The sequence below is a fragment of the Dactylosporangium sp. NPDC049525 genome (assembly GCF_040676755.1).
Classification (GTDB): domain Bacteria; phylum Actinomycetota; class Actinomycetes; order Mycobacteriales; family Micromonosporaceae; genus Dactylosporangium.
Map to the genome: position 1 here is coordinate 240058 of NZ_JBFAPO010000001.1, position 57671 is coordinate 297728.

At 70.7% G+C, this 57671-nt stretch carries 52 protein-coding genes and 1 pseudogene (1 of these 53 running past the window's edge); 14 read left to right on the plus strand and 39 right to left on the minus strand.

Annotated features, from left to right (window positions below; all coding sequences use genetic code 11):
* Positions 1-49: 49 nt before the first annotated feature.
* Genes AB0K00_RS01020 through AB0K00_RS01030 form a run of 3 tightly spaced genes read right to left on the minus strand, consistent with a single transcriptional unit; the run spans position 50 to position 1851 of the window.
* Positions 50-595 carry a hypothetical protein gene (locus AB0K00_RS01020; RefSeq protein ID WP_363513272.1) on the minus strand — a complete coding sequence of 182 codons (546 nt, stop codon included), beginning with the start codon at positions 593-595 and terminating at the stop codon, positions 50-52.
* A gap of 2 nt (positions 596-597) precedes the next feature.
* Positions 598-1326, minus strand: coding sequence for a 2-C-methyl-D-erythritol 4-phosphate cytidylyltransferase (gene ispD / locus AB0K00_RS01025; RefSeq protein ID WP_363513275.1), 729 nt, complete (start codon positions 1324-1326; stop codon positions 598-600).
* Between the two features lie 39 nt (positions 1327-1365).
* Complete coding sequence (locus tag AB0K00_RS01030; protein ID WP_033363204.1) at positions 1366-1851, minus strand: CarD family transcriptional regulator; 486 nt, start codon at positions 1849-1851, stop codon at positions 1366-1368.
* Positions 1852-2216: 365 nt separating this feature from the next.
* On the opposite strand from AB0K00_RS01030, the gene AB0K00_RS01035 reads away from it, so the two are divergent.
* Positions 2217-2996 carry a hypothetical protein gene (locus tag AB0K00_RS01035; RefSeq protein WP_363513278.1) on the plus strand — a complete coding sequence of 260 codons (780 nt, stop codon included), beginning with the start codon at positions 2217-2219 and terminating at the stop codon, positions 2994-2996.
* On the opposite strand, the gene AB0K00_RS01040 is transcribed toward AB0K00_RS01035, so the two are convergent.
* Together AB0K00_RS01040 and AB0K00_RS01045 are read right to left on the minus strand one after the other, a co-directional pair.
* The gene (locus tag AB0K00_RS01040) at positions 2985-4001 is read right to left on the minus strand and encodes a type III polyketide synthase (RefSeq protein WP_363513281.1); all 1017 of its coding nucleotides are present in this window, start codon (positions 3999-4001) and stop codon (positions 2985-2987) included. The two genes, AB0K00_RS01035 and AB0K00_RS01040, sit on opposite strands and share 12 nt — an antisense overlap.
* 20 nt (positions 4002-4021) lie before the next feature.
* A complete protein-coding gene (locus AB0K00_RS01045) occupies positions 4022-4732 on the minus strand; it encodes a methyltransferase domain-containing protein (RefSeq protein ID WP_363513283.1) in 711 nt (236 codons plus the stop codon).
* A gap of 45 nt (positions 4733-4777) precedes the next feature.
* Here AB0K00_RS01045 and AB0K00_RS01050 point away from each other — a divergent pair, with 45 nt between their 5' ends.
* The 4 genes from AB0K00_RS01050 (at position 4778) to AB0K00_RS01065 (ending at position 8205) form a co-directional block, all read left to right on the plus strand.
* A complete protein-coding gene (locus AB0K00_RS01050) occupies positions 4778-5599 on the plus strand; it encodes a UbiA family prenyltransferase (protein ID WP_363513286.1) in 822 nt (273 codons plus the stop codon).
* 86 nt (positions 5600-5685) lie between these two features.
* Entirely contained in the window at positions 5686-6420 is a 735-nt protein-coding gene (locus AB0K00_RS01055; RefSeq protein WP_363513289.1) for a hypothetical protein, read from the plus strand.
* A 37-nt stretch (positions 6421-6457) separates the two neighbouring features.
* Positions 6458-7867 (plus strand): DNA repair protein RadA, encoded by a 1410-nt coding sequence (radA, locus tag AB0K00_RS01060; protein WP_363513292.1) that lies wholly within the window; start codon positions 6458-6460, stop codon positions 7865-7867.
* A 47-nt stretch (positions 7868-7914) separates the two neighbouring features.
* Entirely contained in the window at positions 7915-8205 is a 291-nt protein-coding gene (locus tag AB0K00_RS01065) for a hypothetical protein (RefSeq protein WP_363513294.1), read from the plus strand.
* Between the two features lie 667 nt (positions 8206-8872).
* On the opposite strand, the gene AB0K00_RS01070 is transcribed toward AB0K00_RS01065, so the two are convergent.
* Positions 8873-9463: a hypothetical protein gene (locus AB0K00_RS01070; RefSeq protein ID WP_363513297.1), complete on the minus strand. Its 591-nt coding sequence runs from the start codon at positions 9461-9463 to the stop codon at positions 8873-8875.
* A 122-nt stretch (positions 9464-9585) separates the two neighbouring features.
* Between AB0K00_RS01070 and disA the strand changes: the two genes are divergently transcribed.
* On the plus strand, positions 9586-10707 hold the full coding sequence (gene disA / locus AB0K00_RS01075; protein ID WP_363514962.1) for a DNA integrity scanning diadenylate cyclase DisA: 1122 nt from the start codon (positions 9586-9588) through the stop codon (positions 10705-10707).
* Between the two features lie 17 nt (positions 10708-10724).
* On the opposite strand, the gene AB0K00_RS01080 is transcribed toward disA, so the two are convergent.
* Genes AB0K00_RS01080 through AB0K00_RS01090 form a run of 3 tightly spaced genes read right to left on the minus strand, consistent with a single transcriptional unit; the run spans position 10725 to position 12454 of the window.
* The gene (locus tag AB0K00_RS01080; RefSeq protein ID WP_363513300.1) at positions 10725-11381 is read right to left on the minus strand and encodes a hypothetical protein; all 657 of its coding nucleotides are present in this window, start codon (positions 11379-11381) and stop codon (positions 10725-10727) included.
* A 60-nt stretch (positions 11382-11441) separates the two neighbouring features.
* Complete coding sequence (gene def, locus AB0K00_RS01085) at positions 11442-11945, minus strand: peptide deformylase (RefSeq protein ID WP_363513303.1); 504 nt, start codon at positions 11943-11945, stop codon at positions 11442-11444.
* Entirely contained in the window at positions 11942-12454 is a 513-nt protein-coding gene (locus AB0K00_RS01090) for an ACT domain-containing protein (RefSeq protein WP_363513306.1), read from the minus strand. The genes def and AB0K00_RS01090 overlap by 4 nt, the downstream gene beginning before the upstream one ends.
* Positions 12455-12471: 17 nt before the next feature.
* Here AB0K00_RS01090 and AB0K00_RS01095 point away from each other — a divergent pair, with 17 nt between their 5' ends.
* Together AB0K00_RS01095 and AB0K00_RS01100 are read left to right on the plus strand one after the other, a co-directional pair.
* On the plus strand, positions 12472-13344 hold the full coding sequence (locus AB0K00_RS01095) for an A/G-specific adenine glycosylase (RefSeq protein ID WP_363514965.1): 873 nt from the start codon (positions 12472-12474) through the stop codon (positions 13342-13344).
* Between the two features lie 84 nt (positions 13345-13428).
* A complete protein-coding gene (locus AB0K00_RS01100) occupies positions 13429-14334 on the plus strand; it encodes a polysaccharide deacetylase family protein (protein WP_363513309.1) in 906 nt (301 codons plus the stop codon).
* Here the strand turns inward: AB0K00_RS01100 and AB0K00_RS01105 are convergent.
* The 4 genes from AB0K00_RS01105 to lysS form a co-directional block, all read right to left on the minus strand.
* Complete coding sequence (locus AB0K00_RS01105; protein ID WP_363513312.1) at positions 14322-15215, minus strand: hypothetical protein; 894 nt, start codon at positions 15213-15215, stop codon at positions 14322-14324. The two genes, AB0K00_RS01100 and AB0K00_RS01105, sit on opposite strands and share 13 nt — an antisense overlap.
* 749 nt (positions 15216-15964) lie before the next feature.
* Positions 15965-18502, minus strand: a complete 2538-nt coding sequence (locus AB0K00_RS01110) for an ATP-dependent Clp protease ATP-binding subunit (RefSeq protein ID WP_363513315.1) — start codon at positions 18500-18502, stop codon at positions 15965-15967.
* A gap of 397 nt (positions 18503-18899) precedes the next feature.
* Positions 18900-19256: an Lsr2 family protein gene (locus AB0K00_RS01115; protein WP_033363218.1), complete on the minus strand. Its 357-nt coding sequence runs from the start codon at positions 19254-19256 to the stop codon at positions 18900-18902.
* A gap of 90 nt (positions 19257-19346) precedes the next feature.
* Positions 19347-20801: a lysine--tRNA ligase gene (lysS, locus tag AB0K00_RS01120; protein ID WP_363514968.1), complete on the minus strand. Its 1455-nt coding sequence runs from the start codon at positions 20799-20801 to the stop codon at positions 19347-19349.
* A 124-nt stretch (positions 20802-20925) separates the two neighbouring features.
* Here lysS and AB0K00_RS01125 point away from each other — a divergent pair, with 124 nt between their 5' ends.
* A complete protein-coding gene (locus AB0K00_RS01125; RefSeq protein ID WP_363513318.1) occupies positions 20926-21630 on the plus strand; it encodes a methyltransferase domain-containing protein in 705 nt (234 codons plus the stop codon).
* Here AB0K00_RS01125 and AB0K00_RS01130 read toward each other — a convergent pair.
* Positions 21627-22391, minus strand: coding sequence for a type III pantothenate kinase (locus tag AB0K00_RS01130; RefSeq protein ID WP_363513320.1), 765 nt, complete (start codon positions 22389-22391; stop codon positions 21627-21629). The two genes, AB0K00_RS01125 and AB0K00_RS01130, sit on opposite strands and share 4 nt — an antisense overlap.
* Before the next feature lie 65 nt (positions 22392-22456).
* Here AB0K00_RS01130 and AB0K00_RS01135 point away from each other — a divergent pair, with 65 nt between their 5' ends.
* Positions 22457-24337 (plus strand): hypothetical protein, encoded by a 1881-nt coding sequence (locus AB0K00_RS01135; protein ID WP_363513323.1) that lies wholly within the window; start codon positions 22457-22459, stop codon positions 24335-24337.
* Positions 24338-24383: 46 nt separating this feature from the next.
* Here the strand turns inward: AB0K00_RS01135 and nadC are convergent, their stop codons facing one another.
* The 10 genes from nadC to AB0K00_RS01185 all read right to left on the minus strand — a co-directional run bounded on the left by nadC (position 24384) and on the right by AB0K00_RS01185 (position 33615).
* Positions 24384-25262, minus strand: a complete 879-nt coding sequence (gene nadC, locus AB0K00_RS01140; protein ID WP_363513326.1) for a carboxylating nicotinate-nucleotide diphosphorylase — start codon at positions 25260-25262, stop codon at positions 24384-24386.
* A complete protein-coding gene (locus AB0K00_RS01145; protein ID WP_363513329.1) occupies positions 25259-26884 on the minus strand; it encodes an L-aspartate oxidase in 1626 nt (541 codons plus the stop codon). The genes nadC and AB0K00_RS01145 overlap by 4 nt, the downstream gene beginning before the upstream one ends.
* Positions 26885-26930: 46 nt before the next feature.
* On the minus strand, positions 26931-27776 hold the full coding sequence (locus AB0K00_RS01150) for a septum formation family protein (RefSeq protein WP_363513332.1): 846 nt from the start codon (positions 27774-27776) through the stop codon (positions 26931-26933).
* A gap of 41 nt (positions 27777-27817) precedes the next feature.
* Positions 27818-28708: a septum formation family protein gene (locus tag AB0K00_RS01155; protein ID WP_363513335.1), complete on the minus strand. Its 891-nt coding sequence runs from the start codon at positions 28706-28708 to the stop codon at positions 27818-27820.
* 78 nt (positions 28709-28786) lie between these two features.
* The gene (locus AB0K00_RS01160) at positions 28787-29698 is read right to left on the minus strand and encodes a septum formation family protein (protein ID WP_363513338.1); all 912 of its coding nucleotides are present in this window, start codon (positions 29696-29698) and stop codon (positions 28787-28789) included.
* Positions 29699-29795: 97 nt separating this feature from the next.
* Positions 29796-30716 carry a septum formation family protein gene (locus AB0K00_RS01165; protein ID WP_363513341.1) on the minus strand — a complete coding sequence of 307 codons (921 nt, stop codon included), beginning with the start codon at positions 30714-30716 and terminating at the stop codon, positions 29796-29798.
* Between the two features lie 18 nt (positions 30717-30734).
* Entirely contained in the window at positions 30735-31157 is a 423-nt protein-coding gene (gene panD / locus AB0K00_RS01170; protein ID WP_363513344.1) for an aspartate 1-decarboxylase, read from the minus strand.
* Positions 31154-31969, minus strand: a complete 816-nt coding sequence (gene panC / locus AB0K00_RS01175) for a pantoate--beta-alanine ligase (protein WP_363513347.1) — start codon at positions 31967-31969, stop codon at positions 31154-31156. Before panC ends, panD begins: the two co-directional genes overlap by 4 nt.
* Positions 31966-32904, minus strand: coding sequence for a DUF2520 domain-containing protein (locus AB0K00_RS01180; protein ID WP_363513350.1), 939 nt, complete (start codon positions 32902-32904; stop codon positions 31966-31968). Before AB0K00_RS01180 ends, panC begins: the two co-directional genes overlap by 4 nt.
* A gap of 165 nt (positions 32905-33069) precedes the next feature.
* Complete coding sequence (locus AB0K00_RS01185; protein ID WP_327011479.1) at positions 33070-33615, minus strand: TetR/AcrR family transcriptional regulator; 546 nt, start codon at positions 33613-33615, stop codon at positions 33070-33072.
* Between the two features lie 226 nt (positions 33616-33841).
* Between AB0K00_RS01185 and AB0K00_RS01190 the strand changes: the two genes are divergently transcribed.
* On the plus strand, positions 33842-35134 hold the full coding sequence (locus tag AB0K00_RS01190; RefSeq protein WP_363513353.1) for a D-arabinono-1,4-lactone oxidase: 1293 nt from the start codon (positions 33842-33844) through the stop codon (positions 35132-35134).
* 123 nt (positions 35135-35257) lie between these two features.
* Here the strand turns inward: AB0K00_RS01190 and topA are convergent, their stop codons facing one another.
* From topA to AB0K00_RS01220, 6 genes are all read right to left on the minus strand, one after another.
* Positions 35258-38059: a type I DNA topoisomerase gene (gene topA / locus AB0K00_RS01195; RefSeq protein WP_363513356.1), complete on the minus strand. Its 2802-nt coding sequence runs from the start codon at positions 38057-38059 to the stop codon at positions 35258-35260.
* Between the two features lie 253 nt (positions 38060-38312).
* Positions 38313-39320, minus strand: coding sequence for a hypothetical protein (locus tag AB0K00_RS01200; RefSeq protein WP_363513359.1), 1008 nt, complete (start codon positions 39318-39320; stop codon positions 38313-38315).
* Positions 39317-39859 carry a hypothetical protein gene (locus tag AB0K00_RS01205; RefSeq protein ID WP_363513362.1) on the minus strand — a complete coding sequence of 181 codons (543 nt, stop codon included), beginning with the start codon at positions 39857-39859 and terminating at the stop codon, positions 39317-39319. The genes AB0K00_RS01200 and AB0K00_RS01205 overlap by 4 nt, the downstream gene beginning before the upstream one ends.
* An 87-nt stretch (positions 39860-39946) precedes the next feature.
* The gene (locus tag AB0K00_RS01210; RefSeq protein ID WP_363513365.1) at positions 39947-42304 is read right to left on the minus strand and encodes a sodium-translocating pyrophosphatase; all 2358 of its coding nucleotides are present in this window, start codon (positions 42302-42304) and stop codon (positions 39947-39949) included.
* Positions 42305-42534: 230 nt separating this feature from the next.
* Positions 42535-43023, minus strand: coding sequence for an ATP-binding protein (locus AB0K00_RS01215; RefSeq protein WP_363513368.1), 489 nt, complete (start codon positions 43021-43023; stop codon positions 42535-42537).
* A 4-nt stretch (positions 43024-43027) separates the two neighbouring features.
* Positions 43028-43390 (minus strand): STAS domain-containing protein, encoded by a 363-nt coding sequence (locus AB0K00_RS01220; protein WP_363513371.1) that lies wholly within the window; start codon positions 43388-43390, stop codon positions 43028-43030.
* A 227-nt stretch (positions 43391-43617) separates the two neighbouring features.
* Here AB0K00_RS01220 and AB0K00_RS01225 point away from each other — a divergent pair.
* Positions 43618-46188, plus strand: a pseudogene (locus tag AB0K00_RS01225) (DEAD/DEAH box helicase); the annotation flags it as partial.
* Between the two features lie 149 nt (positions 46189-46337).
* Here AB0K00_RS01225 and AB0K00_RS01230 read toward each other — a convergent pair.
* The 7 genes from AB0K00_RS01230 to ssd all read right to left on the minus strand — a co-directional run bounded on the left by AB0K00_RS01230 (position 46338) and on the right by ssd (position 51700).
* Positions 46338-46733: an Rv3654c family TadE-like protein gene (locus AB0K00_RS01230; protein ID WP_363513374.1), complete on the minus strand. Its 396-nt coding sequence runs from the start codon at positions 46731-46733 to the stop codon at positions 46338-46340.
* A 134-nt stretch (positions 46734-46867) separates the two neighbouring features.
* A complete protein-coding gene (locus AB0K00_RS01235) occupies positions 46868-47164 on the minus strand; it encodes a TadE family type IV pilus minor pilin (RefSeq protein WP_363513377.1) in 297 nt (98 codons plus the stop codon).
* Between the two features lie 110 nt (positions 47165-47274).
* Entirely contained in the window at positions 47275-47454 is a 180-nt protein-coding gene (locus AB0K00_RS01240; RefSeq protein ID WP_363513380.1) for a DUF4244 domain-containing protein, read from the minus strand.
* A gap of 55 nt (positions 47455-47509) precedes the next feature.
* Positions 47510-48115 (minus strand): type II secretion system F family protein, encoded by a 606-nt coding sequence (locus tag AB0K00_RS01245; RefSeq protein ID WP_363513383.1) that lies wholly within the window; start codon positions 48113-48115, stop codon positions 47510-47512.
* Positions 48115-49314 (minus strand): hypothetical protein, encoded by a 1200-nt coding sequence (locus tag AB0K00_RS01250; protein WP_363513386.1) that lies wholly within the window; start codon positions 49312-49314, stop codon positions 48115-48117. The genes AB0K00_RS01245 and AB0K00_RS01250 overlap by 1 nt, the downstream gene beginning before the upstream one ends.
* Positions 49311-50510, minus strand: a complete 1200-nt coding sequence (locus tag AB0K00_RS01255; protein WP_363514972.1) for a TadA family conjugal transfer-associated ATPase — start codon at positions 50508-50510, stop codon at positions 49311-49313. The genes AB0K00_RS01250 and AB0K00_RS01255 overlap by 4 nt, the downstream gene beginning before the upstream one ends.
* Positions 50511-50572: 62 nt before the next feature.
* On the minus strand, positions 50573-51700 hold the full coding sequence (gene ssd, locus AB0K00_RS01260) for a septum site-determining protein Ssd (RefSeq protein WP_363513389.1): 1128 nt from the start codon (positions 51698-51700) through the stop codon (positions 50573-50575).
* 627 nt (positions 51701-52327) lie between these two features.
* Between ssd and AB0K00_RS01265 the strand changes: the two genes are divergently transcribed.
* Complete coding sequence (locus AB0K00_RS01265) at positions 52328-53149, plus strand: HAD-IB family hydrolase (RefSeq protein ID WP_363513392.1); 822 nt, start codon at positions 52328-52330, stop codon at positions 53147-53149.
* Between the two features lie 241 nt (positions 53150-53390).
* On the opposite strand, the gene AB0K00_RS01270 is transcribed toward AB0K00_RS01265, so the two are convergent.
* Positions 53391-54134, minus strand: coding sequence for an oxidoreductase (locus tag AB0K00_RS01270; RefSeq protein WP_363513395.1), 744 nt, complete (start codon positions 54132-54134; stop codon positions 53391-53393).
* Positions 54135-54285: 151 nt separating this feature from the next.
* Between AB0K00_RS01270 and acs the strand changes: the two genes are divergently transcribed.
* Positions 54286-56250 (plus strand): acetate--CoA ligase, encoded by a 1965-nt coding sequence (gene acs / locus AB0K00_RS01275; protein WP_363513398.1) that lies wholly within the window; start codon positions 54286-54288, stop codon positions 56248-56250.
* A gap of 957 nt (positions 56251-57207) precedes the next feature.
* Here acs and AB0K00_RS01280 read toward each other — a convergent pair.
* Positions 57208-57671: the 3' end of a DUF1501 domain-containing protein gene (locus tag AB0K00_RS01280; RefSeq protein ID WP_363513401.1), read on the minus strand. It continues 898 nt past the right edge of the window; the window shows 464 of its 1362 coding nt (coding positions 899-1362); the start codon falls outside the window, past its right edge; its stop codon occupies positions 57208-57210.

Consider the following 57671-nt stretch of genomic DNA (forward strand, 5'->3'; position numbering starts at 1 on the left):
CGCCGGCCGGGGGGCGGGTTTTAATTTTTTCCATTTCATGTTTTTGAGCCTATACCAACAAAAAAACAACCAACGTTAACCGGCGCCGCCGTGCGGCGAACGCCTCGATCCGGGCGAGATCCCGCGGGCGGAGGCCGCGGCGGGGATGCGGGCGGATCAGCAGGGCGCGCCCGCCGGCGGTCAGCTCGGCGGCCAGCTCGGCGGTTAGGGGCCCGGGTGCGGGGACGGCGGTGTCGTCGGTCCAGACGAGGCGGCGCCGGTCGGCGAGGACCTGGCGGGCCGCGGCCAGTTTCAGCGGGTCGGTGTCCTCCGCCGTGTCCAGTTCCGCGGCGGTGAGCGCCCGGCCGAACGCGGGCAGCCCGAACAGCCGCTCCAGCACATCGGCGTCCGGGCACCAGGTCGAGCACCAGCGGACCTCGACGACGCCCGCGGCGGACAGCCGTCGGATCCGGGTGATCAGCGCCGGCGCCCAGCGGATCGGCCAGTCGATGCCCTGGGAGCGCGCGGCACCCCGGCACAGGTCCGGGCCCCACATGGGACGGCGCACGTTGATGACCCCGTCGACATCCAGGAGCCAGACCGGCGGACGGCGCACGGTCAGAACAGCAGCTCGGCGACGGCCAGGTCGAACGGGCGGGTGATCTTCATGGCCGCCTCGGCACCCGGCACGGTGTGCACGGGGACGCCGATCTTCTCGGCCATGCCCGCGTCGTCGGTGTGCTCGTCGACGGCGGCCGCGTGTGCGCTGGTCAGGACGTCGCGGCGGAAACCCTGCGGGGTCTGGACGGCACGCAGCACGGAGCGGTCCACGGTGCCCACGACAACGCCGAAATCGTCGACCTGCTTGATGGTGTCGACCACTGCAAGAACGGGTATGACCGCGCCGTGCCCCCCTCGCACCGCGTCCGCGACTGCCTCCACCAGCTCAGGTGGGGTCAGCGCCCGCGCCGCGTCATGGACCAGCACGATGCCGAATTCCTCGGGTACGGCGGCCAGCGCGGCCGCCACGGAAGCCTGCCGGCTCGCCCCACCGGCGACCACGAACAACCGGCAAGTTCCCAGCGGCGGCTCAGCCGTCACACAGGTCTCACCGGCAACAATGGGACTCAGCAGAGCACGGACGTCGTCGACGGCGTCCGCGGGGGCGGCGACCACGATGCAGCCGACACTGGGCGCGGCGGCCACCCGGCGGACGGCGTGCACGAGCAACGGCTCCCCTCGCAGGAGCCGCAGTGCCTTCGGGGCGCCGGGGCCGAGTCGGACCCCCATGCCCGCAGCAGGCACGAGGACCGCGACGTCACCACGCACACCAGGGTGCGCCGTCACGTCGCGGTCCTCGTCTTCAGGATTAGCCGGGCTGAAATGTCAGGCCTCGGTCAGCACCTTGTCCAGCAGCGTCTCGGCCTCATCCTTGGTGCTCTTCTCGGCAAGCGCCACCTCGCCGACCAGGATGTCCCGAGCCTTGGCCAGCATGCGCTTCTCGCCGGCCGACAAACCACGCTCCCGGTCACGACGCCACAGGTCACGCACGACCTCAGCGACCTTGAGCGGATTGCCGGAGGCCAACTTCTCCAGATTCGCCTTGTAACGCCGCGACCAGTTGGTCGGCTCCTCGGTGTGCGGAGCGCGGAGGACGTCGAAGACCTTGGTCAGGCCTTCCTCGCCAACCACCTCGCGCACGCCGACGATCTCGGCGTTTTCGGCGGGCACCCGCACCGTCAGGTCACCCTGAGCGACCCTGAGGACGAGATACTGCTTCTCCTCGCCCCTGACGACCCGAGTCTCGATTGCCTCGATGAGTGCGGCCCCGTGGTGGGGGTAGACAACGGTCTCGCCGACACTGAAAACCATAGGTTCGAAACCCCTTTCGCTGTGTCTAGGGTAACACGGTCACGCGCTGTCGTCCCACCCCAGAGAGCAGCATTCGCGCAGGTCAGAACACATGTGAGTCCCCTTTCTCCCGCTTGACATGAATCGTGGAACCTGCTGCGTAACGGATCAACAACCCGGGGTGCGCGCAAATGCGCAGGCAGTAGGACATATCCGATTGATTATCGCGAGTGCGTACAGATCAGGCAGGACGCCACGGGAACGCCACTCTCCGTGATGCCACCAGCGGCGGAGCGTGGGAAACTCTTCATGCATCTCGATGGGTGCCCCTCTGGCGCGCAGGCGTCGGGTGAGGGAAAGTTGAGGCAGGTGCGAGGAGAACAGCGATGGGCACGCTGCGCGGCGACAACGGCGGTGGTGAGCGACCACAAGACGGTGGTGGCCTGCCCGACCTGCCCCCTGAGTGGGGCACGATCATCATTCCCGACGATGCGGGCGCACTCGACGACGACGGCACATCGATCCGTCGACAATTCCGCCGCGCCGCAATGCGCCGGCGCTGGCGGCGCCGGCTGCACCTGAAGCCGGAGCCGATCGGCCGGGCCACCGACGATTCTCCCGGGCTCGCGGTGCCGTTGCTGATCATGTCGATCGCCGTCATCGCGACGCTGGTGAGTCTGTTCGCCGTCGCATGGCCCCGGCGCAATCCCGACGGCACCCCGCAACTCACCCCACCTTCTCCGGCCGCCGTGGTGACCCTGGCGGGCCTGAGCCTGTTCAACCCACAGGGCGAGGCGGTCCCGATCCGCGATCTCACCCCCGGCGTCGTCCTGCTCGTCGAGGGGTGCAGCTGCGAGGAGCTCATCACCGGCACCGTCGACGCCGTCGCCGCCAGCAAGGCCCCGTCCGCGCAGGTGCTGGTGGTCGGCGTCCGGGCCCCGTCGCTGCCGTCGGGGCTCAACGACAAGGTGAAGGTCCGCGCGTTCGCCGACCCCAACAGCTCGATCCGCGCGGCGGTGCCGTTCCTCGCCCCGAGCCGCACCACGGCCGCCATCCTGGTCGCCGCCGACGGCCACGTGCTGCGCGCGGTCAGCTCGGTGACGACCGCGGACTCCTTCGACTTCGAACTGGCCAACCTCGCGGTGACCCCGTCGTCAACCGCGTAGGAGCGTTCCGTACAACGTGAGTCCCGGGCCGAACGCCAGGGCCACCGTGTTGCGGGGCGGGCCCGCGGCACGGCGGCGTAGTGCGTCGATGATCAGCAGGACGGTCGGGGACGAGCAGTTGCCGTGATCGGCGAGGGTGGCGCGCGACTCCGCCAGGGCGGACTCCGGCAGCGCCAGCTGGTCGCGGACCACGTCGAGGATCCTCGGGCCGCCGGGGTGCACCGCCCAGCCGTCCACGTCGGCGAGGGTCAGCCCGTGCCTGGAGAGCAGGTCGTCGACCAGGTCGGCGACGTAGATGGACAGGACGTCGGGCACCTTCGGCGACAGGCCCATCCGGAAGCCCAGGTCGGTCACGTCCCAGGTCATGTGGTCCGCCGTCGCGGTGTCGGTCACCGCCGCGATCTCAGCAACTGTCTGGCCGGAGGCCGTCGGCACCAGTACCACCGCCGCCGCCGCATCAGAGAACAGTGCGTGCGCCACGATCTGCTGCGGATCCTCGCTCGGTGGCTGGACGTGCAGGCTGGTCAGCTCCAGGCAGAGCAGCACCGCCGGCCGGCCGCGGGCCGACACGAAGTCCGTCGCGGCGCCGAGCCCCGGCAGGGCGGCATAGCAGCCCATGTGCCCGATGAAGAGCCGCTGTGTGGTCGGCGCCATGCCCAGGTCGCGGGCCAGGAGGATGTCGAGGCCGGGCGTGGCGTACCCCGTACACGAGCACACCACGAACAACCCGATCTCATCCGGTCGCAGCCCGGCGGCGTCCAGCGCGCTGCTGACGGCGTCCTTGCCCAAAGGGAGGGCCTCGGTCAGGTAACGCCCCATGCGTTTCGCGGTCGACCAGCCCGACGCGTCCTCCATGAGCGGGTTGACCGCCCCGTGCCGGCTGACCACCCCGGAGTTCTCGAAGATCCGCTTGGCCAGCCCCTTGCGGGACCCGTTGTAGTGCCGCTCGAAGAAGCCCGACCACACCTCGTCCTGGCGCATCGGGCCCGGGAATGTCACACCCATGCCTGCGATCGCGGCACCTGTCACTGGGTCCCCTTTCTGCCGCGCCCCTGGTAGAGGATCGCGGTGGTGAACGTCGGCACGATCGGCACTGCGTTACGGCGGGTGACCAGCCACCGGGCGAGCGCGGGCAACGTCGGTCGGACGCCCCGCACGTCGAGTGGCACGCCGTTGCGCGCGCACGCCTGTTGCAGCGCACGCGGGTCGACGAACATGGCTGGGTCGTGGATGCCGCGGACCGCCGGGATGACCGCCTCGGCGAGCCGGACCGCGATCAGCCGGGACACGGCCGTGTCGGCAAGGGTGTCCAGGACCAACCAGCCACCGGGTCGCAGGATGCGGCACGCCTCGGCGACCACGGCCGGCCAGTCGGGGACGTGCTCCAGCAGTTCACCCGCGCTGACGACATCGACGGTACCGTCGGCGAACGGCAACCACCGCGCGTCCGCCAAAACCGGTGCGACGCCGTGCGCGGCGGCCTGCTCCAGCCCCGACACGATGAGGTCGACGCCGACGTGCCGGTAGCCCTTGTCGGCGACGTGCGGGGCGAGCAGCCCGCCGCCGCAGCCGAGGTCGACCAGGACGGCGCCGTCACGCTCCGCCGGTGGGATCAACCGGGCCCGGGCGCGGGCCAGCCAGTACAACATCGACAGCGGCGAACCGGGACGCCACCACTCCCCGGCCAGGTCGTCATACTGACCAGGATCGTTACGCGCCCGGCGCGTCGCTCGCATGGGTCGAGACTGACACGGAACCCCTCCGACAGCCACACTTGCCGGATGTCCGTTGCAAGCGCGATCGTCCGCGCCAGCCATCCGGAGCCGGCGGTCGCGGTCACCGCTGTCGCCGCCCTGCTGTCGTTCGGACTCGACAGACCCTGGCCTGGTGTGTTGGCGGCCGCCGCGACGGTACTGGCCAGCCAGCTCTCCATCGGTTGGATCAACGACGTGCTGGACGCTCCGCGGGACGCCGCTGTCGGGCGTACCGACAAGCCGGTCGCCACCGGTGCGGTCTCGCGGCGGCTGATCCTGGTGCTCGGTGTTATTGCGGCGCTCGTGATGATTCCGCTGGGTTTTCTGTCCGGCGTGGCCGCCGGTTTTGTAGCTTTGGCCGCTTTGATCTCGGCGCTGCTCTACGACTGGCCACTGAAGTCCACGCTCGTCTCGGTGCTGCCGTATGCGGTGTCGTTCGCCTGCCTGCCCGCGTTCGTCGTCCTCGGCGCCGGGCTCACCCCGCCGGTGTGGCTCCTGGCCGCCGGTGGCCTGCTCGGCGCCGGCGCGCACTTCGTCAACGCGCTGCCCGATCTCGACGACGACGTCCGGACCGGCGTGCGCGGCCTGCCGCACCTCCTCGGCCGGCGCGGGTCGCTCGCCGCCGCGGCCGTGCTGCTGCTGCTCGCCACCGCGTTCCTCGCGTTCGGGCCGCCGGGGGCGCCGCCGCTGCTGTTCTGGCCGACCCTCGCGGTGGCCCTGATCGCACTCGCCGTGGGCGTTTTCGCCATGCGCCGCGACCCCACCTCCCGCATCCCCTTCCTGTCGGTCATCGCCGTGGCCCTCATCGATGTGGTTTTCTTGCTGGTCAGCGGCCTGAACCTGGGTTGACCGGGGCAGGGTCAGGGTGCGCGTGATCGGCCGATCAACGGCATCTAGGCTGTAGTCGGCCGCCCGATCCAGATGGAGGACCCAAGGTGACGCGTACGATTCCGGCTGCCCGCCGCCGCTCAATGCTGGGCGCCGCGCTGCTGGCTTCCGCCGCGCTCGGCGTCGGCCTGCTCTCCGGATGCAGCGCAGGTCAGATCACGCAGACCGACAACCAGGTCGCCGCGGTGCCGGGCGTCAGCGCCCAGAGCGCCGACGGCCTGATCGCGCTGCGCGAGGGCGTCGTGGCGTATGCCGGCGCGTACAAGCCCGGCAGTGTCGTGCCGATCGAGGTCCGGCTGTTCAACAACGCCCGGCAGTCCGTGAAGCTGACCGGCGTGACGGCCGGTTCCGCCGGCAGCGTCGTGCTGGTGGGTGGCGCTTCGGCCGCGCCCGCTCCGGCTGCCACTTCCGCGGCGGCCGCGCCGGCACCGTCGGTTTCGCGCTCCGGGTCTACTTCGGCGTCCTCCTCACCGTCGACCTCGCCGTCCGCGTCGAAGTCGCCGACGCCGTCGCCCACGCCCGCCGTGGTCGGCTCGTCGAAGATCAGCATCGAGATCCCCGTCGGCGGGTTCGTGGCGCTGAGCCAGAGCACCAAGACCTACCTCGCGGTCGAGAAGCTGACCGGCGAGGAGCTTCTGGCCGGCTCCGCGCTCGCGGACGTGACGTTCACCTTCACCTACGCCGACGGCAGCACCACCACGATCAAGCTGCCCGAGCTGCCGATGACGGTGCCGCTGAGCCCGCTGCCGAAGCCGAGCTCGGTCGTGGAGCACGAAGAGTAGAAGCGTTTTTGTCATACCCGTGGGCTAGCTTTCGGGGGTGACGAAGACCAGGGGCGCTGCCTACCAGTGCGACGTGTGCGGGCACCGGCCGGCCAAGTGGATCGGACGGTGCCCCGAGTGCGGTGAGTGGGGCTCGATCATCGAGTCCTCTCCGCTGGCCGCGCTCGGCCCGTCCGCCCTGCGCGCCGTCCCGAGCCGCGCCCCGCTGGAGCCGGCCCGCCCCATCGCCGAGATCAGCGCCGCCCCGGCCAAGGCCCGCCCGACCGGCGTGGCCGAGTTCGACCGGGTCCTCGGCGGCGGCATCGTCCCCGGCGCCGTCGTCCTGCTCGCCGGCGAGCCCGGCGTCGGCAAGTCCACCCTCCTGCTCGACGTCGCCCAGCAATGGGCCAAGCACGGCGACACCCCGTCCCTCGTGATCAGCGGCGAGGAGTCGGTGAGCCAGGTCCGCCTACGCGCCGAGCGCATCGGCGCCCTGCACGAGCGGCTCTATCTGGCCGCCGAGAGCGACCTGGGCGCGGTCCTCGGCCACCTCGACGCGGTCAAGCCCGGCCTGCTCATCCTCGACTCGGTGCAGACCATCTCCGTGCCCGGCACCGACGGCGTCGCCGGCGGCGTCACCCAGGTCCGCGCCGTCACCGCCGCCCTCGTCGCGATCGCCAAGGAACGCGGCCTCGCCACCGTCCTCGTCGGCCACGTCACCAAGGACGGCAACGTCGCCGGCCCCCGCGTCCTGGAGCACCTCGTCGACGTGGTGCTCAACTTCGAGGGCGACAAGCACTCCTCGCTGCGCATGGTCCGCGGCCTGAAGAACCGTTTCGGCGCCGCCGACGAGGTGGGCTGCTTCGAGATGCACGAGGGCGGCATCACCAGCCTGCCCGACCCCAGCGGCCTGTTCCTCACCCGCTATGCCGACGCCGTCTCCGGCACCTGCGTCTCCGTCGCCATGGAGGGCCGCCGCGCCCTGGTCGCCGAGGTGCAGACGCTGATCGGCGCCCAGACCCCGGGCTCACCCCGCCGCACGGTCAGCGGCCTCGACTCGGCCCGGCTCGCGATGATCATCGCCGTGCTCCAGCAGCGGGCGCAGATCCAGCTGCACGACCGCGAGGTCTATGCCGCGACGGTCGGCGGGCTGAAGGTCACGGAGCCGGCCATCGACCTGGCCCTGGCGCTCGCCGCCGCCTCGGCCGCCCACGACCTGCCGATGCCGCCCGACCTGGTGGTGGTCGGCGAGGTCGGCCTGACCGGCGAGGTCCGCCGGGTGGGTGCGGTGCCCCGGCGGCTCGCGGAGGCGGCGCGGCTGGGGTTTCGGTTCGCGCTCGTCCCACCGGGCTGTGGGCCGGCCGCCACGGGCGTCACGCCTCCGGGGATGCGGGTGCTGGAGGTCGGCGACGTGCGGACCGCCCTGCACTATGCGGTGAAAGCCGCCAGCGAGGTCGACCCGCGCTGACACTGCCTGGGGCCTCGGGCGCACGCAGGTTCGATACGGTGGGTCCGGTGATCGACCTTCAAGTTCGGGACGAGTCTCGGCGTGTTCTGGAGCGTGCGCGAGGCTTCGAGTGGACGCAGGAGCTGATCGATCTCGACAGCTCGGTGTTTCCGATGCTTGCCGGGCTCTGCGCGTATCTGGACACCGTGTTCAACCAGCGGCAGGTTCCGCTGTTGCTGGGCGAGTTGGAGCGGTTGCCAGCCGGCGTGATTCCTGAGCGCGCCCAGGTGGAGATCCGCAGGCTCGCCGCGATGGTCGAGCAGGGATCGCACCGGTACCTGTGGTTCTGCGGAGACTGATCGGCCCACAGCTCCTCACGGGGCGAGCAGGACACGCTTCCGCAGCAGGTCGAAGCCTGCCCCGACCGCACCTTGGGCGCGGATTCCGCGGTGCGATGCGGTGGCCTTGCGGCAGCCTTGGTTGATCCGATGGATTCGGCACCACCGTTGGTCGCGACACCTTCGCTGTCGCCGGGCGGACTCTTCACGCACGCGCGGCGACGAACCGTGGAAAGCGGCGAGCGTGCTTGCGGCCGATTCGCACGCAGCCGGTCCCCGATCGCTGGACAAAGCGTAGAGAAATCGGTGCCCCAGCCCCGACTCCTCTACCTCTACCGAGGCGGTGTTGGCCGACGCGCACCTATGGCGGCAGGCCGGCCGGTGGGTAGGGGTGGTCAGCCGCGGGATGGGTTCAGGTGGTTCGCGATCAGGATCTGGTCCGGGGCGAACGCGGCCAGCGCCGTCAACTGGCCGTCCGGGCCGCCGACGAAGTCGCGGAGGCGGACCGCGACGTCAAAGCCGCTGGCGCGTCACGCACGATGACGAACCGTGGAAGCGGGCGAGGGTGCCTGCGGCCGATCCGCGCACGCAACCCGGTCTGCGATTGCTGGACAACGGGTAGGGGAATCGGTGCCCCGGACCCGATTTCTCTATCTCCTCCGAGGCGGCGGCCGGTGGGTAGGGGTGGTCAGCCGCGGGACGGGTTCAGGTGGTTCGCGATCAGGACCTGATCCGGGGCGAACGCGGCCAGCGCCGCCAACTGGCCGTCCGGGCCGCCGACGAAGTCGCGGAGGCGGACCGCGACGTCGAAGCCGCTGGCGCGTTTCGACGGGGTCTTCGACAGTTCGCGGATGACGTTCTGGTCCAGCCACGCCGGGTTGGTGCCGGTGCGGTCCAGGCCGGCCCGGAGCCTGACCAGCAGGTACCGCTCCCCGCCGATCTCCATCAGCGTCACCTGCGCGACCCGGGACCACGGCAGGACCAGGGTGCGGATCCAGCCGGGGCGGACGGTCAGGGCGAAGTGGTTGGCGCCCACGCGCGGGCGGCGGGCGACGGCGAGGACGAACGGGATCGCGCCGATGGCGGCGAGGACGACCGTCCACATCGGAAGGTCGGCGAGTGGGTTGCCGGAGCCGGAGGCGAGGACCTCGGGCTCGTCGGCGAAGAGGCCGCGCACGATGCCGACGGCGAGGGCGGCGGAAAGCACGTACCACGCCAGGGTCACCAGGGAGCGGGACGGGAAGCTGCGCCGCCACTCGATCCGCTCCGGACCGGCCACCGGTGGGACCTCACAGACATCAACTACGATCCATCGGCTGATGGCGTCCGCCCACTCTACGGGCTGGGTCGATACCGCACCAGCACCGGATGTCCGACCATCCGTAGACTGTGCGGGTGCCGATCGACCGCGAGCCCAGCAGGGGCGGTTCCCATACCGGCCTCAACGGGGCCTGGGCCGTTGCCGACCCCTTGCGTGCGACGCTTGCCCTGATGGCGCCCGGGACGGTGCTGCGCGACGGGCTGGAGCGCATTCTTCGTGGGCGCACGGGTGCCCTGATCGTGCTCGGCTACGACAAGGTGGTCGAGCAGCTGTGCACCGGCGGGTTCCCGCTGGACGTCGAGTTCTCCGCGACGCGGCTGCGTGAGCTGTGCAAAATGGACGGTGCGGTCGTCCTGTCGAGTGACGGCACGAGAATTGTCAGGGCGGCCGTGCACCTCATGCCGGACCCGACGATCCCGTCGGAGGAGTCGGGGACGCGGCATCGCACGGCGGAGCGGGTCGCCAAGCAGGCAGGGTTCCCGGTGATCTCGGTGAGCCAGTCGATGCGGATCATCGGCCTGTATGTCAACGGGCAGCGGCACGTGCTGGACGACTCGGCCGCGATCCTGTCGAAGGCGAATCAGGCGTTGGCCACGCTGGAGCGGTACAAGCTGCGCCTCGACGAGGTGAGCGGGACGCTGTCGGCACTGGAGATCGAGGATCTCGTCACCGTGCGCGACGCGGTGGCGGTGGTGCAGCGGCTGGAGATGGTGCGCCGCATCGCCGACGAGATCGCCGGTTACGTGGTGGAGCTGGGCACGGACGGGCGGCTGCTGGCGCTGCAGCTCGAGGAGCTGATGGCGGGCGTCGAGGCGGACCGGACGCTGGTGATCCGGGACTACCTGCCGTCTGGGCGGCGCAGCCGCACGTCGGACGACGCGCTGGACGAGCTGGACGCGTTGACGGCGACGGAGCTGATCGACCTGGTCGCGGTCGCGAAGTCGCTCGGCTACCCGGGGGCCAGCGACGCGCTGGATGCCGCGGTGTCGCCGCGTGGGTTCCGGCTGCTGGCGAAGGTGCCGCGGCTGCCCACGCTCGTCGTGGACCGGCTCGTCGAGCACTTCGGCAGCCTGCAGCGGCTGCTCGGCGCGACGGTCGAGGACCTGCAGGCCGTCGACGGCGTCGGCGACGCGAGGGCACGCGGCGTGCGGGAAGGTCTGAGCCGGCTCGCCGAGGCGTCGATCTTGGAGCGATACGTCTAAGGAAGCCGCGGAAGGTCTCAGGTCAGCTGGACCTGGACCGGCGCGCTCAGCTTCGTGTCGAGGCGGCCGACCAGTTCGTACTTGCCGGCCGGCGGGACCTCCCGGTTGGCGCAACCGTTGTTGGTGGCCTTGCCGTTCCAGGTGGTCGAGAACGAGACCTCGATCGAGGGCTTCAGCGTCGTGGGCTGGCTGCCGTGCGGGGCCTCGCACTGGTCCGACGACCACATCTTCAGCGCGCCGACCTGCAGGTACAGCTCCTGGTAGTCGGCGCCCAGGTCGCGGGTGCAGTCCCGGGCCGACGTGTTCTTGATCTTGATGGTGAACTTCAGGTATGCCCCGCGGAACTGCACCGGCTGCTCGGGCGACGCGACCAGGGAAAGGTCGGCGTCGGCACAGACCGGCAGCGACGAGGCGACGGCCGGCCCGGAGGAGGCCGGCGAGGTGGGCGTGCCGGTGACCGCTTCGCCGGTCGTCGGGGTCTGCACCGTCGGCGTCGGGTCGGCCGCGGTCGTCACGCCGGCGGACGGGGACTGCGCCGAGGCGGGCGTCCGCTTCGGATCCGGCCCGGAGCACTGCGCCCAGAGCATGAGCACCACGATGAGCAGCGCCCCGCCGATGATGGCGCGACGCCGCCAGTACACGCCAGCGGGAAGCGGGCCAACCGTCAGCTTCATGATGTACTCACCGTATCGAGGGAACGGGTAGCGCAGGGGGCGGCGCGCCGTGTAGACCGCTCAGAGATAGACCTTGCGGGCGTAAACGGCGTGCGCCCCGGCGACACGATCGAGGAACAGTAACCCAGCGCAATGGTCGATCTCGTGCTGCAGGGCCCGCGCCTCGAACGCGTCGGTAGTGATCTCGATCTCTTCACCGGTGCCGGGCAGCTGACCGGCGACCACGAGCCGGTTGGCGCGCTTCACGTCACCGGTGAGGTCGGGCACCGACATGCAGCCCTCGCGGCCCTTCTGCCATTGCGAGGCCTCAACGACCCGCGCGTTGCACAGCACAAGCGTGCCGTGCACGGTGCGGGCCTTCGGATGCCCGGTCACGTCGACGGCGAACACCTGCGCGCCGACGCCCACCTGCGGCGCGGCGAGCCCGACGCAGCCGGGCGAGACCCGCATCGTGTCGACGAGGTCCGCGGCGAGCTGGACGATGTCGTCGGCGAGCGGGTCCACGGCCTTGCCCGCCGCACCCAGCACCGCGGCGGGCGCCTGGACGACCTGCAGGACGGTCACATCAGATCCGCTTCGGCCGGGCGCAGCGTGGCCTCGACCCCCAACTCGGCCGCGACCCTGTCGATCGCGGCGGCGAGGTCGCCCATCGCACCGGGCGCGTCGACCTCGGCCACGACGACGTAGAGGTTGCCGGCCAGCCTGGTCGTCAGGTCGGTGATGTTGCCCCCGGCGGCCGCCACGGTACGGCTGAGCGCCGCCACGATGCCGAGCCGGTCCGCCCCGTGCACGGTCAGCACGTAGTGCGCGCCCCGCGGGGCCTCGACCAGGTCCTCGCCGACCTCCCGGACGGTGACCAGCAGCGTCCGGTCGGCGGTCAGCGGCGCCAGCGCCAGCTCGACCTCGCCGGCGGACACGGACCCGGCGCAGACCAGCGTCATTGCGAAGTGCCCGCGCAGGCGGGTCATGGTCGAGTCGGTGAGGTTGAGGCCCAGCCCCGCGAGGATCTCCGCGACGTCGGCGATGATGCCGGGGCGGTCATGGCCGATGACGGTGACGGCGTACTCGTTCACCTGGCTTATCCTTCCTTATCGCCTCTCTAGCCCTTTCACAGACCGTCACCAGTTGGTACGACGCCAACGCCCGTGACCTCCCATGGCGGCAGCCCGACGCGACCCCGTGGGGTGTGCTGGTCAGCGAGGTCATGCTGCAGCAGACCCAGGTGTCCAGGGTGGACCCCGCCTGGCGGCGCTGGATGGAGCGCTGGCCCACGCCCGCGCACCTGGCCGCGGACCCGCCCGGCGAGGCCATCCGCGCCTGGGACCGGCTCGGCTACCCGCGGCGCGCCCTGCGCCTGCACGCGTGCGCCGCGGCGATCGTGGAGCGGCACGACGGCGAGGTGCCCGACGACGTCGACGCGCTGCTCGCATTGCCGGGCATCGGCATGTATACCGCCCGGGCGGTCGCCGCGTTCGCCTTCCGCCAGCGCCACCCCGTGGTGGACACCAACGTCCGCAGGGTCGTGGCCAGGGTCGTCGACGGCAGTGCCGACGGCGGCGCGGCGACCACCCCCGCGGACCTGCGGGCGGTCGAGGTGCTGCTGCCCGAGGACCACGAGGCGGCGGCCCGCGCCTCCGTTGCGTTCATGGAGCTCGGTGCGGTGATCTGCACCGCCCGCGCGCCGCGCTGTGAGGAGTGTCCCCTGCTGGCCGTCTGTGCCTGGCGCATCGCCGGCTCGCCGGCGTCCACCGGGCCCAGCCGGCGCACCCAGCGGTACCACGGCACGGACCGGCACGTGCGCGGCCTGCTCCTCGCAGTACTGCGGGCCAGCGACGACCCGGTGCCCGCCGCGCGGCTCGACCTGGTCTGGGACGACGAGGTCCAGCGCGGCCGGGCGCTGCGCGGGCTGCTCGAGGACGGGCTGGTCCGGGAGCGCGCCGGGACGTTCACGTTGCCAGGGTGACCCCGAGGGTTGCAGCCGGTTCATCTAGTTTTTCCCACACTTTCCGGGCCTCCTTTCGGGTGAATCCATGGATAGGCTCGCGTCGTGCTCATCCCTCACGCCAGGGCACGCCGGGCCGTCGTCGCGCTGCTTGCCGCCGCGACGCTCGCGGGCTGCGGCAGCCACCCGTCCGGCGGTCCCCAGTGGACAGACGCCGGCGCATCACGGGCCCCGTCAGCCAGCGCGTTCCCGGCCTCACCGACCGACTCCGCCTCGCCGGCCGCCTCGCGGTCGGCGTCGTCGTCACCGTCGGCCAAGCCTTCCGCCACGAAGACGCAGTCCACCGCCGCGGCGCCCCCGGCCGGCACCAACTACGCGAGCCGGCTGCCGAAGTTCGACCGCCCGCCGAAGGCCGACAAGGTCCACCTGCCCGAGGGCGGGTCCGTGCCGTACTACGCCCGCATCCCGACCGATCAGCCCGTCGCGTTCATCACCATCGACGACGGCCAGATCAAGCGACCCGAGGCCCTCGAGCTGTTCAAGCAGGCCGACGTCCCGGTGACGCTCTTCCTCATGATCGACGCGATCAGGAACGACCCGCCGTACTTCAAGCGCCTCCAGGACGCCGGCGCCGTGATCGAGGCGCACACGGTCACCCACCAGAACCTGAAGGGCAAGTCCTACGCGGTCCAGCGCAGGGAGATCTGCGACTCCGCGGACAAGCTCGGGCAGTGGTACGGCCGCCGCCCCGTCCTCTTCCGCCCACCGTACGGCGACAAGGACGACACGACGCTGAAGGCCGCCCACGACTGCGGCATGCACGCCGCCTTCTTCTGGAAGGAAACCGTCGACAAGGGCATCGTGCGCTACCAGTCCGGCAACACGGTCCAGCGCGGCGACATCATCCTGATGCACTTCCGCGACCGGTTCGTCGACGACTTCATCGCCGCCCTCCAGGCCATCAAGGCCGCCGGCCTCACCCCGGCCCTGCTGGAGGACTACATCCCCTGAAACGCCTCCAGCAGCGCCCGCCGTTCGTGCTCAGCCAACGGCAGGCGCTGCTGGATCGTTCTCCGCAGCGGCTCCGGCACGGCGTAGCGCCCGCCACTCCCGATCACCGGCAGCACGATGGGCGGCAGCCCGCCAAGGTCCTCGGTCAGGTCCAGCGCGTCGGCGGTGGCGGCGTCGATCGCCGGCAGGTGCGCGAGCCGCCGCACGAACTCCCGCTCGTCGTGGTGCAGGGTCTGCAGCAGTACCCCGACCAGATGCTCCTGCAGCGGCTCGTCGACCCTGGCCAGCTGCCGCAGGCTGGTGCCGCGCTCCGGCATGGGCAGCCGCGCCAGCCACGCCGCCGCCAGCCCGACCAGCGCCGGCCAGCCACCGGTCAGCAGGTGCAGGTCCGGCGCGAGCCCGTCCGCCCCTGCTGCATCTGCGAGCGCCGCCGCCAGCACCTGGTACGTCTCGTCCTCGGCAAACACCAGATGCCCCGCACCGAGCCGATCCACCGCGGCCACGGGAATCGGCTCCCGGCCACTGAGCACCAGCGGGACGACCCCGACCAGCTCGACGACGCGGCGCCACCCGGCCCCGTCCAGCGGCAGGTTCTCGATACCGTCCAGCACCACCACGGCACCGTCACCGGCCGCCGGCACCCGGCCGTTGTCCAGTTGGACCATGACCGCCCGACGAGCCTCCGCCCATTGCGCCAGCAGGATGCTCTTACCCGCCCCGCTGCCCGCCACGACGGTCACCACTGGCTGGACCGCGTCCTCCTGGCCGGGCTCGGCGAACGCCTGATCGAGCCGTGCCAGCAACGCGGGCCGGACAATCGGCCGCGGCGAGGCCGGCCGCCCGAACCGCGCCGCCCCGAAATCCCGCCACCACCCAGTCACGCCAGGCAACGTATCCCGGCAACCCGCTTCACGGACCCCCGACAACTCCCGCCTCGCCACCAACCCCACCCGCGCGTGACATTCCCCCCGCCCGATCGACGTCCCCCACAGTCGACCACCGCCGCCCATCGCTTCCACCGATGCAACCTTGACGTCGCGCCCAAAAGACGACCCATCCCTCCGAGCGCCGCCCCGCCGATCCCTTTTTATGTGAACAATCACATGTTCGGCGCGAAACGGACACGCCTGCAGATGGGCCGTTCGAACGTCGGAGTTGCAGCCGGTTCCCCGCACAACGCCTGCGCACGTCACCGGACCAGTCCCGCGGGCGACCAGGGGGTCATTTGATTCACGGGCAGTGGTGCAGATCGCCGTCCGGGGTGTGGCACTCCGCAGTCGATGGCCGACGTCCGGCTTGCGGCGGCCCCGATCCCACACACCGCAGGCTGACCGACCCGGGACGCCGTGCCGCAGGGGCGGCCGGACAGGACGCCGCGGCACAGGAGCGGCCGGACAGGACGCCGCGGCACAGGAGCGGCCGGACAGGACGCCGCGGCACAGGGGCGGCCGGACAGGACGCCGCGGCGCAGGGGCGGCCGGACAGGACGCCGCGGCGCCGGGGCGGCCGGACAGGACGTCGCGGCGCCGGGGCGGCCGGGCGGGACGTCGCGGCGCCGGGGCGGCCGGGCGGGAAGAACGGCAGAGGCCCCCGACCAGCAGGTCGGGGGCCTCGCTCAGTGTGCTCGTGTTTACGCCGCGGACTCCTCGGTCGAGCCGCCCTTGGTCAGCTCGGCGGGGACGCCGTCCGGGACGTCGCCCGGGCGGTCGGCGCCGCTGAAGACCAGCTTGGCCTTCTCGAACTGGGCGGGGTCGCCCTCGCAGTCGATGACGACGATCTGGCCCGGGCGGAGCTCGTTGAACAGGATGCGCTCGGAGAGTGCGTCCTCGATCTCCCGCTGGATCGTGCGGCGCAGCGGCCGCGCGCCCAGCACCGGGTCATAGCCCTTGTTCGCCAGGAACTTCTTGGCGTTGTCGGTCAGCTCGAGGCCCATGTCCTTGTTGCGGAGCTGGGACTCGATGCGGGCGATCATCAGGTCGACGATGCCCAGGATCTGGTCCTGCATGAGCTGGTGGAAGACGATCGTGTCGTCGATGCGGTTGAGGAACTCCGGGCGGAAGTGCTGCTTCAGCTCGTCGTTGACCTTCTGCTTCATCCGCTCGTAGTTGGACTCGTTGTCCTCCGACGCCTGGAAGCCCAGGGACACGGCCTTGGCCACGTCGCGGGTGCCCAGGTTGGTGGTGAGGATGATCACCGTGTTCTTGAAGTCCACGATGCGACCCTGACCGTCGGTGAGACGACCGTCTTCGAGGATCTGCAGGAGCGTGTTGAAGACGTCCGGGTGGGCCTTCTCGATCTCGTCGAAGAGGACCACCGAGAACGGCCGCCGGCGGACCTTCTCGGTCAGCTGGCCACCCTCGTCGTAGCCCACGTATCCGGGGGGTGCACCGACGAGGCGGGACACCGTATACCGGTCGTGGAACTCCGACATGTCGAGCTGGATCAGCGAGTCCTCGGAGCCGAAGAGGAACTCGGCGAGCGCCTTGGACAGCTCCGTCTTCCCGACGCCGGACGGGCCGGCGAAGATGAACGAGCCGGAGGGGCGCTTCGGGTCCTTCAGGCCGGCCCGGGTGCGCCGGATGGCCTTCGAGACCGCCTTGACCGCGTCGTCCTGGCCGACGAGGCGCTTGTGCAGCTCGTCCTCCATGCGCAGGAGCCGTGCGGTCTCCTCCTCGGTCAGCTTGTAGACCGGGATTCCGGTCCAGTTCGCCAGGACCTCGGCGATCTGCTCGTCGTCGACCTCGGACACGACGTCGAGGTCGCCGGCCTTCCACTCCTTCTCGCGCTGCGCCTTCTGACCGAGCAGCTGCTTCTCCTTGTCGCGCAGCTGCGCGGCACGCTCGAAGTCCTGTGCGTCGATCGCGGACTCCTTGTCGCGGCGCACCTGTGCGATGCGCTCGTCGAAGTCACGCAGGTCTGGCGGCGCGGTCATCCGGCGGATGCGCATCCGCGCGCCGGCCTCGTCGATCAGGTCGATCGCCTTGTCCGGCAGGAAGCGGTCGGAGATGTAGCGGTCGGCCAGCGTTGCGGCGGCGACCAGGGCGGCGTCGGTGATCGTCACCCGGTGGTGCGCCTCGTAACGGTCGCGCAGGCCCTTGAGGATCTCGATGGTGTGCGCCAGTGACGGCTCACCCACCTGGATCGGCTGGAAGCGCCGCTCGAGCGCGGCGTCCTTCTCGAGGTGCTTGCGGTATTCGTCCAGGGTGGTCGCGCCGATGGTCTGCAGCTCGCCACGGGCCAGCATCGGCTTGAGGATGGACGCGGCGTCGATCGCGCCCTCAGCGGCACCGGCACCGACGAGGGTGTGGATCTCGTCGATGAACAGGATGATGTCGCCGCGGGTGCGGATCTCCTTGAGGACCTTCTTCAGGCGCTCCTCGAAGTCACCGCGGTAGCGGGAGCCGGCAACGAGCGCACCGAGGTCGAGCGTGTAGAGCTGCTTGTCCTTGAGCGTCTCGGGCACCTCGCCCTTGATGATGCGCTGGGACAGGCCCTCGACCACGGCCGTCTTGCCGACGCCGGGCTCGCCGATGAGCACCGGGTTGTTCTTGGTGCGGCGGGACAGAACCTGCATGACCCGCTCGATTTCCTTCTCGCGCCCGATGACCGGGTCGAGCTTGCCTTCGCGGGCAGCCTGGGTCAGGTTTCGACCGAACTGGTCGAGCACCAGGCTGGTCGACGGAGCGGCCTCCCCGGGGGCGCCGGTGCCGGCGGCGGCCGGCTCCTTGCCCTGGTAGCCGGAGAGCAGCTGGATGACCTGCTGGCGGACCCGGTTGAGGTCAGCGCCGAGCTTCACGAGGACCTGGGCGGCGACGCCCTCACCCTCGCGGATCAGACCCAGCAGGATGTGCTCCGTGCCGATGTAGTTGTGCCCGAGCTGCAGCGCCTCGCGGAGGGACAGCTCCAGCACCTTTTTGGCGCGTGGCGTGAACGGGATGTGCCCGCTCGGCGCCTGCTGCCCTTGGCCGATGATCTCCTCGACCTGCTGGCGGACACCCTCCAGCGAGATGCCGAGGCTCTCAAGCGCCTTGGCCGCCACGCCCTCACCCTCGTGGATGAGGCCGAGCAGGATGTGCTCGGTGCCGATGTAGTTGTGGTTGAGCATCCGGGCTTCTTCCTGCGCCAGGACGACAACCCGTCGTGCTCGGTCGGTGAACCGCTCGAACATCCCTGCTCCTTCACGTGCCGTGTCCGTCGCCGCCGCCCCTGCCGCGGAACCCCCCTTGGGAGGTCGCCACGCCGAAGCTCTGTCGGACGCCAACGTGACCGTGCCATCACTCTATCGCCGTAAGCCGACACATTGCGGGTGTGCGCCATTGCCGCACCCCACCGTCGGACCATGTCGCAGTCGTTGCGTGGTACTTGCTTACCCGTCCGGAACGCGTGTACCCGGCGTTTTGCCCAACGCGAGCATCCGCTGCCTTGTTCCGGCGGTCACGCCCGTACGCCAAGAGCGAAATCGACGTCAGATACAAGTCACCCACCGTGGCTGGTTGACCACGGTGGGTGCAGGCTGCTGAAAGAACCCCAAAACGACCGCTCAGGACGAAAACGGTCAACGATCGCTAACGGCCCGCTTCGGCGTTGTAGCGGTCCACGATTTCCTGCTTGATGCGGCCCCGGTCGGAGACCTTGATGCCCTTGTTCTGAGCCCATTCCCGAATCGCCTTGTTCTGCTCGCGATCCGCGGCGGCTCCACCGCGACCACGCGCACTGGCGGCACGTCCTCCGACCACGACGCCACCCCGACCGACCTTCGTGGCCGCACCGAGGAACGGCCCGAACGCGTCACGCAGCTTCGTCGCGTTCTTCTTCGAGAGGTCGATCTCATACTGAACGCCGTCGAGCGCGAACTTCACGGTCTCGTCGGCGTCCCCGCCGTCGATGTCGTCGACCAGCACGTGGATGGTCCGCTTGGCCACTGTCGTATTCCCTTCGAGGAAGTCCGCCCCGCGTTGTGCGAATGCAAAGATAACGCAATCAGGGACTACCTCGTCAACGGTACGCCGAAACTACTCCGGCCGCACCAGCGGAAACAGGATCGTTTCCCGAATGCCGAGCCCGGTGAGAGCCATGAGAAGGCGATCGATTCCCATCCCCATCCCGCCCATCGGTGGCATTCCGTACTCCATCGCACGCAGATAGTCTTCGTCCAGTTGCATCGCGTCGGGATCGCCCTTCGCGGCGAGTAGCGACTGCGCAACCAAACGTTCGCGTTGGACAACCGGGTCGACCAGTTCGGAGTAGGCCGTGCCGAGCTCGAAGCCCTGCACGTACAGATCCCACTTCTCCGTCAGCCCCGGGGTCACGCGGTGCGCCCGGGTCAGCGGCGAGGTCTCCTCCGGATAGTCGAAGACGAACGTCGGCGCGACCAGCCCTGGCACGACGAGCGCCTCGAAGAGCTCCTCGGCGAGCTTTCCCGGTCCCCACTTCGGATCCACCGAGACGTCGTGCTTCGCGGCCAGCTCCGTCAGGCGTGCGTGCGGCGTTTCCACCGTGACGTCCTCGCCGAGCGCCTCGGAAAGCACGCCGTAAAGGGTCACGCGGCGCCACTGCCCACCCAGGTCGAACTCGCTGCCGTCGGCATAACGGACCACGTGCGTTCCGGTGAGCGCAACGGCTGCGTCCTGCACCAGCTGCCGGGTAAGGTCGGCCATGTCGTTGTAGTCGGCATAGGCCTGGTAGGCCTCCAGCATCGCGAACTCCGGCGAGTGCGAGGAGTCGATGCCCTCATTGCGGAAATTTCGGTTGATCTCGAAGACCCGCTCGATGCCGCCGACGACGCAGCGCTTCAAAAATAGTTCCGGCGCGATACGCAGATACAAGTCCGTGTCGAGCGCATTGCTATGCGTGACGAATGGTCGCGCGGCTGCACCACCATGGAGCAACTGCAACATGGGAGTTTCCACCTCGAGGTAATCGAGGCCGTGCAAGGAGTTACGAAGACTGCGCACCACGGCGGCCCTGGTGCGGACCGTTTCACGGGCCTGCGGGCGCACCACCAGGTCGACATAACGCTGCCGGACCCGGGCCTCCTCGCCCATCGGCTTGTGCGCCACCGGCAACGGGCGCAACGCCTTCGCCGTCATCTGCCAAGCGTCGGCAAGAATGGACAGCTCACCGCGGCGGCTGGTGATGACCTCGCCACTGACACCGACGTGGTCGCCGAGGTCGACCAGGCGCTTCCAGTCCTCCAGGGCCTCCGCGCCGACCTTGTCCAGCGACAACATGGCCTGCAGCTCCGTGCCGTCGCCCGCGCGCAGCGTGGCGAACGCGAGCTTGCCCGTGTTGCGGATGAAGATGACCCGGCCGGCCACGGCCGCGCGCTCGCCGGAAGCGGTGTCGGTCGGCAGCTCGCCATAGCGGGCCCGGATCTCCGCGATCGTCGCGGTGCGCTCGAAGCCGACCGGATAGGGCTGCTTGCCCTCGTCCAGCAGCCGGGCACGCTTCTCCCGGCGGATCTTCATCTGCTCGGGGAGATCGAGTTCCTGGTCAACGGCTGGCTGGTCCTTCACGACGGCACAATCCCTCTACGAGAATTCCACGAATACGTCGAGCCTACTCAACAACACGTTCGGTACTTTTGGCGACGTGGATTTCGCAGTACATGCTTCCTCATTCGGTGCCGCCGCAGACCTGTACGACCGGATCCGCCCCCGCTACCCGCGTGAGGCACTGGACTGGGCGATACCCGAAAAGTCGGATATCTGTGATCTCGGCGCGGGCACCGGTATCCTCACCCGCCAACTCGCCGACCTGGGACATCACGTGATCGCGGTCGAGCCCGACGACAAGATGCGGGCCAAGATCCCTGGGGAGGCCCGCAAGGGTGACGCCACCCACATCCCCCTGCCGGACGCCGGCGTCGACGTCGTCACCGCCGGTCAGGCGTACCACTGGTTCTACGGTGAGCCGGCCCACACCGAGATCGCCCGCGTCCTACGCCCCGGCGGCCACTTCGTCCCGATCTGGAACATCCGCGACGAACGCGTCCCGTGGGTCGCGAAGTCCTCCACCCTCTTCGACGGCGCCCGGGAACGCGACGCGTTCGACGAGACCAAGGTCACCACCTTCGGCCCGCTTTTCGGCCCTGTGACGCTGAAGACCTTCGAGTGGAGCACCACGCACACGACCGCGTCGTTCCTGGAGCTGATCAAGTCCCGCTCCTACTACCTCGTCGCCGACGCAGCGGCCCGCCAACGCCTGGAGCAGCAGCTGCACGAGCTGCTCGACCAGCTCGACGAGGAGTTCGAACTGCCGTACGTGACCTACACGTACACCGCCGAAAAACGCTAACCGCGGTTGCGGTCGAAGATCAGTCGCAGCCCGATCAGGGTGAGCATCGGCTCGTGGTGCGTGACGGTGGCGCACTCGCCGATCACGATCGGGGCCAGGCCACCGGTCGCTACGACCGCCTTCACCGGGCCACCCAGCTCCGTGGTCACGCCGCGCACGATCCCGTCGACCTGCCCGGCAAACCCGTAGACCACGCCGGACTGCAGGCACTCCACGGTGTTCTTGCCGATCACCCGCGGCGGCTTGATCAGCTCGACCTTGCGCAGCTGGGCGGCGCGGGCGGCGAGCGCGTCGACGGAGATCTCGATGCCGGGCGCGAGCACGCCGCCGAGGAACTCCCCGCGGGCCGACACCACGTCGAAGTTGGTCGACGTGCCGAAGTCCACCACGATCGACGGGCCGCCGAAGAGCGTGAACGCGGCCAGGGTGTTCGCCACCCGGTCCGTGCCGACCTCTTTCGGGTTGTCGATCGCCAGCTGTACGCCCGTCCGCACGCCCGGCTCGACGATCACGGTCGGCACGCCCGGGTAGTACCGCTGCAGCATGGTGCGCAACGACCGCAGCGCCGCCGGCACGGTCGAGCAGGCCGCGATGCCCGTCAGCGACACCGCGTCCGTGGCGAGCAGGCCCCGGTAGAGCAGGCCGAGCTCGTCCGCGGTGGCCCGCGAGTCGGTCTTGATCCGCCACGAGTGGACCAGCTTCTCGCCCTCGAACGTGGCGAGCACCGTGTTGGTGTTTCCGATGTCGATGCACAGCAGCACGCGGTGAGCCTAACGAAAGGGCCGCCAGTGTCGGGGTGAGCCTGGTCATCTACGATCCGGTTCCCATGATGCCGACGGCCCGCACGCTGCTCGCGCTGCTTCCGCTGGCCGCGCTGGTGTTCACCGTGTTCGCACTGCGCCCGAGCAGCCAGGACACCCGCCAGGCGGTCATCCGGGCGGCGGCGACGGTGGCGGGGGTCACGGTCGTCGTCGTCGAGCTGCTGTCCCTCGTGGGGTGGATCTCGACCTGGCCGGTGATCGTCTACTGGCTGCTGTTCGCGGGCGTGTCGGCCTTCTTCGCCCGGCGCCGGCTGCGGATGCCCGAGCGACTTGTCCTGACAAATTGGGGCAAGGTGCTGGCCGGCGCGATCGGTGTCCTGGTCCTGGCCGAGCTCGTCCTGGCGCTCGCCTCGTCACCGAACAACTTCGACTCGAACCACTACCACCTCACCAAGGTCGAGCACTGGATCGCCGACGGCGACCTCGACCCGTATCCCACGATCCAGAACCAGCAGATCATCCTGGTCCCGGGCGCTGAGTACCTGCTGCTGCAGGCCCGCCTGCTGACCGGCGACGACTCGCTGTTCAACCTGCTGCAATGGGGCGCCTCGCTGCTCGGCGCGCTCGCGATCTCCCGTTGCGCCACCCAGCTCGGCGCGGGCCGCACCGGCCAGCTGGTCGCTGCCGCCGTGTTCCTCACCGCCCCGGCGGTCGCCCTCGAGTCCACCAGCACCCAGAACGACCTGGTCGTCACCACGTGGGTCGTCTGCGCCGCCACGCTCGCCCTCGACGGCGCCCGCCGCGTCGCCACCGCCGGCGACGTGCTGTCCCTCGCCGCCGTCGCCGGCCTCACCGCGGTCACTAAGTCGACCGGCCTCATGGCGCTCGCCCCGATCCTGGTGTTCTGGGGCATCTGCCAGCTGCGGCAGCGCAGGCTGCTGCGTACCGTCGGCGCCGGACTCGCCGTCATCGCCGGCATGGCCGTCCTCGCCGGTCCGGCGCTGCTGCGGGTCAACGAGGCCTTCGGCTCACCACTCGGCCCGCCCGGTTACAGCGCCGCATTGTCCACCGAACGCAAGGACCCGCCCGCCGTCCTGGTCAACGGCCTGCGCCTGGCGGCGTCCACGCTCACCACCCCGATCCCGGCGGTCAACGACGCCATCAACGGCACCGTCATCGGCATCGCCCACCTCGTCGACGTCGACCCGAACGACCCGAAGATCACCCAGTGGCGCAGCGTCTTCCCCGGCAGCCGGTGGAAGCCCGACGAGGACCGCTCCCCGTATCCCGTGCAGTCCGCCCTGATCCTGGCCGCCCTCGCCGCCGCCCTGGTCTGGCGCCGCCTGCCGCCGCTGGTCCGGGCATACGCGGTGACCGCCCTCGGCGCGTTCATCCTCACCGCGGCCGTCGTCAAATGGCAGGACTGGGGCAACCGGCTGATCCTGCCGGCGTTCGCGGTCGGTGCCCCGCTCACCGGCTACTGGGCCGACCGCCTCAAATCCCACCGCGTGGCGGCCACCGCGGTGATCGTCGCGCTGGCCGCCGCCTTCGCGTCCGGCGGTGTCGCGGTCGCCTACGGCCAGCCCCGCCGCCTCGTCGGCCAGGGCTCGGTCTTCACCCTCTCGGACTGGGAGGAGCGCTTCGTCCGCCTGCCCGACCAGGCGGTCCCATACCAGCAGGCCATCGACGAGATCCGCGCCAGCGGCGTTCGCCGGGTCGGGCTGGTCATGGACGGCGATCTGTGGGAGTACCAGTTCCAGATCTCGCTGCCCGACGTCGAGCTGGTGGCCGTCGAGTCGGTGATCCCCACCGCGCCGCCGGCGCCGATCTCGTCGGTGCAGGCGCTCATCTGCGCCGCCACCGTCGAGCGCTGCACGCAGATGGTCCCGCCGACCTGGCGGGTGCACCGGTTCTCCGCGATGGTGGCGGTCGCGTTCCCTTCCTGATCCGGACGCCAGCCGGACGCCAGCCGGACGCCAGCCGGACGCGGGGTCAGTGGGTGCGCAGATCCATGGCGATGTCGAGGATCGGGGACGAGTGGGTCAGCGCGCCCACGGACAGGTAGTCGACGCCCGTCGCCGCGTACTCGGCGGCGGTGGCCAGGGTCAGCCCGCCCGTCGCCTCCAGCTCGGCCCGACCGCCGACCGCGGCCACCACCTCGCGCAGCAGGTCCGGTGTCATGTTGTCCAGCAGCAGGAACGTCGCTCCGGCGGTGACCGCCTCGACGGCCTCGCCGACCGTGGTGACCTCGACCTGCACGGGCACCTCCGGGAAGGCCTCGCGGACCCGGGCGTACGCGGCCGAGATCCCGCCGGCCGCCAGCTTGTGGTTGTCCTTGATCATGGCGACGTCGTAGAGGCCCATGCGCTTGTTGGTGCCGCCGCCGGCGCGGACCGCGTACTTCTCCAGGATGCGCAGGCCCGGCGTGGTCTTGCGGGTGTCCAGGACGAGGGCGTCGGTGCCGTCCAGGAGGTCGGCCCACTGGCGGGTGTGGGTGGCGACGCCGGACATGCGGCACAGCAGGTTCAGTGCGGACCGCTCGGCGGTGAGCAGGTCGCGGGTCGGGCCGGTGACGGTCGCGAGGACCGTGCCGCGGACGACGAAGGAGCCGTCGACGGCGTGGACCGCCACCTCGACGGCGGGGGACACGGCCTCGAACACGGCGGCGGCGACGGCAAGGCCGGCGATCACACCGTCGGCGCGGGCGACCAGCTCGGCGGCGTCGACCTGGGTGGCGGGGATGGTCGCCACGCTCGTCACATCGAGACGGTCGGGGCCCAGGTCCTCGGTCAGGGTCCGTTCGACGATCTCCGCGACGGCAACCGGATCAAGCCCGACCTTCCGAAGCGAGGCCTCGGTCTCCGGGGTCATGCGTCCTCCCACATCTCAGTCAGGGTGCCGGTGTCGGACAGGCCGGCCAGGAAGTGGCCGCGGAACACGTCGCTGGCGTCGGGGAAGTCCTCGCGCCAGTGGCAGCCGCGGGTCTCCTGGCGCAGGTCGGCGGCGCCGACCAGGGCGCCGGCGACGGTGAGCAGGTTGGTCGCCTCCCAGCTGGCGAGGCCGGGGGCGGCGCGGTCCAGCGCCAGCTTGGTGAGGACCTGCGCGGCCTGGTCGAGCGACTCGGCGCTGCGCAGCACCGAGGCGTGCGCCGACATGGCCGCCTGCAGCGGGGCGCGCAGCGCGGGGTCGGCGGACCAGGACCCGAACGAGCCGGTCACGGGGTCGGTCTGGGCGGGCAGGTCGCGGGCGATGTCCTCGGCGATCCGGCGGGAGAAGACGAGGCCCTCCAGCAACGAGTTGGAGGCGAGCCGGTTGGCGCCGTGCACGCCGGTGCAGGCGACCTCACCGCACGCGTAGAGCCCCGCGATCGAGGTGCGGCCGAGCAGGTCGGTGCGCACGCCACCGGAGGCGTAGTGCGCGGCCGGGGACACGGGAATGAGGTCCGCGGCGGGGTCGACGCCGGCGGCGCGGCAGGACGCGACGATTGTCGGGAAGCGGCCCTCGAGGAACTCGCGGCCCAGGTGGCGGGCGTCGAGCCAGACGTTGTTGGTGCCCTCGGCGCGCATGACCCGGTAGATGCCCTTGGCGACGACGTCGCGGGGGGCGAGCTCGGCGAGGTCGTGGCGGCCGAGCATGAAGCGGTTGCCGTCGCCGTCGCGCAGGTAGGCGCCCTCACCGCGCAGCGCCTCGCTGACCAGCGGCTGCTGCGAGTCGCGGTTGTTGAGGGCCAGCGCGGTCGGGTGGAACTGCACGAACTCGATGTCGGTGACGGCGGCACCGGCGCGCAGGGCGAGCGCGACGCCGTCGCCGGTGGACACGACCGGGTTGGTGGTGGCGGAGTAGATCTGGCCCATGCCGCCGGTGGCGAGCACGACCGCCCGGGCGAGGACCGCGCCGACGCCGTCCTCCGCACCCTCGCCGAGGACGTGCAGGGTGACCCCGCAGGCCCGGCCGGCGGCGTCGGTGAGCAGGTCGAGGACGAGCGCGTGCTCGATGAGGCGGATCCACGGGTCGCGGTGGACGGCGGCGTGCAGGGCCCGCTGGACCTCGGCGCCGGTCGCGTCGCCGCCGGCGTGGATGATCCGGTTGGCGTGGTGGCCGCCCTCGCGGGTGAGCATGAGGGAGCCGTCGTTGTTGCGGTCGAACTCCGCGCCCCAGCGGATCAGCTCGCGGACGCGGGTCGGGCCCTCGCGGACCAGGACGTCGACCGCGGCCGGGTCGCACAGGCCGACCCCGGCGACGAGGGTGTCCTGCGCGTGCGCCTCGGGGGTGTCGAGGGGATCGAGGACCGCGGCGATGCCACCCTGGGCCCAGCGGGTCGAGCCGTCATCGATGTTGACCTTCGTGACGACGGTGACGTGCAGGCCGGCCTCGCGCAGGTGCAGGGCGGCGGTCAGCCCCGCGACGCCGGAGCCGATCACGACGACGTCGGTCGGCTCGGCCCACCCGGGGTGGGGCCCGGCGAGTTGGCGCGGCAGTACGGGCAGCTCCATCACTCCAGTCAACATGACAACAAGGCATCGCGCGCCGTGCCGTGAATCACGCGACCGGGAGCGGACCCGTACCGAGCTTCGCCACGGAGCCCTTCAGCGGGCGGGAGCTCATCAGGTAACACGCGAAGGTCTGGTCGCTGCCGAGCCAGTCGGAGCCGGTCTTCGGCCCGACCGCGGCCGCGGACAGGTCGGCACGGTCGGCGGTCTCCGACAGGCCCAGGTAGTGCAGGCCGACGCTGATGCAGCCCTTCGACGACGCGTTGCGCACCGCGGTCTCGTCGAACGGGGCGTCCATCGGCGCGATCGAGTAGCTGCCGGAATACTCGCCGTCGTGCGGGGCGGCGCAGTCGACGTACCGCAGCGACGCGATGCACCCGATCGGCAGGGTCGGACCGGCCTTGGCCAGGCTGCCCTCGCGGGAGACGAACTCGTCACCGGCGGGTCCGGCGACCGGGGCGACCGCGCAGCCGAAGAAGCCGTCGGTGGCCGGGGCGATCCACGAGGCGAGGATCTGCACCTTCGACTCGTGCCAGTTGCCGCCGAGGAACGCGGTGCCCTGCACGACGCAGGCGCGGCGGGCCTGGGCGTACAGGAGGTTCTGGGCGATCTTGATGTTCTCGCCCTCGGCCTCGTCCAGGCGGTGCAGCATGTCATCGCCGGCCTGGCCGACGTGGAACACCTCGACGGTGTGCGCGGCCGCGCAGTCGACGGGTCCGCCGGGCCACGGGAAGGCGGCCTTCGCGCCGGCCGCGTCGATCTTCCAGCAGGAGCCGACCTGCGGCGCGGCGGCCGGCGGGGTGTGCGGGATCTTCCGGGACGTGTCGCGCAGCAGCCAGTAGGCGCCGCCCCCGATGAGGGCAAGCACGACGACGATCAGGAGGACCCGTTTCATGAGGAAGGAGTGTGCCATTACCAGCCGGTAACGTCACCACCTCAGATCGGAACGTTACCGTTTGCGCGCAGCGAGCGGCTCACCGAGAGGTTGCCCTCCAGCAGCATGTAGCAGCGGGCGGTGCGGTCGCCGTAGGACCACCGGGCCGCCGTGGCGGTCGACCAGGCGAACGAGATCTGCTTGTTGGCGTCGAACGCGGCGTCGTTGAGGCCGAGATACCGCGCGACGATCGTCTTGCAGCCGGGCTGCAGCAGCGCGCGGCGGGCCGCGGCGTCGCTCGGGTAGGGCCGCGCGTCGGGCGAGTAGAACGTGCCGGTGTATTCACCGTTGTGCAGGGTGTCGCACTTGACCGGGACGAAGTCCTCGATGCCGCCGCCGCTGTCGGTCTCGACCTTGACGCAGCCGATCTCGACCGGCCGGTTGCCGCGCAGCGCGTCCTTCAGGCCGGTCGTGCGGGGCGAGATGGTGTAGGTGTCGTCGGAGACCTCGACCAGGTCGCACCGGTAGTAGTGCGCGTCGCCCTTCCACTGCTTCTCCGACGGCGTCAGCACCCGCAGCACCAGCCGGCCGTCGTGCCAGTCACCACCGAGGAGGTTGTTGGCCTCGGACTGGCAGGCGGCGAAGGCATCGGTGAGGTCGGCGCCGGAGGGTGGCGCGGACGCCTGCGCGAGGCTGCCGGTGAACTCGCCGACCTTGATCGTCTCACTGGCGTGCGGCGTGCTGCACTCGACCTTGACCAGGTCGGGTCCGACGGCGAGCTTGTCGGCGTCGCCGGTGTAGGTCCAGCACTCGCCGGCGGCGGGCTTCGGCACGGTCGGCGCGGCCATGGCGGTCCAGCCGTTGAAGAGGTCGCCGTCCGTGCCCGCGGGATTGCCGCAGCCGGCGACAAGCAGCACCAGCGTCATGGACAGCCCGACGGTCCACCGCTTCATCCCGAGCACACCCTCACTCCGCCCTCAAGACACTGGCACCGCCACGCATGCGCGGCGGTGCCAGTGTGACAGAAGGGGTCAAATCTTTCCGGTGCCAATGCCCTTCAGGGACCGGATGGTGCTCTTCTTGTCGTAGAGCATCGCGTAGCAGCGGGCGGAGCGGTTGCTGCGCAGCCAGTTCTCCTCGTCGACCATCCAGAAGCCGATGCCGACCTCCTGGTGGTTGTCCAGGGTCGACTGGGTCATGCCGAGGAACTTGGCGCCGAGGGCCTCGCAGCCGGTGCGCATCGCGGCGCGGCGCTCGTCGGCGGTCTTCGGGAAGGCCCGCTCGCCGGCGAAATACGTGCCGACGTACTCCATGTTGTGGGTCGCCGTGCACGCGGTCGGCTCGTAGTCCTCCCACGTCTTGCCGTCGGCCTCGTAGGTCTCCTGCGCGCAGGTTAGCGCGATCGGCTTGTCGCCGGTGAGACCGCCCTTGAGGCTGCTGGTGCGGCTGACCGGCTTGCCGGCGTCGCTCTGCACCTCGGCGAGGTCGCAACGGAAGTAGCGCCCACCGCCGGACCACTGCGCGGAGGACGGCGGCAGCACGATCATCTCGAGACGGCCGTCGTGGTAGTCACCGCCGAGGAAGGTCTGCGCCTCGGTGTTGCACTTGGTCCAGGCGTCCTTCAGGTCGGCACCCTTCGGCGGCGACGTCGCGCTCGCCGCGGTGCCGCTCAGCTCGCCGACGTAGAACGTCTCGCTGATGTGCGCGGTGGTGCAGGAGGCCGCGGCCGTGAAGGAGAAGATCGTCAGGGTGTCCGTCTCGAAATACGGCACGGTGCTGTCGTAGCACGCCCCGAGCGGCGGCGAGGGGACCTTGGGTGCGGCGAGCATGGCCCATTCATCGACGAGGTTCTTGTCGACACCCGCGGGCGTCCCGCAACCGGCCAGCATCACGACCGCGGCGACCGGCGCCACCGCCATCATGAGCCGTCGAAAACGCACCATGATCCAACCCCTCCCCCGGCGCACACAGCGCGGGTGCAGTGTGCCAATGATCAATGTGGTTGGCAACCCGGTCCAACTGCCAGATACAGGACACCATCTAGGCGATTGTGATCGGTAGACCTTTTGTACCCGCACCGCGCAACGATGCCGCTACGGGCTTCGGCGGCCACACGAAGCAGCGCACCCCGCGGTTGCCCAGTTCCCATGCGGTCTTGTCATACGGCATCGTGACCAGACCGGTGCGGGAGCGGAAGTTCGCGTCGTCGGGCACGGCAACGAACCCGGCCACGACCGGCCGGCACCCGGCGATGTTGGCGCTGCTGCGGGCGTCGGCGTCGGCGGGATACCCACCGTCCGGCGGCTCGTAGATCCCGGCGAACTCGCCCTCGTGCAGGGTGGCGCACGAAACCGGGAAGACCCGGTCGATGGCGTCGGCGGCGCCGCCGGCCTTCGTGGTGACCTTCACGCAGCCGATGCGCAGCTCCCCGCCGTCGCGGCGCAGGGCCCCGCGCAGCGGGGTGGTCCGGGTCGCGATGCTGAACCGGTCGATGTCCTGCAATGCCTGCAGGTCGCAGCGGAACCAGCGGGCCCCGGCATCCCACAGCAGCGGGCTCGGCACGTCCACGCTCAGCGACACCCGGCCGACCCGCCAGTCATCGCCGAGCAGGGTCTTCGCGTCGGCGGCGCAGCGGGTGTACGCCCCGCGCATGGCCGGGCTCCCGGCGATCGGCGGCGTGGCCCGCTCGGCGTCGGCGCCGGCGAACCGCCCGACGGAGATCAGCTCGACCTCGTGCGCCTCGGTGCACGGCACCGGCGCCGGCCAGCTGGTGACGTCGACGCTGGCAGTGCCGATGGGCAGCGGATAGCAGGCCGGGGCGGTCGGCTCCGTGAGCATCGCGGCGGGCAGCATCGGCCAGCCGTTGACCAGGTCACCGTCGGTGGCGGCGGGCCGTGATGGCCGCGCGCAGCCGCCGAACAGCGTCACCGCCGCGACGACCAGCACGACCGCGCGCCGCACCGCACCTCCCCAGGGGGCTTATGCCCGGAGAAGGTCTCCCCTCACGGGCTCGCCCACCATACCCGGTATGGCGTCCGCCGCATCGTGACCGAGCTCGATGATTCGGTTGGCGCCGTCGACGTGGACGATCCGCGGCTGGTACGTCCTGGCGGCGGCGTCGTCCAGCTGCGCATACGAGATGAGGATGACCAGGTCGCCGGGGTGCACCAGATGCGCGGCGGCGCCGTTGATGCCGATGACGCCGCTGCCGCGGGGCCCGGCGATCACATACGTCTCCAGCCGGGCGCCGTTGGTGATGTCGACGATCGCGACCTGCTCGCCGGCGAGCAGATCTGCGGCGTCCATCAGGTCCTCGTCGACCGTGACTGATCCGACGTAGTGCAGGTCGGCCTGGGTGACCGTGGCACGGTGGATCTTGGACTTGAGCATGGTGCGGATCACGGGAGCTGAACCTCGATGTTGTCGATGAGCCGGGTGCCGCCGACCCAGGCCGCGGTCAGCAGCCGCGCCGGGCCGTGCGCCGGGGCCGGGCCGAGCATCGGATCGGTGAGCACGAAGTAGTCGAGCTTCACCTCAGGCTCGGTGGCGTATTCCGCAATCCCGGCCGCGACCGGGTCTTCCGTGTCGGAAGCGGCTTTCCGGAGCGCCCGGGACAGCACCAGCGCCGACTGCCGCTCGGCCGGGGCAAGGTACCGGTTGCGGCTGGACAGCGCGAGGCCGTCGGGCTCCCGCACGGTCGGCACCCCCCGCACGTCGATCGGCAGGTCGAAGTCGCGGACCATGGCCCGGATCATGCCGAGCTGCTGGTAGTCCTTCTCGCCGAAATACGCGACGTGCGGGCGGGTCAGCTGGAACAGCTTGTTGACCACCGTCAGCACGCCGTGGAAGAACCCGGGCCGGCTGGCGCCCTCGAGCTCGTTGCCGGCGGGCCCCGGGTCGACCCGGACGGTGGGCACACCCTGCGGATACATCACGTCCTGCGTCGGCGTGAACGCGATGTCCACGCCGGCGGCGCGGGCGACGGCGAGATCCGCTTCCAGCGTGCGGGGATAGCGGTCCAGGTCCTCGCCCGGCGCGAACTGCAACGGGTTCACGAAGATCGTGAGCAGCAGTGTGTCGGCTTCGGCGCGGGCGGTACGCAGCAGCTCCGCGTGCCCGTCGTGCAGCGCACCCATGGTCATGACGACGGCGACGGTGCCGCTGGCCGCGGCGCGGGCCGTCGCGAGCTGCTCGCGGGTCTCGACGACGATCACGCCTTGCCCTCCGTCCCCTTCGCCTTCCTGCGTCCGCCGCGCTGCGCCGCCACCACCGGCTGCGCGTGGGCGGTGCTCAGCACGTCCAGCAGCGGCTCGGCGTCCATCGCGCGCAACCGCCCGGCCGCGATGACCCGGTCGGCGGTGCGCCGGGCGAGCGCCAGGTAGGGCGGCACCGACTCGGGCGCGACCGCCTCGAGGGCCTGGAGGTGCTTGGCGACCGTTCCGGCGTCACCGCGGGACACCGGGCCGGTGATGGCGGCGTCGCCGAGGCGCAGCGTGTTGTCCAGCGCCGCGCCGAGCAGCGGGGCGAGGACCTGCTCCGGGTGCCGGACACCGGCGTCGCGGAGCCGGTCGAGGGCCTCGTTGACCAGCGTGGCGAGGTGGTTGGCACCGTGCGCGAGCGCGGCGTGGTACAGCGGCCGGCGCGCCTCGTCGATCCACTCGACCTGTCCACCGAGGTCGGCGACCAGGGAGGCGGCGAGGTCGCGCAGGTCGTCGGGGGCGGTGACGCCGAACGAGACCCCCTCGGCGAGCCGGCGCAGGTCCACGTCGGTGCCGGTGAAGGTCATCGCCGGGTGCAGGGCCAGGGGCCGCGCGCCGACGGTGGTGACGGGCGCGAGCACGGCGAGGCCGTGGGCGCCCGAGGTGTGCGCGACGATCTGCCCGGGGCGCAGCGCGCCGGTCTCGACCAGGCCGTTGACCAGGCCGGCGAGCACGTCGTCGGGGACCGCCAGCAGCACGAGGTCGGCGGAGGCGGCGACCTGGTCGGCGGGGAGGAGCTTGACGCCCGGGAGCAGCTGCTCCGCGCGGGACTTGGAGGCGGTGGAAACACCCACCGCGGCGACCACCCGGTGGCCGGCGTTCACGAACGCGGCGCCGAGCACCGCGCCGACCCGACCGGCACCGATGATGCCGATGTTTTGCCTGTTCACGGCCATGTTCATCGTGATGGATCCAGTCCTCGATGTGGGGTACCGGTCGATCACGAGTATGCGCCGCGGTGCGCAAAGCGGACAGGTCATGTGGGATTGTCAACAACAGGTTTCGGACCCTTTACCGGCCGCGGACACGGCCGATAAAGGGTCCGAAGGTGATCGTCAGAGGCGGTGGTGCAGGTAGTCCTTGATCAGGGCCTTCGCCTCGCCGAGCACGACCGGGTCGCCGTCCGGCGAGCGCCGGAACGCCATCTTGATCAGCGCGTCGGCCGCCTCGACCGCGATCGCCAGCACGAACTGCAGGCGGTCCGCGTCCACGATGCCGAACCGGCCGATGAGCAGCGCCGCCAGCTGCGAGACGATGACGTCGTTGTTGTCCCGCTCGTCGTCGAGCAGGTGAATGTCCACGACGTCACCGAAGTGCAGGGTGCGGAAGCCCGGCACGGTGCGGTGCATGTCGATGTATTCGTCGATGGCCGCGTCGACCGCGTCCCACCAGTGCGAGATGTCCTCTTCGGCCAGCCGGGCGCCGAGGCGCTCCAGGTAGCCCTCCAAGCTGCGCAGCGTCAGAGCCTGCACGATCGCCCGCTTGTCAGGGAAGAACTGGTAGACCGAGCCGATCGCCACCCCCGCCCGCTCCGCGAGCAGTGTCGTGGTCAGCCCGTCGTAGCCCACCTCATCGACGAGTTCGGCGCACGCGTCGAGCATCCGCCCGACCCTCGCCACGCTGCGCCCCTGCACCGGAACCCGGCGCAGTGGCTTCGTCCCGGCACTGGCCACTGTCTGCGTCGCCACCCGGCAGTCCCCCTCAAGCTCGACCCACCTTGAAACCTACTCACGTCAACGAGCGGGCACGATCGGCGGATAGCCCATTTCACTCTTGTGGTTCAACGGGTCATTGACGGCGGGCATACGTGAAGGGTACTCAGGTTTCGTGACTTCTCCGTGGGCCAACTGGGCCGGCAACCAGACCGCGCAGGCGACGCGTGTCGCGCACCCGTCGACCACCGCTGAGCTGGGAGAAGTCCTCCGCGGCGCGGCTGCGGAAGGGCTCCGGGTCAAGGCCGTCGGCAGTGGACACTCGTTCACACCCACTGCACTGACGGACGGGGTCCGGATCGAACTCGACCGGATGGCGTCACTCGTCCGGGTCGAGGGTGACCTGGTGACGGTGCAGGCCGGGATGAAACTGGCGGTCCTCAACGCGACCCTCGCGGCACACGGCCTGGCGATGCCCAACCTCGGGGACATCGACGCGCAGACGATTTCCGGTGCGCTGTCCACCGGTACACATGGGACCGGCGCCGCATACGGCTGCCTTTCGACGTTCGTCGAGGCCCTGGAGCTGGTGACCGCCGACGGTGCGGTGCTGCGCTGCTCGGCAACGGCGCAGCCGGACCTGTTCGCCGCTGCCCGGGTCAACATCGGCGCGCTCGGCGTGCTCAGCGAGGTGACCCTGCGCTGCGTGCCGGCGTTCACGCTGCGGGCCGACGAGCGCCCGGCCCGGTTGGCCGACGTCTGGTCCGGCCTGGACACGCACATCGCCTCGAACGATCACTTCGAGTTCTACTGGTTCCCTTACACCGACCGGGTCCAGATGAAGCGCAACACCATCGTGCCCACCTCGGACCGCCCGCTCGCGGGCTGGCGCCGCTGGCTCGACGACGACTTCCTGTCCAACACGGTCTTCGGCGGGGCGTGCCGGCTCGGCCGGGCGATGCCGTCGGCGGTGCCGACCATCAGCCGCGTCTCGGCCCGGGCGCTGTCCGCCCGCACGTACACGGCCCCGTCCCACGAGGTGTTCTGCACGCCGCGCCGGGTGCGCTTCGTCGAGATGGAGTACGGGCTGCCCAGGGCCGCGTTGCAGGAGGCGTTCGACGGGCTGCGGTCGGTGGTCGACGGGCTGCCTTACAAGATCCAGTTTCCGGTGGAGGTCCGGTTCACCGCCGCCGACGACATCTGGCTGTCGCACGGCTACGACCGCGAGAACGCCTACATCGCGATCCACCAGTACGTCGGCGCGCCGTTCGAGGAGTACTTCCAGCGCTTCGAGGCGATCACGACCCAGCTCAGCGGCCGCCCGCACTGGGGCAAGATGAACTTCCGCGACGCGGAGTCGCTGGCCACGGCCTACCCGCGCTTCGGTGACTTCACCGCGCTGCGCGACAAGCTCGACCCGGGCCGCCTGTTCGCCAACGCCTACACCGACCGGGTCCTCGGCGCCTGACACCTCACCCCGACGGCGGCGGACCGTTTCACCACCGTAGCATCCGCCTTCAAATCACGGCCTGGTCGCGTTACGGACCAAACACCATCCGTAACGCGACCGATCACTCCGCAACGCGACCGGTCACTCCGCCGGCGGGGTTGCCTTCTTCGCGGCCGTTGCCTTGCGCGGCGCGGCCTTCTTCGCCGGGGTCGCCTTCTTCGCCGCGGTGGTGGTCTTCTTCGCCGCGCCCGTCTTCTTCGCCGCGGTGGTCTTCTTCGCCGCGGTCCCGCCCTCGGCGGCCTTCTTCGCCGCCGGGCGGGCCTTCTTCGGCGCCGGACCCTTCGCCCGCTTCTCGGCCAGCATCTCGCTCGCCTCGTCCATGGTCAGCGTCTCGACCGCCTGGTTGCGCCGGAGCGAGGCGTTGAACTCGCCGTCCGTCACGTACGGGCCGAACCGGCCGTCCTTGATGACCAGCGGCTTCTCGGTCGCCGGGTCGGGGCCCATCTCGCGCAGCGGCGGCTTGGCCGCGGCGCGGCCCCGGGTCTTCGGCTGCTCCAGCAGCGCCAGCGCCTCTTCCAGGGTGACCGTGAAGAGCTGGTCCTCCCGCTCGAGGGACCTCGTGTCGGTGCCGCGCTTGATGTACGGCCCATACCGGCCGGGCGAGGCGATGATGTCCTCGCCTGCCGCGTCCTTGCCGACGGTCCTCGGCAGGGTCAGCAGCAGCAGCGCCTCTTCGAGGGTCAGGTGCTCCGGCGACTGCGTCGACAGCAGCGAGGAGTTCTTCTCGCCGGTCGACACGTACGGCCCATAGCGGCCCGACTTCAGCACGATCGGCTCGCCGGTCTCCGGGTGCTCGCCGAGCTTGCGCTCGCCGCCCGAGCCACCGACGAACAGCTCCGCGACCTTCTCCGGGGTCAGCTCGTCCGGGGCCAGCCCGTCCGGTATCGGCGCGCGGTCGCCCTCTTCGCCCTCGGGCGGGTCGACCACGAAGCGCTGCAGATACGGCCCATACCGCCCGACGCGCACGACGACGTCGCGGTTGGCCTCGTCACGAAACAGCGGGATCGAGTTGATCCCGCGTGCGTCGATCTCGCCCAGCCGCTCGGTGACCATGCGCTTCAGCCCGCCCTGGCGGGGCACCGACCCTTCGTCGCCCGTGTCCCCACCGAAGTAGAACGGGCGCAGGAAGTCCACGGCGCTCTCGTCGCCGTTGGCGATCTCGTCGAGGACGTTCTCCATCGACGCGGTGAAGTCGTAGTCGACCAGGCGCGGGAAGTGCTTCTCCAGCAGCCCCACGACGGCGAACGCCAGGAACGACGGGATCAGCGCCTGGCCGCGCTTGAACACGTAGCCGCGGTTGTTGATCGTCTCCATGATCGAGGCGTACGTGGACGGGCGCCCGATGCCGAGCTCCTCCATCGCCTTGACCAGCGAGGCCTCGGTGTAGCGGGCCGGCGGCTGGGTGGTGTGCCCGGTCGGGGTCAACCCCTTCTCGGTCAGCGTCTGGCCCTTGACCAGCACCGGCAGGCGGCGCTCGGCCTCCTCGGGCTCCGCGTTCTCGTCGTCGGACGACTCGACGTAGACGCGCAGGAAGCCGGGGTCGGTGATCGTCTTGCCGGTCGCGCTGAAGTCCACGGACTCCTTGGCCGGGGTCTCCGCGTTGATCCGCACGGAGGTGCTGTTGCCGACCGCGTCGGTCATCTGCGACGCGATCGTGCGCTGCCAGATCAACTCGTACAGCCGCAGCTCCTCGGCGGACAACTCCTTGGCCACGTCACCGGGGGTGCGGAACGAGTCGCCGGCGGGGCGGATCGCCTCGTGCGCCTCCTGCGCGTTCTTGACCTTGCCGGTGTACCGGCGGGGCTGCGGCGGCACCGCGGCCGGACCGTACAGGCTCAGGATCTGCTGACGGGCGGCGGCGATGGCGGCCTCGGACAGGTTCACCGAGTCCGTTCGCATATAGGTGATGTAGCCGTTCTCATACAGCCGCTGGGCGAGCCGCATGGTCTGCGCGCTGGACAGCCGCAGCTTGCGGGAGCCCTCCTGCTGCAGCGTCGAGGTGATGAACGGCGCGGCGGGCTTGCGCCGATACGGCTTCTCCTCGACCCGGGTGACCGTGAACGGCCGGCCTTCCAGGCGCGCGGCGAGGCCACGGGCGCCCTGCTCGTCGAGGTGGATGACGCCGGCGTTGGGCCGGACCTTGCCGGTCTCCGGGTCGAAGTCGCGGCCGGTGGCGACGCGGTCGCCGTCGATCGCGAGCAGCGTCGCGTTGAACGTGCGGGTGTCGCCGTCGGGCAGGAGCTTGGCCAGGATGTCCCAATACTCCGCGGCGCGGAACTTCATCCGCTGCCGCTCCCGCTCGACGACGATGCGGGTCGCGACGGACTGCACCCGGCCGGCGGACAGGCCGCCCTGGACCTTCTTCCACAGCACGGTGGACAGGTCATAGCCATAGAGCCGGTCCAGGATGCGCCGGGCCTCCTGGGCGTCGACCAGCGCGCGGTTGATCTCCCGCGGGTTGGCGACCGCGGCCTGGATGGCCGGCTTGGTGATCTCGTGGAAGACCATCCGCTTGACCGGGACCTTCGGCTTCAAGGTCTCGAACAGGTGCCAGGCGATGGCCTCGCCCTCGCGGTCCTCATCTGTGGCGAGGTAGACCTCGCTGGCCGTCTTCAGCAGCTCCTTGAGCCGGCTGATCTGCTTGCGGCGGTCGGCCGAAATGACATAGACAGGGGTGAAATCGTTGTCGACGTCGACGCCCAGGTAGGCCCACGGCTTGCTCTTGAGTTCCTCGGGCATGTCTTTCTTGCCCACGGGCAGGTCACGGACGTGGCCGAAGCTCGCCTCCACGACGTAATTCGGGCCCAGATAGCCCGAAATCGTCTTGGCCTTCGCCGGCGACTCGACGATCACCAGCCGCTTCGTGTTGGCGGAGTTCGGCACAGCTCTCCCCGGTGCGGACGGACATGTGTCAAACGTAACGCGCGCCTGCGCGCCGAGTTGCGCAATGCGGCACCCGGCGTTCGGCTTGCGACACGCCGATCGGCGCCACGGTACACCCAAGCAGAAGCGCTACCTGCCCGATCTTGCGTTCGTGTCGTATCAGCTGCCGTATTTGTCACGTTTTGTCGACCGGCGGCAACCCCGATGGCGGGTGGAATCACACCGTCCCGCGTGGGACCAGCCTACCCGCCGCTCACCTCGGCCAACTCACCTGCGGCGCTCCCGGGGGAGGCTCACCGACGAGCTCCGCGAGGCGCGTCACACGACGAAGTCCCACGATGCGGTATGCCGGACCACCCGCCTTGGGCCCGACGAACACCGCGATCAGCCCTGCGGCGGCGAGCGCGTCTCCGACGGCGACCCAGTTGTCAGCCACCTGGCGGTCGATGGCGTTTTCGTCCTGGTTGTCGTTTTCATCTGGTACGTCCGCGCTCTCGGCCGCCGGTTCGGCCAGTGGATCGAGGTCGACGGTCGGCAGGTCCCCGACCCCGGAGTCGGGCCAGCCGTCGCGGTTGTCGTCGATCCAGTCCTCGATCTCCTCGCCCAGGTCGACCGGGCCAGGGTCGAAGGTGGAGATCAGCGGCGTGGCCTTCTTCTTGGGCTTGCCCACCGGCGCCTCGGGCACGTCCTCGATCAATTCCTCGTCGGGCGTGTCGGGATCCCGCGCAGGTTCCACAACCCTCGGACCGCGCTCATCGGATATTTCCGGAATGTCGGCCAGGCTGCCGTCGGCGTCGCCGCCGGTCTCCCCGGTCGCGGCATCGTCCTCGTCGCCGGGCAGGTAGGGGCGGCTGGGCGCCAGCCGGAGCAGGTATGCACGCTGGCCGTCCCAGGAGCCCGCGGCCGCCACCCACAGCCGCAGCCGCCGCCCGTCGAGCACCAGGTCCGGGGGTGACACCTTGGCGGTGCCGTCCAGCCAGCGGGCCGCGAGGGGGGCCAGCAGCGCCGCATACGCGGTCCGCACCGTCCACCGGTCCTCGACCCCGGTCGGCTCGCACGACACGACCAGGCCCCGCTGCTCGCACTCGGCCCGCAGCACGCCGGCCCGCCACCCGTCCTCGACCTCGATCGACACCTTCGCGGTGCCGCCCATCCGGCCGACCTCGCCCGCGCCGGCGAGCAGACCCTCCAGGTCCATCGGGGTCGGCGGGCGCGCCTCCACCCCGAACAGCGACAGTTGCCGGCTCCGAGCCGGCGTCACCGACACTCGGCCACCTCACTGAAGGCCTTCTGCAGATCCTTCTGCCCGACGTGCTTCGGGTCGATGGCGCTCTGCTCGTACTCCTCCTTGAGGACGGCGAAGGCCGACCCGACCGAGGTGTAGAACGCCTTCGCGTCGGCGGTCGGCAGGGCCTCGACGGAGCGCTTCGCGTTGCCATACGCGTCGCGGGCCTTCGACAGCGAGGCCGTGAACTGCTGGGCGACCTTGTCACCGCCGGAGACGTCCGGCACGCCGGCGCCGCTGACCCCGAGCCTGGCCTTCTCGCTCGCGGTCTCCGCCCCGGACAGCAGGTCCACGATGTTGGTCTTCGTCTGCGAGGCGGTCTTCGCCGACTGCAGCTGCTGCTGGGCCTTCGTCGTCAGGTCGGCGATCTCGGCCCGCCAAGGCGCCAGCGCCGTGCACACCGACTGCGCCCACTGTTTCGGCGCCACGTCGCCGCTGCCGTCAGAGCCGCAACCACCCGTACCCGCCGAAACGAGGACGAACAGCAGGCTGATGGCAACAACGCGGAAGTGCATGAATGGAAGCGTAGAACCGATCGTCTGTTCGACAAATACGACGCCCCGGCCGGAATGATCCCGGCCGGGGCGTCGTAGCGATCTGGGTCAGGCGGTGACCCGCTCCGGAGCGGACTCCTCCGAGGAGGCACCGTCGCCGTTGCCGGCGTCGACCGAGACCGGCTTGCGCTTGTTGATGACCACCGCACCGGCGATGATCAGCGCCGCGCCGATCGCGATGGCGAACCGGATCGCCGGGTTGCCGTCGCCCGTGGTGTAGACCACCACGGCGGGTGCGATCAGCAGCGCGACCAGGTTCATCACCTTGATCAGCGGGTTGATCGCCGGGCCGGCGGTGTCCTTGAACGGGTCACCGACGGTGTCACCGATGATCGTCGCCTCGTGCGCCGGCGAGCCCTTGCCACCGTGGTGACCGTCCTCGACGAGCTTCTTCGCGTTGTCCCACGCGCCACCCGAGTTGGACAGGAACACCGCCATGAGCGTGCCCGTGCCGATCGCACCGGCGAGGTAGGCCGCGAGCGGTCCGACACCGAGGCCGAAGCCGACCGCGATCGGCGCCAGCACCGCGAGCAGACCCGGCGTGATCAGCTCACGCTGGGCGTCGCGGGTGCAGATGTCGACGACCTTGCCGTACTCCGGGCGCTGGGTGTAGTCCATGATGCCCGGGAACTCGCGGAACTGGCGGCGCACCTCGATGACGACCGAACCGGCCGACCGGGCCACGGCGTTGATCGCCAGACCCGAGAAGAGGAACACGACCGCGGCACCGATGAGCAGGCCGACCAGGTTGCCCGGGTTGGCCACGTTCAGGAACTTGTCCACCTCGACCTGACTGAACTCCTTGAGGATCGAGTCCGTGTAGGAGCCGAACAGGGCCGTCGCGGCGAGGACCGCCGTGGCGATCGCGATGCCCTTGGTGATCGCCTTGGTGGTGTTGCCGACCGCGTCGAGCTCGGTCAGCGTGCGGGCGCCGCGCTCGTCGATGTCGCCGGACATCTCCGCGATGCCCTGCGCGTTGTCGCTGATCGGGCCGAACGTGTCCATCGCGACGATGACGCCGACGGTGGTGAGCAGGCCGGTGCCGGCCATCGCGACCGCGAACAGCGACAGCGTGATCGAGCCGCCGCCGAGCAGGAACGCGCCGAACACGCCGGCGCCGATGACGAGCGCGGAGTAAACGGCCGACTCGAAACCGACGCTGATGCCGGCGAGCACCACGGTCGCAGGACCGGTGAGCGCGCTCTTGCCGATGTCCCGGACGGGACGCCGCTCGGTCTCGGTGAAGTACCCGGTCAGCGCCAGCACGATGGCGGCCAGCACGATGCCGATGGCGCAGGCGATGATCGCGGTGACGTTCGGGCCGAACGGCGGGGCGTCGCCACCGGCGAGCGCCTTGATCGCCTTCACGCTGTCACTGTCGCCGTGCAGGCCGGACCACTTGGCCGGCAGGTAGAACAGCGCGGCGCCGGCGACCAGCACGATGGAGATCACGGCCGAGATGTAGAACGCCCGGTTGATGGCGACCAGGCCGTTGCGGTCGGAGGGGCGCAGACGGGTGAGCGCCACCCCCAGGATCGCGACGATGACGCCGATCGTGGAGACGATGAGCGGGAAGACCAGGCCTTCCTCGCCGAACGCGGCCCGGCCGAGGATCAGCGCGGCGACCAGGGTCACGGCGTAGGACTCGAAGAGGTCCGCGGCCATGCCGGCGCAGTCACCCACGTTGTCACCGACGTTGTCGGCGATGGTGGCCGCGTTGCGCGGGTCGTCCTCGGGGATACCCTTCTCGATCTTGCCGACCAGGTCGGCGCCGACGTCAGCGGCCTTGGTGAAGATGCCGCCGCCGACCCGCATGAACATCGCGAGCAGGGCGGCACCGAAGCCGAAGCCCTCCAGCACGGTCGGGGCGTCGCTCTTGAAGATCAGCACGACCAGCGCCGCACCGAACAGGCCGAGGCCCACGGTGAGGAAGCCGACGACGCCACCGGTGCGGAAGGCGATCTGCATCGCCTTCTCGCGGCCGCCGTCTTCTCTTGCCGCCGCCGCGACGCGCAGGTTGGCGCGGGTCGCCAGCGCCATGCCGGCGCCGCCGATGAAGGCCGAGAAGACAGCGCCGACGATGAAGAACGCCGACCTGCCGATCTTGATCATGGTCTCGTTGTCCCCGGCGTCACTCACGGGGAGCAGGAACAGCACCACCACGGCGATGACGACGAAGATGCCGAGGGTCTTGAACTGGCGCGTGAGGTACGCGGTCGCGCCCTCCTGCACCGCCCCGGCGATCTCCTGCATCTTCGGGGTGCCCCGACCTGTTGCGAGCACAGCCTTGACCAACGCGGCCGCGAAGCCCAACGCCACGAAGGCGATGACGAGTGCGACGACGACGTAGGTCAGGTTGCTCCCGCTGAGGGAAATCTCGTCGGCTGCGACGAGTGTTGCGGACATTCGTTGTCCTCCTGTACCGACACATGACAGCGCCGCGAGCGGTCAGGCCGGCGGCGGGTTCTCCCCGAGGGGAGTCGTGCTGGACGGTCGAGGTACCCAATGACCAGGCCCGTCATACACGATCGCCGTACTCTAGCCGCAGCGCGTGTCTGTGGTCACACCGACTTGCGCGTTTCAACAGATCGCTTTTCGTCGATGGTCCACTTTGTCTTTGCGTGGAGGCACCTGTCCTACTCGGCCGGACGCTCCAACGGCCACGACATCCGGACCTCGGTGCCGACGCCTTCTGCCAGCTCGGACACGTTGAGATCATCGACGAGCCCGGCAAGCAGGGCCAACCCCATCCGCGCCGCGACCGCCTCCTCCGCGAGCAGCTCGGGCGGGGTGGTCAGCGGCAACGCCGGGTCCGACAGGACCATCACGGAGTCTTCATCCCCAACTTCACCCCCGAGGCGGGCCGCCATCGCCCCGTTCGCGGCGCGGTCCACCACCCGGACGGTGAACCGGTCGCCATCGGCCATCGCCACGTCGACCAGGTCGTCAAGCCCGTGCGACCGGTGCAGCGCCACGGCGCGGGAGCAGGCCTCGCCGATGGCGAGCCTGACCTCTTCGAGCAGCTCCTCGGCCACCCCGGCCCGCCGCGCGACGGCCACACCGACCAGCCGGGCGGTGCGGACATGCGCGGCCGCCGGCGAGAACGACAGCCTGACTGTGGGCATGAACCTACGCCGTGGGTTCGACGTCCGAGCCGGCCGCGGCGGTCGCGGCAGCTACGGAGTCGTACAGGGAGAACACCCGATCCAAGGCGGTGATCCGGAAGATCTTCAGGAGCCTCTCGTGCGCACACACCAGCCCGAACGTGCCGTTGACCGCTCGCAGCCGCTTCAACGCGCCGACGAGCACACCGAGCCCGGTCGAGTCCAGGAACTCCACCCGGCTCAGGTCGACCACGACATGGCGGGCGCCCGTCTCAACGAGCTCGACCAGCTTCTCGCGAAGCCGCGGCGCGGTGTACACATCCACCTCACCGCCGACTTCGAGCACTGTGTGGTCGCCGGAGTCGTACGTCGACAACGACAGCTCCATGCGGACCTCCTCCTCTGGGCGGTTCGGGGCGTGTTGCGGGCACTGGCCCGCAATGAGTCTCACGGGCATCTAACCATCGACGCCCCCACAAGGCGACGCGTCCACCCTGTTTCCCACAATTGCCACTCGTGTACCGCGCCCCCGCTTCGAACATGTGTCTTAGAGTGCTCGACGTGACGGCTGCGCTTCCGATCTTCTCCTTCCTACCGTCCCGCCGCTGCGAATCGCTCACCCACGTCGAGCACGTGCCACCCCGCGCCGGGTCCACGGCACCCTGGCCCGACTGGGTCCCGCCCGCGCTCCGCGAGGCACTGCTCGGTCGCGGCGTATCCCTCCCGTGGACCCACCAGGCCACCGCGGCGTCCCTCGCCTGGTCCGGCACCCACACCGTCATCGCGACCGGGACCGGTTCGGGCAAGTCCCTCGCCTACCAGCTGCCGGCCCTCTCCGCGCTGCTCACCGACGACAAAGCCACGGTGCTCTACCTCTCCCCGACCAAGGCCCTGGCCGCCGACCAGCTCCGCTCCCTGCACGGCCTCGACCTGCCCGGCATCCGCCCCGCCACCTACGACGGCGACACCGCCCGGGAGGAGCGCGACTGGGTCCGCCAGCACGCCCGCGTCGTGCTCACCAACCCCGACATGCTGCACCACGGCGTCCTGCCCAACCACGCCTCGTGGGCCCGCTTCCTGCGCGGCCTGCGCTTCGTGGTCGTCGACGAATGCCACACGTACCGCGGCGTCTTCGGCTCCCACGTCGCGCACGTCCTGCGCCGGCTGCGACGGGTGACGGGCCGTTACACGCCTCGTGGGCTCGCCGGCCCGTGCTTCGTCCTGGCGTCGGCGACGTCCGGAGACCCGCAGGCGTCGGGGTCGCGGCTGGTCGGGCTGCCGATGACGGCGGTGACGGAGGACGCTTCGCCGCGGGGAGGGGTGACGTTCGCGCTGTGGGAACCGCCCCTGCTGCCGCCGTCCCCGGACCTGTCCTCGGCCAGCTCTGCCTTCGACGGCTCTGCCTTCGCCAGCTCTGCCTTCGACGGCACTGCTCTCGACGGCACTGCTCTCGACGGCTCTAGCTTCGGCGACGCTGCCTTCGCTGACTCTGTCTTCGCAGCCGACTCTGACGGGGCCTCTCCCCGCCCTGCCGACTCTCCCCACGCAGCGTCTCCCCACGCGGCCGCCGCTCGCCACGCGGTCGCCTCTCCCCGCCCGTCCTCTCCCCACGCGGCCGCCTCTCCCCACGCGGCCGCCTCTCCCCACGCGGCCGCCTTCGCGGAGGGCGTCGGCGCGCATCCTGCGGTCGCCGCCGTGGTGCGCGACGCGGAGCCGGTGCGGCGGTCGGCGCTGCGGGAGACCGCGGATCTGCTCACCGAGGCGGTCGTCGCCGGCGTACGGACCCTCGCATTCGTCCGTTCCCGCAAAGGCGCCGAGGTCGTCGCCAGCATGGCCCGCCGCTCGCTCGACCTCGCCGTGCCGGGCCTGGGCGAGCGGGTCGCCGCGTACCGCGCCGGCTACCTCCGCGAAGAACGCCGCGCCCTCGAACGCGACCTCATGGACGGCACCCTGCTCGGCCTCGCCTCCACCAACGCCCTCGAACTCGGCGTCGACCTCGTCGGCCTCGACGCCGTCCTCATCTCAGGCTATCCAGGCACCCTCGCCTCCCTCTGGCAGCAGGCCGGCCGAGCGGGCCGAGCCGGCCGCGACGCCCTGTGCGTGCTGGTCGCGCGGGACGACCCGCTCGACACGTACCTCGTGCACCACCCGGAAGCCCTGTTCGGCAAGCCCGTCGAGGCCACCGTCCTGGACCCCGCCAACCCGCACGTCCTCGCGCCGCAACTGTGCTGCGCCGCCGCCGAACTGCCGCTCACCCCGGCTGACCTGCCACTCTTCGGCCCGACCGCCGAGGCCACACTGGACGCTCTCGTCACCGCCGGGATCCTGCGGAGGCGCCCCAGCGGCTGGTACTGGACGGAACGCCAACGCCCCGACGTCGACCTCCGCGGCGCTGGCGGAGGCCCCGTCGCCGTCGTGGAGGAGTCCACCGGCCGGCTGCTCGGCACGGTCGACACCGGCTCCGCGCACCACCAGGTCCACACCGGCGCGGTCCACCTGCACCAAGGCACCGCATACGTCGTCGACAAGCTCGACCTCGCCGACTCCGTCGCCCTCGTGCACGCCGAGGAGCCCGACTGGAGCACACATCCGCGTGACGTCACCTCCCTCACCGTCCTCTCGGTCCGCCAGGCCCGCACCGCGGGCCCGGTCACGCTCTCGCTCGGTGAGGTCGAAGTGACCTCCCAGGTCGTCAGCTATCAACGCCGCCGCATCTCCAGCGGCGAGGTCATCGACACCTGCCAACTCGACCTCCCCGAACGCATCCTCAAAACCGTCGCTGTCTGGTGGACCGTCTCCCCCGAAGCCCTCGACGAAGCCGGCATCGCCGAGGTCGACTGGCCCGGCGCCCTGCACGCCGCGGAGCACGCGTCGATCGGCCTGCTACCGCTCGTCGCCACCTGCGACCGCTGGGACATCGGCGGCCTCTCGACCGCCCTGCACGCCGACACCGCCCTGCCGACCGTCTTCGTCTACGACGGCCACCCCGGCGGCGCCGGTTTCGCCGAACGTGCCTTCGACGTCGCCACCGACTGGCTCGGCGCGACCCGCACCGTCGTCGCCGAATGCCGCTGCGAGCAGGGCTGCCCGTCCTGCGTGCAGTCCCCCAAGTGCGGCAACGGCAACAACCCCCTCAACAAGCACGACGCCGTCCAGGTCCTGTCGCTCGTCCTCTCCTCCCTGTAGCTCACGACCCTCGCAACCCGTTTGGGACACCGCTCCCGACAAGCCGAAAGATCCCCGGTGCCGAACCCTGGGCATCCTTCGGCTTGTCATGTGAGATCACCGCTCTCAGCTGGCGCCCGGCACCACCGACCGACCGAGAGCGCCGTTCCTTAGCCGCCGGCGTCAGCTGCCGCGCCCGTGTCGCGGACCGGTCCAGCACGGGCGCTCGCCCGGCCGGCCGGCATGCCGTCGTTCAGGTGGACCTCGACCGTCACGCGTACGTCGAGGCCGTCCACCGAGCAGCTGACCAGCCTCGCGTCGTTGGCCGACACGACCCGCCCGGCCACCGCACACGCCGCCGGCGGACCGTCGACCGCCCACACCGCCCCGGCGAGCGCACCCGCATCGGCCGCGTTCTGCGCCCGGTGCCGCGCGACGCGCACACCGCCCAGACCGATCCCGGCGACGAGCGCCACCACGAACACGATCCCGATCGCGACCATCAGCAGCGAGATCGACCCACGCTCCCGCTCCACCGACCTGCCGACGGCACCCCTGCCGCTCACGGCGCCTCGCACGGCCCCACGCCCTGCGGCCCCGCGCACGGCCGCCCCTCGCCACACGGCCCCGTGCACGGCTCCGCGCCATGCGGCCTCTCGCCATGCGAGCTCTCGCAGGGCTTTGCCCTCGACGCCCGCTCTCACGAGGTCTCGCTCTCGGGCTCGACCAGCGCAACCGCCTCTTCCCGCAAGGTGATCGACGGCAGCGGGCCGAGGCTGACCCGCTGCCGCACTGTCACCCGCACGAGCTCGCCGTCGCGCTGGACCGAGATCGTGACGCCCGCCGGCATGGCACCGCGGCCGATGGACTCCGGCTCGCCGCGGGCCGCCGCCCTTGCCGCCAGACCTGCCGCGTCGGCGAGGCGCACCTTGGCCGCTAAGGCGCTCCACCCGGCGAGGAAGATCAGCAGCAGGACGACGACTCCAGGAAGTGCCACGGCGAACTCGACCGTCGCCGACCCGCGGTCGTCGGCGCGGCCGGTGCGGGAACTCCATCTCCGCCGGCGCCACGGACCCCCACGGCGAACGCCACGATCCCGGTCGCTTCTCATCCCAGTGCCCCGCCGACCAGCCGGAACATCGCGTTGTACGTCGCATCCGACATGACGACCTTCAGCAGTACGGCGGCAAGTGCCACGCCGACGCCGATGACCAGGACGTATTCGATGCTGTGCGACCCGCGGTCTGCCCTGCGGAAGGCACGGAGACGGGCCCGGAGGTTGTGCACTGGTGCTCCTTCACGATGACGCTCGACCACATCGATCGATGCGGCGAAACACGGTTCACAGGACCTTCAACACGTCGCGGATGATCGCGGCGACCACCGGCACGACGCCGATCAGCACGAACGCGGGCAGGAAACACGCCCCCAGCGGCAGCACCACCAGCACGCCGACCCGGCGCGCCGAAGCCTCGCCGGCCGCCGCCTTCGCGACCCGCAGGTCGGCGGCCTGCCGCTCCAGGGCCACGGTCAACGCCGTGCCCCGATCGGCGCTGCGGGCGGCGACCCGGGAGAGCCGCCGCCCGCCGGGCAGGTCGGCCAGGTGCGCCCAGGCATCCCGCGGCGACGCACCAAGCCGCAGTGCCCGTCCGACGAGCGTCAACCTGGTCCCGACCGGCCCGCCGACGGCCTCCCCGACCACGATCGCCGCGCGGTCGGGTGGCGCACCGGTCCTCAATGCGGCGGCGAGCAGATCCGTGGCGAACGGCAGGTCGCTCCGGGCCATCACTCGCTCCTGGCGCGTCCGCGGCGACTCGACCCGCCGCAGCGCACGCTCCACCGCGATCGCCGTGACGAGCCCGACCACGGTGCCCGCGATCCCGCCCAGCAGCAGTCCGACGGCGAGGCCGGAGCCTGCCGCGTACAGCCATCGGCGCCTGCGGCTCATCAGCGCACCTCCGAGACGACGGAGCGGACCATCCGCCCGGTCCACAGCAGCCCTGCGCACTGCAGCGCGACAGCGGTGATCGCGCAGGCCGCGCCGAGTGGGGTGTGCAGCAGCTGCCCGACGGGGTCGACGCCGATGCCGGCACCGAGCCACAATCCGGCCGCGGGCAACCCGACCAGCAGGGTCGTCGTGGTCTGCGCACCGGAGGTCTGCGCGGCGAGGTTGAGCCGGAGGGCGTGCCCGGCCCGCAGGTCCGCCTCGACCTGGTCGAGGAGATCGGCCAGCGGTGTGCCGAGCGCCTCGCTGACCCGGTGCGCCGCTTCGAGCCTGGCCAGCGCCACGGCGACAGCCGCGTCCTCGCGCCGCCGTCGCCCGGCGCGCACGGGCCGTGCCCGGGCTGCCGAACCGATCCGACGGCCGTCCTCAGCACCGTCGCCAACCGCCCGACCACGACCCGCCGCCTCACCACGGCCCGCCGCCCGGCCACGACCCGACGACCGTTCGCCGACCGCCGCCCGACCCCGATCCGCCACCCGGCGGCCGGCCACCGTGCGGCCGTTGACCGCACCGCCGACAGCACCGCTAACAGCACCGCCGCCGACAGCACCGTTGACCGCGGCGCCGTTGACCGCGCGGCCACTCGCCGTCCGATGGGCGCCTTCATCCGCTGCCTCCCAGATCCGGCGGACGGTCGCCCCGAGACCGCCCTGGCCGAGGCGACCGCCGGACGGATGGGGCGGAGCGGGAGCGGTGTACAACTCCACGTCGGCGCCGCCTGGATACGGTGCGGCGGTCGCATACGGCACCACACCCGCCCGCAGGTCACCGACCGCGTCTTCGATCGCGTCGAGCAGCTCCGCGACCGCCCTGTCGGCGGCCCGGCGCAGCAGGTGGTGGCGCACGCCGACCAGCGCGACCGCCACATACGCCGCGGCCAGCGTGGCGGCGACCGGACCGCCGGCCAGCATCCCCGCCCCGCCCGCGACCGCCGAGCCGGCCGTGACTGCCACGCCGGGCCGGTCGACGAGCACGACCGAGAGCCGGTCCGTCGTCGGCCACCGGCGCCGGGCGGCGGTCGTCCTGCGGTGCCGGGAGAGCCGGTCGAGCCGGGTCCGGGCTCCACGCCGACGAACCAACAGCAGTCCGAAGCCGACAGTCGTCGCCCCGCCCACGGCGAGGGCCAGGTCGATGGCGTTCATTGCCAGCCCTTCCCCGGCATGAACCGCCACGGACCCGACGGCCGGGGCGGCGTGATCCCCCGGTCGGCGATCAGCATTTCCAGCTGGTCGGCCGCCTGCGCCCGACCGCTGCCGCGCCGCCACGCGGTGAGCACGACAGTGGTCCGTTGCTCCGGATGCGCGTCCAGGACGCAGATCTCGCTCAGGACCCGAGTGCCGTCCGGGCCGCGCTGCAGGTGCACGACGATGCGGAGCGCAGCATGCGCGAGGGCGTGCAGCGCCGCCCTCGGGACGCCGCCCAGCAGTCCGAGCGCCTCCAACCTGGCCGGCACGTCGGCCGGCGAGTTGGCGTGCAGCGTGGCGGCACCGCCCTCGTGGCCTGTGTTGAGTGCGCCGAGCAGGTCGACGATTTCGGCGCCGCGACACTCGCCGACGACCAGCCGGTCGGGGCGCATCCGCAACGCCTGGCGGACCAGGTCCCGCAGCGTGATCTCGCCGGCACCCTCCACGTTGGACATCCGCGACTGCATCGAGACCACGTGCGGGTGCGCGAGCCGCAGTTCGGCGGCGTCCTCGACCACGACGAGCCGCTCGGCGGGCGGTGCCAGGGACAGCAGCGCCGCCAACACGGTCGTCTTGCCGGTGCCCGTGCCGCCGGTCACCAGGAACGGAATCCGTGCCGCGATGATCGACGCCAGCAGACGGGCCGCAGCAGGCTCGAGCGTGCCGCGCGTGATGAGCTCGTCGATGGTGAACGTCTGCCGGCGGAACGTCCGCAGCGACAGATATGGCCCTTCACGCCCGATCGGTGGCAGCACGGCGTGCAGCCGGGTGCCGTCGGGCAGCTGCGCGTCGACGAACGGCGACGCGTCGTCCAGCCGCCGCCCAGCGCTGGCCGCGAGCCGCTGGGCGAGCCGGCGCACCTCGGCCGCGTCGCCGAACCGGCCCGTGACCCGCCGCAGCCCCGAGCCGCGGTCGACCCACACCTCGACACCGTTGACCAGCACGTCGGTGACGGAGGGGTCGGCGAGCAGTGGGGCGAGCCCGCCGGCGCCGATCATCTCGCCGATGAGCCGGTCGGCGACCTGCCGCTGGGTACTTTCCCCGAGCAGGGCCGCGCCCGGCTCCGCGCGCACCGCCGCCAGCACCGCCCCTGGCGTCGGCTCGACGCTGTCGACCGTCATCCGCAGCCGGACCCGTTCGACGAATTCGTCCATCGGCACACTGACGGTCCCGGCCCCGGCCGCCGCCGTGACCCGCCCCTCCAGCACGAGCGCGTTCATGCCGCCACCCCGTCGGCAAGGCCGAGGTCGCCGATGATCCGGCGGCACAACTGGGCGAGCGGGCCGCGGCCGTTGCCGGCCGGTGGGGTGCCCTGCTCGAGGCGCCGTGGTAGGTCGGGCTCGGCGCGCAGCGTCCCGGCGACCGGCAGGCCCAGCGACCGCGCGATCTGCCTGGTGCGCAGCCGGCCCGGCGCGGGGCCGCGCACCACCAGCCGCAGCTCGTCGGTGTGCGGCGTGACGGTTGCCGCGACCCGTGCGGCCGCGATGCAGGCGCGCAGCTCGGCCGGCACCACGAGGAGCACCCGGTCGGCGGCGCGCAGGGCGAGGACCGCCGCGTCGTCCAGCGATCGGGGCAGGTCGGTGACGACGAGGTCGCGTCCGCGGCTGCCCGCGTCGAGTGCGGCGGCCATCGCGTCCTGTGACAGCCCGCCGGGCTGGCCACGGTCGCAGGACAGCACGGCGACGTCGCCGCGGCTCGGCAGGGCGGAGACGAGCGCGGGCGGGTCGACGGCGCCGCTCGTGGCGGCCAGCGCCGGCCAGCGCAGGCCGGCGACGTCCTCCCAGCCGAGGATCAGGTCGGCGCCGCCACCCAAGGGGTCCGCGTCGACGAGGAGCGAGCGCAGGCCGACATTGCCCGCAGTGATCGCCAGACCGGCGGCCAGGACGCTCGCGCCGGCTCCGCCGCGCCCGCCGAGGACGGCCAGGATCCTGCCGCGGGCGGCGACCGTGACCGTGTGCCGCTGGGCCACCGTCGCAAGGCGGTCCGTGAGCCATTCGGCGCCGTCGGGGAAACGGACGATCTGCTCGGCGCCGACCGCGTCGGCGAGTGCCGTCACGCGGTCCATCCGCTGGTCGCGGGTGAGCAGCACGACCCCTTGCCGGCGGGGCAGCCGGGCCCGGGCGCAGGCCTGCGCCGCGGCGTCGCCGATCAGGACGATCGGCGCGTCGGGATATCGGGCCCGGGCAGGTTCTGGGCCCGCCTCGACGTCGACGTCGAGCGGGATCCCTGCGGCGAGGTTGAGCACGTCGTCAAGCAGGTCGAGGTCGTCGGTGACGAGCAGCGGTCGATGTCGGGCCACGGCGTGCTCCACGGTGTAGACGGGCTGGTGGACTGCGCACACCATGGCTCCGACACCGCCGCCGCGGCTGGACCGTCAACCCGTTTCTGTGGATAACCCGCCGCTTGTGGATAACCCCCGCGCCCACAGTCGATCTGCTATGCCAGTCCGGACAAATCAGGCGCAATACGGCGTCCGGCTTGCTGGTCGTACCAGCGAAAATTCGAGCAGCCAGAGTTAGCCATGCCAAAACGGTCGAACAGGCAAAATTCGTGAACGCTCAACAAAGCATCCGGCGTCAATGCTCTATAACCCGACCATTAGTCGGAGCCAGCATGCAAAAGGCCATGTGGCTGATGAGATACAAAGGGGACGACCCCCGCCGGGGGGTGACGGGGGTCGCCGGGGGTTCGGCTCCGGGGGGGTCGAGCCGAACCCACTCAGCGGCTACGGGGGGTGCAACCGCTGAGGGTCAAATAACGGGTCGCTGTCGCTTGGACGTGAAACCTCGTCGCAAACATAAGCATGCCTGAGTGGACTGCCATACGTCGAGTAGCACTGGCCCGCAACACGCCCAGAACGCCAATCAATATTTCACGCTGTGGTAATCATCCGTGATCAAGCCTACGCCCAGCGTGACCCGAAGACGGGTTGGCAAGTCCGCCCCCCACACCATGTCCGGCAACGCTACACTTGCCCGCCGTGGGGCGTAGCGCCGCGTTTTTCGACCTGGACAAGACGGTGATCGCCAAGTCAAGCGCCTTGGCATTCGGTCGACCGTTCTATCGGGATGGCCTGATCAGCCGCCGCGACGTGATCAAAGGCGCCTACGCGCAGCTGCTCTTCCGCGTCGGCGGAGGCTCCGACGAGCAGACCATGTCCAAGACGCGAGACTACCTCGCGGCCCTGGTCAAGGGCTGGCGCGCCGAGCAGGTCCGGCAGATCGTGCGGGAGACGCTCGAGGAGCTGATCAGTCCGTACATCTACGCGGAGGCCGTGCTGCTGATCGAGGAGCACCGTGCCGCCGGCCGCGACGTGGTCCTGGTCTCGACCTCCGGCGACGAGATGGTGCGCCCGATCGGCGAGCAACTGGGCGTCACCGACATCATCGCGACCCGCATGGTCATCGGCGACGACGGCTGCTACACCGGCGATGTCGACTTCTACGCGGCCGGGCCCAACAAGGTCGTCGCGGTCAAGGAACTCGCCGCCGAGCGCGACTATGACCTCGCCACGTGTTACGCCTATTCCGACTCCGTGACCGACGCGGGACTGCTCGGCCTCGTCGGGCATCCGACGGCAGTCAATCCCGACCGCGGACTGCGCAAGATCGCCATCGAGCGCGCCTGGCCGATGCTCGCGTTCCGCCACCCGATCCCCCTCGGCCGTCGCCTGCGGGAGCGCCCGGCGGTGCCGGTGACCGCCGCCGCGATCGGTGTCGGTGTCGGGTTGGCGATCGCGTTCGCCCTGTACAGCAAGCATCGCCGGACCAAGGCCGCCCTCACCGCGGCATGATCCCAGCAGCACCATCCGTCACATTCTCCGGCGAGGGGCTTCCGCTCATGGAGGTCACGGCGTAGAACAGAAGAGCGGGATCTGACACGGATCTCGTGCACGGCCACCGGGCACCCACGAGCGATCAGCCGCGGTAGGCGCGTTGCGGCGGCTCCGCAAGGACCGCTGACAACGGACTCAAAAGTGCACGCATGGTAACCCGGTAGGACGTGTGTGACGGCGCCTCTCGATGAGGCGCCGTTCACTGTGCGTAGGCGGCGCTCTCGCAGATGTCGACCAGTTCCTCCGCCGCACGCTCGGCCGCGCTCGCGTAGTGCCGCAGCCACGACCGCAGCCCGTCCGGTGTGCCGGTCGCGAAGGCGTTGGCCGCGCCGACATACTCCGGCTCGCGACTGCGGTGACCGACATCCATGGCCAGCAGACCGCGCGGGTCCAGCCCACCGCCGATCAGGGTCAGCCGCGCCGCCGCACGCGCCACCACTCCGTTCGGCCCCTCAAAAGCCTTCAAAGCCAAAAGCTCCCCATGTACGACTGCCGCCTGCACCAGCACAGGAACCCTCGTGCCGCCCGTGACAAGCGCCGACAGCGCGTCCAGTCGAGTCGCGGACTCCGCCTTGACGGGGCGGCCCAGCCACGCCTCCGGCACGACGTCGCGGGCGATCAGGGTGTGGAGCCGGGCGAGCGCTTGGCGGGGCGCCTTGGACCAGGTGCCGGTCAGGCCGTCCAGGGCCGCGGTCGCCCGCAGCGCACCGTGGACGACAGGGTCGGTCACGACCCCGGCCCGCACCCCTTCGAGGTCGAACCCATGCGTGTCCAGCGCCGCGCTGGCAACGGACGAACGCAACGCCACCTCGGCGGCGACTGGCCCGCCCGAACGGCGCAGGGCCCGGTGTCGCATGGCCGCGTCGACGGCCACACGCGCGGCGTCGAAGGCGGGCCGGACGTCGGCGAGTTCAAGCAGTGGAGCGAGTGGGTCAACCTGCACGGGCAAACGGTATCGTGCCTCTACTGGTAACAATACTTACAGAAGAGCCCGGCGCTCCACAGGCGCCACTCAGCGCAGAAGACTCGCAAACTGTCACACCCCCCAACTAGCCTGCTTGCGAGAGCTGGACCACATCGAGGAGCCATCACCGATGAGCGAAACCTTGGAAAACCTTCTCAACGAGACCCGGCAGTTCCCGCCGCCTGCCGAGTTCGCCGCCGCCGCCAACGTGACGGAGGGTGCCTATGCCGAGGCCAGGCAGGACCGGCTCGCGTTCTGGGAGCGGCAGGCCCGCCGGCTGAGCTGGGCCAAGGACTGGGACCAGGTGCTTGACTGGACCAACCCGCCGTTTGCGAAGTGGTTCGTGGGCGGCCAGCTCAACGTGGCCTACAACTGCCTCGACCGGCACATCGAGGCCGGCCGTGGCGACAAGGTCGCCATCCACTGGGAGGGCGAGCCCGGCGACACCCGCACCATCACCTATGCCGACCTGCACCGCTCGGTGTGCCAGGCCGCCAACGCGCTGACCGACCTGGGCGTCACCGCCGGCGACCGGGTCGCGATCTACCTGCCGATGATCCCCGAGGCAGCCGTCGCGATGCTCGCCTGCGCGCGCATCGGCGCGACCCACAGCGTGGTCTTCGGTGGCTTCTCCGCCGACGCGCTCAGCGGTCGCGTCGACGACGCCAGCGCCAAGGTCGTCATCACCGCCGACGGCGGCTTCCGCCGGGGCAAGCCCAGTGGCCTCAAGACGATCGTCGACGAGGCCGCGGCCAAGTCACCCAGCATCGAGAAGGTGCTCGTGGTGCGCCGCACCGGCCAGGACGTCGACTGGGACGACAGCCGCGACCTGTGGTGGCACGAGGTCGTGGAGACCGCCTCGGCCGAGCACACGGCGCAGCCGTTCGACGCCGAGCACCCGCTGTTCATTCTGTACACGTCCGGGACCACCGCGAAGCCCAAGGGCATCCTGCACACCACCGGCGGATACCTGACCCAGGCGAGCTACACGCACCACGCCGTGTTCGACCTGAAGCCCGACAGCGACGTGTATTGGTGCACCGCCGACATCGGCTGGGTCACCGGCCACAGCTACATCGTCTACGGGCCGCTGTCCAACGGCGCCACCCAGGTCATGTATGAGGGCACGCCCGACACCCCGCACCGCGGCCGCTTCTGGGAGCTCGTCCAGAAGTACAAGATCACCATTCTGTACACGGCCCCGACCGCGATCCGCACCTTCATGAAGTGGGGCGACGACATCCCCGCCGGCTTCGACCTCTCGTCGCTGCGCCTGCTGGGCTCCGTCGGCGAGCCGATCAACCCCGAAGCCTGGATGTGGTATCGCGAACACATCGGCGGCGATCGCTGTCCCGTCGTCGACACCTGGTGGCAGACCGAGACCGGCGCAATCATGATCTCCCCGCTGCCGGGCGTCACCGCCACGAAGCCGGGCAGCGCCATGCGCCCTCTGCCCGGCATCTCCGCCGACGTCGTCGACGACCAGGCCCAGTCCGTCCCCGACGGCGGCGGTGGCTACCTGGTCCTGCGCGAGCCGTGGCCGTCGATGCTGCGCACCATTTGGGGCGACGACGAGCGCTTCAAGGAGACGTACTGGTCCCGCTTCCAGGACATGTATTTCGCCGGCGACGGCGCCAAGAAGGACGCCGACGGCGACCTGTGGCTCCTGGGCCGCGTCGATGACGTCATGCTCGTCTCGGGCCACAACATCTCCACCACCGAGGTCGAGTCCGCGCTCGTCAGCCACCCGAAGGTCGCCGAGGCCGCCGTCGTCGGCGCCACCGACCCGACCACGGGGCAGGCGATCGTCGCCTTCACCATTCCCCGCGGCGGCGTCGAGACCGAAGGCGAGGCCGGCGAGGCCCTCATCCAGGAGCTTCGCAACCACGTCTCCAAGACCCTCGGGCCGATCGCCAAGCCCCGCCAGATCATGCTCGTCCCGGAGCTTCCGAAGACCCGCTCGGGCAAGATCATGCGTCGCCTTCTGCGCGATGTCGCCGAGAACCGCAGCCTCGGCGACGTCACAACCCTGCAGGACTCGACCGTCATGGACCTGATCTCCTCCGGCCTGCAGTCCGGCAAGTCCGAGGACTGACGGCGCTGCACTCGCGGTCCCGGGCCGGCGGCCTTCCCGTCGGCCCGGGGACCGAGCCTCTTTCACCAGCCACCAGCCACCTGACCGCCGCCTTCGACTGCGACCGCCGCACTCGGCTGCGGTCGCCGCCTACGACTGGACCGACGCATTCGACTGTGGCCGCTGTGTTGACATGTCGCTGCCAGCACGACGAGCCGCGGCATCGCGCCATGCCTGGTCGCGCGGAGCGCGGCGCAGCATAGGACTATCGACGGCGCCGGGCTTTTCGACAGCACCGGCCTGTCATGGGCGTCCGCCCTGTCAGCGCGCCCACGCTAGCCTTCGCCCACACAGGCCCTTCGCCCGCGCAGGTTCTTCGCCCACGCAGGCCCTTCGCTGCCCGTGCTGGCTTCGTCGCCCGCGCTTGCCCTGGGGTCCGCCCGTAACTGGGCCTCCTGGGTGCTGCACCGGCTTCCTGGGACGCCTCGCCTGCGTTGGCCCTGGGCACCGTAGTGGCTACTGGGACATCGTGTGTGCGCTGGCGCCACGTGCTGCGGCACTCGCGTCGGCCTGCCGTCTGCGCACCCATTTGGACGCCCGCATCGAACAACCCGAAGGATCCGCGGGGTCAGGGAGGGTGTTCCGAGATGGAGCAGCACGGCGCCGCATCGGTCCGACTCGGGACAGACAACGGTCTCGCGCGGACTCCGGCGTGCAGTCCAGTCCGCACGCCGGGACGGCTGCGGTCACCGGCGAAGCCATCCCGCACTTCGATCAAGACGTCCCGGGATGTCGGCAGGGAACCGAATGCACGAAGCGGACGAAACAGGCCGCCTGCCGGGACGGTCTGCCCGCAGACGCCAACACTCGGCGCATGACGTGGGCAGGCCGAGGAGACAAGGTCGGTCTGGCGGTCGAAAGACGAGGAAAGGGGCGGCCCCCGGGACCGGGGCCGCCCCTACGCACGCGTAGGTGGAGCTACGCGTAAATCTTCAGCGGTGTGTAGGTCTGGCGGGGGAAGATCTGCCCGACCTCGGCGTCCGTCAGGCCGAACCGGCCCTGGGCCACCGATCCAAACACGCTGAACATGTTGTTCATCTCGGGCAGGTCCCCGTTGACGAGGGTGCCGGTGCCGTTCCAGGTGCCGATGAGCTTGCCGGCGAGCTTCTTGCCAGACAGGACGATGACGCCGCCGCCCTTGCCGTGGTCGGTGCCGCCGCCGTTCTCCGCGACGCGCCGGCCGAACTCGGTGGAGACCATGACAGTGACGTTGCCGGCCAGGTCGCCCAGGTCGTCGAAGAAGGCGGCCATGCCGGCTGCCAGTTCGCCGAAGTGGGTGGCCACGTAGCCGCCGCGGGTGCCCTGGTTCTCGTGGGTGTCCCAGCCGCCCATGCCGATCGTGGCGATGCGGACGTTGGCGCCGCCCTTGATGAGCTGGGCGA

Excerpts from the sequence above, each read along its gene's own strand:
- AB0K00_RS01080 (WP_363513300.1), bottom strand. The coding sequence starts at position 11,381 with ATGAAGCTGACGGTTGGCCCGCTTCCCGCTGGCGTGTACTGGCGGCGT.
- AB0K00_RS01185 (WP_327011479.1), bottom strand. The coding sequence starts at position 33,615 with ATGCTCGACGCGTGCGCCGAACTCGTCGATGAGGTGGGCTACGACGGG.
- AB0K00_RS01205 (WP_363513362.1), bottom strand. The coding sequence starts at position 39,859 with ATGCACTTCCGCGTTGTTGCCATCAGCCTGCTGTTCGTCCTCGTTTCG.
- AB0K00_RS01150 (WP_363513332.1), bottom strand. The coding sequence starts at position 27,776 with ATGAAACGGGTCCTCCTGATCGTCGTCGTGCTTGCCCTCATCGGGGGC.
- AB0K00_RS01160 (WP_363513338.1), bottom strand. The coding sequence starts at position 29,698 with ATGGTGCGTTTTCGACGGCTCATGATGGCGGTGGCGCCGGTCGCCGCG.
- AB0K00_RS01215 (WP_363513368.1), bottom strand. The coding sequence starts at position 43,023 with ATGCCCACAGTCAGGCTGTCGTTCTCGCCGGCGGCCGCGCATGTCCGC.
- acs (WP_363513398.1), top strand. The coding sequence starts at position 54,286 with ATGAGCGAAACCTTGGAAAACCTTCTCAACGAGACCCGGCAGTTCCCG.
- nadC (WP_363513326.1), bottom strand. The coding sequence starts at position 25,262 with ATGACCCCGGAGACCGAGGCCTCGCTTCGGAAGGTCGGGCTTGATCCG.
- AB0K00_RS01040 (WP_363513281.1), bottom strand. The coding sequence starts at position 4,001 with ATGGGTGTGACATTCCCGGGCCCGATGCGCCAGGACGAGGTGTGGTCG.
- AB0K00_RS01250 (WP_363513386.1), bottom strand. The coding sequence starts at position 49,314 with ATGAACGCCATCGACCTGGCCCTCGCCGTGGGCGGGGCGACGACTGTC.
- AB0K00_RS01155 (WP_363513335.1), bottom strand. The coding sequence starts at position 28,708 with ATGAAGCGGTGGACCGTCGGGCTGTCCATGACGCTGGTGCTGCTTGTC.
- AB0K00_RS01135 (WP_363513323.1), top strand. The coding sequence starts at position 22,457 with ATGATGCCGACGGCCCGCACGCTGCTCGCGCTGCTTCCGCTGGCCGCG.
- AB0K00_RS01030 (WP_033363204.1), bottom strand. The coding sequence starts at position 1,851 with ATGGTTTTCAGTGTCGGCGAGACCGTTGTCTACCCCCACCACGGGGCC.
- AB0K00_RS01220 (WP_363513371.1), bottom strand. The coding sequence starts at position 43,390 with ATGGAGCTGTCGTTGTCGACGTACGACTCCGGCGACCACACAGTGCTC.
- AB0K00_RS01035 (WP_363513278.1), top strand. The coding sequence starts at position 2,217 with ATGGGCACGCTGCGCGGCGACAACGGCGGTGGTGAGCGACCACAAGAC.
- AB0K00_RS01245 (WP_363513383.1), bottom strand. The coding sequence starts at position 48,115 with ATGAGCCGCAGGCGCCGATGGCTGTACGCGGCAGGCTCCGGCCTCGCC.
- AB0K00_RS01050 (WP_363513286.1), top strand. The coding sequence starts at position 4,778 with ATGTCCGTTGCAAGCGCGATCGTCCGCGCCAGCCATCCGGAGCCGGCG.
- AB0K00_RS01045 (WP_363513283.1), bottom strand. The coding sequence starts at position 4,732 with ATGCGAGCGACGCGCCGGGCGCGTAACGATCCTGGTCAGTATGACGAC.
- lysS (WP_363514968.1), bottom strand. The coding sequence starts at position 20,801 with ATGAAGATCCGCCGGGAGAAGCGTGCCCGGCTGCTGGACGAGGGCAAG.
- AB0K00_RS01145 (WP_363513329.1), bottom strand. The coding sequence starts at position 26,884 with ATGGAGCTGCCCGTACTGCCGCGCCAACTCGCCGGGCCCCACCCCGGG.
- ssd (WP_363513389.1), bottom strand. The coding sequence starts at position 51,700 with ATGGTGTGCGCAGTCCACCAGCCCGTCTACACCGTGGAGCACGCCGTG.
- AB0K00_RS01210 (WP_363513365.1), bottom strand. The coding sequence starts at position 42,304 with ATGTCCGCAACACTCGTCGCAGCCGACGAGATTTCCCTCAGCGGGAGC.
- AB0K00_RS01110 (WP_363513315.1), bottom strand. The coding sequence starts at position 18,502 with ATGTTCGAGCGGTTCACCGACCGAGCACGACGGGTTGTCGTCCTGGCG.
- AB0K00_RS01255 (WP_363514972.1), bottom strand. The coding sequence starts at position 50,510 with ATGGACGAATTCGTCGAACGGGTCCGGCTGCGGATGACGGTCGACAGC.